The sequence below is a fragment of the Micromonospora sp. LOL_015 genome (assembly GCF_048060275.1).
GTDB lineage: Bacteria > Actinomycetota > Actinomycetes > Mycobacteriales > Micromonosporaceae > Micromonospora_E.
Genome location: NZ_JBHMIO010000002.1, coordinates 56036 through 112257, shown reverse-complemented (window position 1 = coordinate 112257; position 56222 = coordinate 56036). Strand labels below are relative to the sequence as shown.

Annotated in this window: 55 protein-coding genes and 1 pseudogene (1 of these 56 cut by a window edge); 30 read left to right on the top strand and 26 right to left on the bottom strand. The window is 70.8% G+C overall.

Annotated features, from left to right (window positions below):
* Positions 1-258 precede the first annotated feature (258 nt).
* From moaC to ACFHWU_RS02955, 4 genes are read left to right on the top strand one after another with little or no spacing between them, the layout of a single operon-like run.
* Positions 259-750, top strand: coding sequence for a cyclic pyranopterin monophosphate synthase MoaC (gene moaC / locus ACFHWU_RS02970; RefSeq protein WP_416550855.1), 492 nt, complete (start codon positions 259-261; stop codon positions 748-750).
* Complete coding sequence (locus tag ACFHWU_RS02965) at positions 723-1229, top strand: MogA/MoaB family molybdenum cofactor biosynthesis protein (RefSeq protein WP_416551096.1); 507 nt, start codon at positions 723-725, stop codon at positions 1227-1229. Before moaC ends, ACFHWU_RS02965 begins: the two co-directional genes overlap by 28 nt.
* A 48-nt stretch (positions 1230-1277) precedes the next feature.
* Entirely contained in the window at positions 1278-2540 is a 1263-nt protein-coding gene (locus ACFHWU_RS02960; protein ID WP_416550854.1) for a molybdopterin molybdotransferase MoeA, read from the top strand.
* A 26-nt stretch (positions 2541-2566) separates the two neighbouring features.
* Entirely contained in the window at positions 2567-2974 is a 408-nt protein-coding gene (locus tag ACFHWU_RS02955) for a molybdenum cofactor biosynthesis protein MoaE (protein WP_416551095.1), read from the top strand.
* On the opposite strand, the gene ACFHWU_RS02950 is transcribed toward ACFHWU_RS02955, so the two are convergent.
* The 10 genes and pseudogenes from ACFHWU_RS02950 to ACFHWU_RS02905 form a co-directional block, all read right to left on the bottom strand.
* Positions 2961-4484 (bottom strand): glycosyltransferase 87 family protein, encoded by a 1524-nt coding sequence (locus ACFHWU_RS02950; RefSeq protein WP_416550853.1) that lies wholly within the window; start codon positions 4482-4484, stop codon positions 2961-2963. The two genes, ACFHWU_RS02955 and ACFHWU_RS02950, sit on opposite strands and share 14 nt — an antisense overlap.
* A 251-nt stretch (positions 4485-4735) precedes the next feature.
* Positions 4736-5287: pseudogene (locus ACFHWU_RS02945) on the bottom strand (DoxX family membrane protein); the annotation flags it as partial.
* Positions 5288-5379: 92 nt separating this feature from the next.
* Positions 5380-6684: an ATP-binding protein gene (locus tag ACFHWU_RS02940; RefSeq protein ID WP_416550851.1), complete on the bottom strand. Its 1305-nt coding sequence runs from the start codon at positions 6682-6684 to the stop codon at positions 5380-5382.
* Between the two features lie 190 nt (positions 6685-6874).
* Positions 6875-7663, bottom strand: coding sequence for an LppU/SCO3897 family protein (locus tag ACFHWU_RS02935; protein WP_416550850.1), 789 nt, complete (start codon positions 7661-7663; stop codon positions 6875-6877).
* 145 nt (positions 7664-7808) lie between these two features.
* On the bottom strand, positions 7809-8747 hold the full coding sequence (locus ACFHWU_RS02930) for an LppU/SCO3897 family protein (RefSeq protein ID WP_416589754.1): 939 nt from the start codon (positions 8745-8747) through the stop codon (positions 7809-7811).
* A 207-nt stretch (positions 8748-8954) separates the two neighbouring features.
* The gene (locus ACFHWU_RS02925) at positions 8955-12257 is read right to left on the bottom strand and encodes a UvrD-helicase domain-containing protein (RefSeq protein ID WP_416568034.1); all 3303 of its coding nucleotides are present in this window, start codon (positions 12255-12257) and stop codon (positions 8955-8957) included.
* Positions 12258-12356: 99 nt separating this feature from the next.
* Positions 12357-13640 carry a metallophosphoesterase gene (locus ACFHWU_RS02920; RefSeq protein ID WP_416589753.1) on the bottom strand — a complete coding sequence of 428 codons (1284 nt, stop codon included), beginning with the start codon at positions 13638-13640 and terminating at the stop codon, positions 12357-12359.
* Positions 13641-13654: 14 nt separating this feature from the next.
* Entirely contained in the window at positions 13655-13894 is a 240-nt protein-coding gene (locus ACFHWU_RS02915) for a MoaD/ThiS family protein (RefSeq protein WP_416568032.1), read from the bottom strand.
* Positions 13895-13932: 38 nt separating this feature from the next.
* Entirely contained in the window at positions 13933-14967 is a 1035-nt protein-coding gene (moaA, locus tag ACFHWU_RS02910; RefSeq protein WP_416550846.1) for a GTP 3',8-cyclase MoaA, read from the bottom strand.
* A gap of 49 nt (positions 14968-15016) precedes the next feature.
* Complete coding sequence (locus ACFHWU_RS02905; RefSeq protein ID WP_416550845.1) at positions 15017-15910, bottom strand: fructosamine kinase family protein; 894 nt, start codon at positions 15908-15910, stop codon at positions 15017-15019.
* A 175-nt stretch (positions 15911-16085) separates the two neighbouring features.
* On the opposite strand from ACFHWU_RS02905, the gene ACFHWU_RS02900 reads away from it, so the two are divergent.
* Positions 16086-17264 carry a DUF4192 domain-containing protein gene (locus tag ACFHWU_RS02900; RefSeq protein WP_416589752.1) on the top strand — a complete coding sequence of 393 codons (1179 nt, stop codon included), beginning with the start codon at positions 16086-16088 and terminating at the stop codon, positions 17262-17264.
* A 161-nt stretch (positions 17265-17425) separates the two neighbouring features.
* On the opposite strand, the gene ACFHWU_RS02895 is transcribed toward ACFHWU_RS02900, so the two are convergent.
* The 3 genes from ACFHWU_RS02895 to fdhD form a co-directional block, all read right to left on the bottom strand.
* Positions 17426-17944 (bottom strand): hypothetical protein, encoded by a 519-nt coding sequence (locus ACFHWU_RS02895; protein ID WP_416589751.1) that lies wholly within the window; start codon positions 17942-17944, stop codon positions 17426-17428.
* A gap of 457 nt (positions 17945-18401) precedes the next feature.
* Positions 18402-18614, bottom strand: coding sequence for a hypothetical protein (locus ACFHWU_RS02890; protein WP_416589749.1), 213 nt, complete (start codon positions 18612-18614; stop codon positions 18402-18404).
* Between the two features lie 307 nt (positions 18615-18921).
* The gene (fdhD, locus tag ACFHWU_RS02885; protein ID WP_416550841.1) at positions 18922-19770 is read right to left on the bottom strand and encodes a formate dehydrogenase accessory sulfurtransferase FdhD; all 849 of its coding nucleotides are present in this window, start codon (positions 19768-19770) and stop codon (positions 18922-18924) included.
* 114 nt (positions 19771-19884) lie between these two features.
* Between fdhD and ACFHWU_RS02880 the strand changes: the two genes are divergently transcribed.
* From ACFHWU_RS02880 to ACFHWU_RS02865, 4 genes are all read left to right on the top strand, one after another.
* The gene (locus ACFHWU_RS02880) at positions 19885-20130 is read left to right on the top strand and encodes a hypothetical protein (RefSeq protein ID WP_416550840.1); all 246 of its coding nucleotides are present in this window, start codon (positions 19885-19887) and stop codon (positions 20128-20130) included.
* 26 nt (positions 20131-20156) lie between these two features.
* Positions 20157-20519 carry a type II toxin-antitoxin system VapC family toxin gene (locus ACFHWU_RS02875; protein WP_416550839.1) on the top strand — a complete coding sequence of 121 codons (363 nt, stop codon included), beginning with the start codon at positions 20157-20159 and terminating at the stop codon, positions 20517-20519.
* Between the two features lie 129 nt (positions 20520-20648).
* Positions 20649-21956 carry a helix-turn-helix transcriptional regulator gene (locus tag ACFHWU_RS02870; protein ID WP_416589748.1) on the top strand — a complete coding sequence of 436 codons (1308 nt, stop codon included), beginning with the start codon at positions 20649-20651 and terminating at the stop codon, positions 21954-21956.
* Positions 21957-22001: 45 nt separating this feature from the next.
* The gene (locus ACFHWU_RS02865; RefSeq protein ID WP_416550837.1) at positions 22002-22370 is read left to right on the top strand and encodes a hypothetical protein; all 369 of its coding nucleotides are present in this window, start codon (positions 22002-22004) and stop codon (positions 22368-22370) included.
* 18 nt (positions 22371-22388) lie between these two features.
* Here ACFHWU_RS02865 and ACFHWU_RS02860 read toward each other — a convergent pair whose 3' ends face one another.
* Positions 22389-23213 carry a prepilin peptidase gene (locus tag ACFHWU_RS02860; protein ID WP_416550836.1) on the bottom strand — a complete coding sequence of 275 codons (825 nt, stop codon included), beginning with the start codon at positions 23211-23213 and terminating at the stop codon, positions 22389-22391.
* A gap of 619 nt (positions 23214-23832) precedes the next feature.
* Here ACFHWU_RS02860 and ACFHWU_RS02855 point away from each other — a divergent pair.
* From ACFHWU_RS02855 to ACFHWU_RS02800, 12 genes are read left to right on the top strand one after another with little or no spacing between them, the layout of a single operon-like run.
* A complete protein-coding gene (locus ACFHWU_RS02855; protein ID WP_416551093.1) occupies positions 23833-24360 on the top strand; it encodes a hypothetical protein in 528 nt (175 codons plus the stop codon).
* Positions 24354-25289 carry a hypothetical protein gene (locus tag ACFHWU_RS02850; protein ID WP_416550835.1) on the top strand — a complete coding sequence of 312 codons (936 nt, stop codon included), beginning with the start codon at positions 24354-24356 and terminating at the stop codon, positions 25287-25289. Before ACFHWU_RS02855 ends, ACFHWU_RS02850 begins: the two co-directional genes overlap by 7 nt.
* Entirely contained in the window at positions 25286-25939 is a 654-nt protein-coding gene (locus ACFHWU_RS02845) for an SAF domain-containing protein (RefSeq protein WP_416550834.1), read from the top strand. Before ACFHWU_RS02850 ends, ACFHWU_RS02845 begins: the two co-directional genes overlap by 4 nt.
* A gap of 3 nt (positions 25940-25942) precedes the next feature.
* Positions 25943-26743, top strand: a complete 801-nt coding sequence (locus tag ACFHWU_RS02840; protein WP_416550833.1) for a ParA family protein — start codon at positions 25943-25945, stop codon at positions 26741-26743.
* Positions 26733-28586, top strand: coding sequence for a CpaF family protein (locus ACFHWU_RS02835; RefSeq protein WP_416589747.1), 1854 nt, complete (start codon positions 26733-26735; stop codon positions 28584-28586). Before ACFHWU_RS02840 ends, ACFHWU_RS02835 begins: the two co-directional genes overlap by 11 nt.
* Positions 28544-29491 (top strand): type II secretion system F family protein, encoded by a 948-nt coding sequence (locus tag ACFHWU_RS02830; RefSeq protein ID WP_416551091.1) that lies wholly within the window; start codon positions 28544-28546, stop codon positions 29489-29491. The genes ACFHWU_RS02835 and ACFHWU_RS02830 overlap by 43 nt, the downstream gene beginning before the upstream one ends.
* Positions 29491-30357 (top strand): type II secretion system F family protein, encoded by an 867-nt coding sequence (locus tag ACFHWU_RS02825; protein ID WP_416551090.1) that lies wholly within the window; start codon positions 29491-29493, stop codon positions 30355-30357. The genes ACFHWU_RS02830 and ACFHWU_RS02825 overlap by 1 nt, the downstream gene beginning before the upstream one ends.
* Positions 30358-30415: 58 nt before the next feature.
* Positions 30416-30658: a hypothetical protein gene (locus ACFHWU_RS02820; protein ID WP_416550831.1), complete on the top strand. Its 243-nt coding sequence runs from the start codon at positions 30416-30418 to the stop codon at positions 30656-30658.
* Positions 30655-31152 carry a TadE/TadG family type IV pilus assembly protein gene (locus ACFHWU_RS02815; protein ID WP_416589746.1) on the top strand — a complete coding sequence of 166 codons (498 nt, stop codon included), beginning with the start codon at positions 30655-30657 and terminating at the stop codon, positions 31150-31152. The genes ACFHWU_RS02820 and ACFHWU_RS02815 overlap by 4 nt, the downstream gene beginning before the upstream one ends.
* A 2-nt stretch (positions 31153-31154) precedes the next feature.
* On the top strand, positions 31155-31628 hold the full coding sequence (locus ACFHWU_RS02810; RefSeq protein WP_416550829.1) for a TadE/TadG family type IV pilus assembly protein: 474 nt from the start codon (positions 31155-31157) through the stop codon (positions 31626-31628).
* Positions 31625-32095, top strand: a complete 471-nt coding sequence (locus ACFHWU_RS02805; protein ID WP_416550828.1) for a pilus assembly protein TadG-related protein — start codon at positions 31625-31627, stop codon at positions 32093-32095. The genes ACFHWU_RS02810 and ACFHWU_RS02805 overlap by 4 nt, the downstream gene beginning before the upstream one ends.
* A 32-nt stretch (positions 32096-32127) precedes the next feature.
* The gene (locus tag ACFHWU_RS02800; protein ID WP_416589745.1) at positions 32128-33312 is read left to right on the top strand and encodes a LysM peptidoglycan-binding domain-containing protein; all 1185 of its coding nucleotides are present in this window, start codon (positions 32128-32130) and stop codon (positions 33310-33312) included.
* A gap of 41 nt (positions 33313-33353) precedes the next feature.
* Here ACFHWU_RS02800 and ACFHWU_RS02795 read toward each other — a convergent pair whose 3' ends face one another.
* Both ACFHWU_RS02795 and ACFHWU_RS02790 read right to left on the bottom strand, forming a co-directional pair.
* Entirely contained in the window at positions 33354-34952 is a 1599-nt protein-coding gene (locus tag ACFHWU_RS02795; RefSeq protein WP_416589744.1) for a class I adenylate-forming enzyme family protein, read from the bottom strand.
* Positions 34939-36498: an NAD(P)-binding domain-containing protein gene (locus ACFHWU_RS02790; protein WP_416568023.1), complete on the bottom strand. Its 1560-nt coding sequence runs from the start codon at positions 36496-36498 to the stop codon at positions 34939-34941. The genes ACFHWU_RS02795 and ACFHWU_RS02790 overlap by 14 nt, the downstream gene beginning before the upstream one ends.
* A gap of 126 nt (positions 36499-36624) precedes the next feature.
* Between ACFHWU_RS02790 and ACFHWU_RS02785 the strand changes: the two genes are divergently transcribed.
* The 7 genes from ACFHWU_RS02785 to ACFHWU_RS02755 are packed head-to-tail and all read left to right on the top strand — an operon-like array spanning position 36625 to position 45674.
* Positions 36625-38184: an aromatic amino acid ammonia-lyase gene (locus tag ACFHWU_RS02785; protein WP_416550824.1), complete on the top strand. Its 1560-nt coding sequence runs from the start codon at positions 36625-36627 to the stop codon at positions 38182-38184.
* Between the two features lie 22 nt (positions 38185-38206).
* Entirely contained in the window at positions 38207-39787 is a 1581-nt protein-coding gene (locus tag ACFHWU_RS02780) for an FAD-dependent oxidoreductase (RefSeq protein ID WP_416550823.1), read from the top strand.
* Positions 39784-40908: an alpha-hydroxy acid oxidase gene (locus ACFHWU_RS02775; RefSeq protein WP_416550822.1), complete on the top strand. Its 1125-nt coding sequence runs from the start codon at positions 39784-39786 to the stop codon at positions 40906-40908. The genes ACFHWU_RS02780 and ACFHWU_RS02775 overlap by 4 nt, the downstream gene beginning before the upstream one ends.
* Complete coding sequence (locus ACFHWU_RS02770) at positions 40905-42281, top strand: cytochrome P450 (RefSeq protein ID WP_416568021.1); 1377 nt, start codon at positions 40905-40907, stop codon at positions 42279-42281. Before ACFHWU_RS02775 ends, ACFHWU_RS02770 begins: the two co-directional genes overlap by 4 nt.
* Positions 42282-42308: 27 nt before the next feature.
* On the top strand, positions 42309-43607 hold the full coding sequence (locus ACFHWU_RS02765) for a cation:proton antiporter (protein ID WP_416589743.1): 1299 nt from the start codon (positions 42309-42311) through the stop codon (positions 43605-43607).
* A 31-nt stretch (positions 43608-43638) separates the two neighbouring features.
* The gene (locus tag ACFHWU_RS02760) at positions 43639-44322 is read left to right on the top strand and encodes a response regulator transcription factor (RefSeq protein WP_416551089.1); all 684 of its coding nucleotides are present in this window, start codon (positions 43639-43641) and stop codon (positions 44320-44322) included.
* The gene (locus ACFHWU_RS02755; RefSeq protein ID WP_416589742.1) at positions 44322-45674 is read left to right on the top strand and encodes a sensor histidine kinase; all 1353 of its coding nucleotides are present in this window, start codon (positions 44322-44324) and stop codon (positions 45672-45674) included. Before ACFHWU_RS02760 ends, ACFHWU_RS02755 begins: the two co-directional genes overlap by 1 nt.
* On the opposite strand, the gene ACFHWU_RS02750 is transcribed toward ACFHWU_RS02755, so the two are convergent.
* The 10 genes from ACFHWU_RS02750 to ACFHWU_RS02705 all read right to left on the bottom strand — a co-directional run bounded on the left by ACFHWU_RS02750 (position 45617) and on the right by ACFHWU_RS02705 (position 54844).
* On the bottom strand, positions 45617-46468 hold the full coding sequence (locus tag ACFHWU_RS02750; RefSeq protein WP_416550818.1) for a Rieske 2Fe-2S domain-containing protein: 852 nt from the start codon (positions 46466-46468) through the stop codon (positions 45617-45619). The two genes, ACFHWU_RS02755 and ACFHWU_RS02750, sit on opposite strands and share 58 nt — an antisense overlap.
* 93 nt (positions 46469-46561) lie before the next feature.
* The gene (locus ACFHWU_RS02745) at positions 46562-47272 is read right to left on the bottom strand and encodes an ABC transporter permease (RefSeq protein WP_416589741.1); all 711 of its coding nucleotides are present in this window, start codon (positions 47270-47272) and stop codon (positions 46562-46564) included.
* A gap of 99 nt (positions 47273-47371) precedes the next feature.
* Complete coding sequence (locus tag ACFHWU_RS02740) at positions 47372-48244, bottom strand: ABC transporter permease (RefSeq protein ID WP_416569548.1); 873 nt, start codon at positions 48242-48244, stop codon at positions 47372-47374.
* A gap of 48 nt (positions 48245-48292) precedes the next feature.
* Positions 48293-49399 carry an ABC transporter substrate-binding protein gene (locus ACFHWU_RS02735; protein WP_416569549.1) on the bottom strand — a complete coding sequence of 369 codons (1107 nt, stop codon included), beginning with the start codon at positions 49397-49399 and terminating at the stop codon, positions 48293-48295.
* A gap of 66 nt (positions 49400-49465) precedes the next feature.
* Entirely contained in the window at positions 49466-50263 is a 798-nt protein-coding gene (locus ACFHWU_RS02730; RefSeq protein WP_416589740.1) for an ABC transporter ATP-binding protein, read from the bottom strand.
* A 90-nt stretch (positions 50264-50353) separates the two neighbouring features.
* A complete protein-coding gene (locus ACFHWU_RS02725) occupies positions 50354-51373 on the bottom strand; it encodes an isocitrate/isopropylmalate dehydrogenase family protein (protein WP_416589739.1) in 1020 nt (339 codons plus the stop codon).
* Between the two features lie 59 nt (positions 51374-51432).
* Complete coding sequence (locus ACFHWU_RS02720) at positions 51433-52338, bottom strand: EamA family transporter (protein WP_416589738.1); 906 nt, start codon at positions 52336-52338, stop codon at positions 51433-51435.
* Between the two features lie 20 nt (positions 52339-52358).
* Positions 52359-53204: a fumarylacetoacetate hydrolase family protein gene (locus ACFHWU_RS02715; RefSeq protein WP_416589737.1), complete on the bottom strand. Its 846-nt coding sequence runs from the start codon at positions 53202-53204 to the stop codon at positions 52359-52361.
* Complete coding sequence (locus tag ACFHWU_RS02710; protein ID WP_416589736.1) at positions 53201-53899, bottom strand: hypothetical protein; 699 nt, start codon at positions 53897-53899, stop codon at positions 53201-53203. Before ACFHWU_RS02710 ends, ACFHWU_RS02715 begins: the two co-directional genes overlap by 4 nt.
* Before the next feature lie 12 nt (positions 53900-53911).
* Positions 53912-54844: a DUF6282 family protein gene (locus ACFHWU_RS02705; protein WP_416589735.1), complete on the bottom strand. Its 933-nt coding sequence runs from the start codon at positions 54842-54844 to the stop codon at positions 53912-53914.
* A gap of 348 nt (positions 54845-55192) precedes the next feature.
* Between ACFHWU_RS02705 and ACFHWU_RS02700 the strand changes: the two genes are divergently transcribed.
* On the top strand, positions 55193-55876 hold the full coding sequence (locus tag ACFHWU_RS02700) for a GntR family transcriptional regulator (protein ID WP_416589734.1): 684 nt from the start codon (positions 55193-55195) through the stop codon (positions 55874-55876).
* On the top strand, positions 55876-56222 hold the 5' portion of the coding sequence (locus ACFHWU_RS02695) for a tartrate dehydrogenase (protein WP_416589733.1). 736 nt of this gene lie beyond the right edge of the window; 347 of the gene's 1083 nt are visible here — the first part of the coding sequence; its start codon is at positions 55876-55878; the stop codon falls past the right edge of the window. The genes ACFHWU_RS02700 and ACFHWU_RS02695 overlap by 1 nt, the downstream gene beginning before the upstream one ends.

Genomic DNA, 56222 nt, shown 5'->3' with positions numbered 1-56222 from the left:
TTGTCACCCTTGGTTATTGATCGCCGACGGAATGCATTCGAACAGTTCGTTCATAACCTTATAAATTCCTTAGGCGTGCACGATTTGGGGGCTGTAGTGGGTATCCGCGAAGGTGATCCGAGAAGTGCGGGTCGGTGGAGAAGCGGAAGGTGACATCCGGGCCGGCAGGTCGCCGGTACGGCCGGCCTGATGCCAACTCTGCCGCCAACCGTGGCGGTCGAGCCAGGGCCGACTGGTTTGCCCGATAGGCTCGTTCAGGTGACCGAGGTGCCGAACCTGACCCATGTCGATGAAACGGGCGCTGCGCGGATGGTCGACGTCACCGCCAAGCCGCCGACCGTCCGCCGCGCCGTGGCAGCGGGACGACTGCGTACCACCGGCGAGGTCGTCGAGTTGCTGCGCCGCGACGGTCTGCCCAAGGGCGACGCACTGGCCGTCGCCCGGATCGCCGGCATCATGGGTGCCAAGCGCACCCCCGACCTGGTCCCGCTGTGCCATCCGATCGCGCTGCACGGTGTGGTCGTCGACCTGGCGCTGACCGCAGACTCCATCGAGATCACCGCCACGGTGCGGACCGCTGACCGGACCGGGGTCGAGATGGAGGCCCTCACCTCGGTCGCCACCGCCGGGCTGACCCTGATCGACATGATCAAGGCGGTCGACCCGGCTGCGTCGCTGGACGACGTCCGGGTGCTGTCCAAGGAAGGCGGCAAGACCGGCGACTGGCACCGTCCGGCGGACCGGTCGTGAGCCCGTACGCCCGGGTGGTGGTCGCCTCCAACCGCGCCGCCGCCGGCGTCTACTCCGACACCAGCGGTCCGCTGCTGGTGTCCGGCCTGCGTGACCTCGGCTGCCGGGTCGACGACCCGTTGGTCGTCGCCGACGGCGAACCGGTCACGCAGGCGCTGCGCCGGGCGGTCGCCGACGGGGTCCAGCTGGTCGTCACCAGCGGCGGTACCGGGATCACCCCTACCGACCGCACCCCGGAGGCGACCCGCTCGGTGCTCGACTACGAGATCCCGGGGATCGCCGAGGCGATCCGGGCGGTCAGCCGGTCGGCGGTGCCGACCGCTGCGCTGTCCCGGGGCATCGCCGGGGTGGCCGGTCGTACGTTGATCGTCAACCTGCCCGGCTCCACCGGCGGTGCCCGCGACGGACTGGCTGTGCTCGGGCCGATCCTGCGCCACGCGCTCGACCAACTGGCCGGCGGCGACCACCCCCGCGCCTGACACCACCGCACCCCGGCCGCACACCTGGCCGGCAGATAGGCTCGGTCGGTGAGCGCCGAACCGACGACCGGCAGGGCCGCCCCGGCCGCCGGGCACCCACCCGTCGACTGGGGGCAGGCCCGCGCCCTGGTGCACGCCGCCGGCCGGGCCGCGCGCCGCCCGCCGGTCCGGCTGCCGTTGCCGCAGGCCGACGGGACCACCCTCGCCGCGCCGCTGACCGCCCTGACCGACCTGCCGGCCTTCCGTACCGCCAGTGTCGACGGCTGGGCGGTGCGCGGCGGTGCCCCGTGGCGGGTGGTGGGCCGGGTGCTGGCCGGCGGAGTGCCGCCGGAGTTGTCCGACGACGGCACCGCGGTGCAGATCGCCACCGGCGCGATGGTCCCCGCCGGGGCCACCAGTGTGCTGCGGGTCGAGGAGTCGACGCGAGACGACACCGGGCTGGTACGCGGCGAGCCGCGGCCGCAGCCGGAGTGGCGCTCGCCCGGCGAGGAGGCGTCGGCTGGCGAGGAACTGCTGGCGGCCGGTACGCCGGTCGACCCCGGGGTGATCGGTCTCGCCGCCTCCTGCGGCTACGACGACCTGCCGGTGTATCAGCGGATCCGGGCCGGCCTGCTGGTCTTCGGCGACGAACTGCTGAACACCGGGCCACCCGGCGCCGGTCGGGTGCGCGACGCGCTCGGCCCGGCGGTGCCCGGGTGGCTGCGCCGGTACGGCTGCGAACTGCCTGCCGAGGAGGTGACCGGGCCGGTCGCCGACACCCTCGCCGCACACGTCGACGGGCTGCGGTCGGCGCTGGCCGGCGCCGATCTGGTCTGCACCACGGGCGGCACCATGCACGGTCCGGTGGACCACCTGCATCCGGCGCTGGCCGAGCTCGGTGCCGAGTACGTGGTCAACACGGTCGCGGTCCGACCCGGGTTCCCGATGCTGGTCGCCCGGGTGACCGGTGCCGACGGGCGGGACCGGTTCGTCGCCGGGCTGCCCGGCAACCCGCAGTCCGCGATCGTCGCCCTGGTGTCACTGGTCGCGCCGCTGCTCGCCGGGTTGCAGGGCAGGCCGCTGCCGACCCTGCCCCGGCACCGGCTGGGGGCGGAGGTGCCGGGCCGTGGTGATTTCACCCACCTCGCCCTGGTGCGGATCGATTCGGTGAACCGTGCCGCGTACCCGCTGCGGCACGTCGGGTCGGCGATGCTGCGCGGGCTGGCCGCCGCCGCCGGCTTCGCCGTGATCCCGCCGGGCGGCGACGGCCGCCCCGACGACGAGGTGCCCGTCGTACCGTTGCCACTGCTGCCCGGGGAGCGTCTGCCGTGACCGTCCCGACCACCCGACCTGTCGTTCTGGTGTCAGTGACCTCGCAACCGCTCGACCTGGCCGCCCACGAGGCGGCGGTCGCCGACCCACGGGCCGGCGCGGTGCTGTCCTTTCAGGGCGTGGTCCGCGACCACGACCACGGCCGGTCGGTGCTCAGCCTGGAGTACGAGGGCCATCCCAGCGCCGAGGACGTGCTGCGGGAGGTCGCCGACGAGGTGGCCGCCGATCCGGCGGTGCACGCCGTCGCCGTGTCGCACCGGCTGGGGCCGCTTGCCATCGGTGAGGTGGCCCTGGTGGCGGCGGTCAGCACCGCGCACCGGGCGGCGGCCTTCGCCGCCTGCGCCCGCCTCGTCGACGAGGCGAAGGCCCGGCTGCCGATCTGGAAGCGGCAGATTTTCGCCGACGGCACCGAGGAGTGGGTCAACTGCCCCTGACCTGACCGGAGGTTCGGGCGTCGGGCTGCCCGGTGCCGGTCGGAGCAGCCGGCTGGCGGTGCCGGATCTGCGGTCGCGGGTCGGTGTAGAACGCCGGCTCGGCTCCGGGCCGCCAGGGCAGCGCCGCGACGAGCGCGATCAGCGCCAGGGCGAGTGAGTTCTCCATCAGTACGCCGAACAGGCCGTCATGGTAGTGCGAGACCTGCGGCAACTGGTGCTCGTACGGCCAGATCGGCGACACCAGGAAGAGCAGGTAGAGCGCGATGGCAGCGGTGGCGTGCCGCATCCCGGTGAGGGCGGGGAACCAGATCGGGGTCCGTAGCCCGGCCACGCCGCTGATGCCGGCACCAGTGGGCGGGTAGGTGCGCCGCGAGATCAGCCCCTTGCTGGCGCTGCGTCGCCGCAGCGCCGCGTCGGCCAGCACGATGATCGCCGGGATCACGAAGACCAGGTGGTGCGACCAGCTGATTGGGCTGATCACGTTGGCGGTGAGGCCGATCAGGGTGAATGCGGTCAACTCGTCGCCGTCCGCGTGGGCGTGCGCGGCCCGGGACAGCCCAAGCGCCAGCAGCAGCAGGGCGAACGAGATCCAGAGCAGGCCGGGGGTCTCCATCGAGTCGTAGAGCCGGGCCAGCAGGCCGGCCAGCGACTGGTTCGGGGTCATGTCCGACACCCCGACCCGGCCGGTGTCCCACAGCACCGAGGTGAAGTAGGCGGCCGACTCGTCGGCGGCGACGATCATCGCGCCGACGGTGACCGCGGCGGCGGTGCCGATCGCGGTGGTGGCCGCCCGCCACTGCTTGGTGATCAGCAGGTAGACGATGAACAGGGCGGGAGTCAGCTTGATCGAGCTGGCCAAGCCGATGCCGACGCCGGCCCAGATGCCGCTGAAGAAGATTCGGCGCAGTGGGCCGCCGGTGCCCAGCCGGTGCGGCGTGGGCGCGGCACGCCAGCGCAACGCGACCAGGTCGGCGATGATCAGGCCGAACAGTAGCAGATTGACCTGCCCGTAACCGAGGGTTTCCCGGGACGGTTCGATGGCCACGGCGAGGGGCACCGCGAGACCGACGGTGAACCAGCGCGGCCAGCCGCAGCGGTCGGCGATCGGGCCGAGTAGCACCGCCAGCACGACGGTGAGGGCGGCGATACCGAATGCGACGTTGAGCCAGCCGGCGGTGATCATCGGAACCACCGCCATCGGCAGCATGGTGAGGCCGGCGAATGGTGGATAGGTGAAGCCCAGGGTGGTTTCCGGTGCGATGAATGCGTACAGGTCGCCGCCGTTGGCCCACCACGTGATCGCGCCGTGGTAGATGCGCATGTCGAAAAAGTTGTACGGCCGGCCGAACATGCCGATCGCGTACCAGGCGGCGTAGCAGGCCAGCGCGACGAGGCCGAGGCGCACGAGCGTGCCGCGCTCGACGTCGCGAACCAGGCGGCTCAGCGGCGCCGGACGACGTCGACCCAGTGGGGCGAGACGACGGACCCGGGATCGGACGTCCGCCACCATGATCTACCCACCCCCGGTCGTTGAATGCAGAGTCTGCTCAGTGCCCGTCCGAGCCTAGAACGCAGCGGCGTCCGGCGGCGGGCGCGTTACCCTACCGTGTCCGATCCCACACTAGTTCGCGACATTTCCACCACGTTAACGCTGTGTGCTGTCTTCTATCTCTTTCGTGGTCTTCGGTGCCCACTGCACACTGAAGTCCGATATCTACCGCCCATCGTTCGGGTCGCCGTTCGGCCGGATCTACAGATCAGCCGGGCGGTGGCGGCGGACCGGACCGCGATCCGGGCGTCCCGCCGCGCCGAGTGCACCGCACGCCGCACCGACCGTCGGCTCCGCCGCACCGAGCGCTGGCTCTGCCGGACGGCCCGGCTGGTCCGCCAGCGTAGACCCGGCCGACCCTCAGTATCCGCAGCAGCGAGCAGCAGCCCGCCCAAAAGGCCCAGATTCTTGAAAAAGTGCACCTGATGGAGTTGTCGTTCGGTCGGTTCCGTCGCCGACCAGAATGGATGACCGGCCACCGTGGTGGGCACCAGCGAGGCCGCCAGCACCGCTGCGGCTGGCCGGGTCAGCCGACCGGTCGCTAACAGCAGGCCACCGGCGAGCTGGGTGGCACCGTGCAGCCGGACCAGACTCTCGGTGTCGGTCGGCAGTCGGGGCGTGGCCCGTTCGATCATCGGAGCGACCCGGTCGGTGACCGTCTTCGCCCGGTCGGCGTACTGCGCGGGGCTGGCCACCGCACGGGCGCCGCTGACGATGAAGATGCCGCTGAGCAGAGCGCGGGCAGTGGTGCGTACGGGTCTCATGCTCCCTGTCATACCCGGTCGGGCGGTCTGTTACCCGGCAAACCGGTGAGCTGTCGCATCGCGGCAAGGTTGCCGGGCCGCACCGGGCGTGGTCAACCGGGTTGGGTGCGCAGGTACCGGCCGAAGTGCGGCACGGTGAACGCGACCGTGCCGCGCTCGCCTGAGTAGATCAGCCCCTTTTTGATCAGGGCATCCCGGGCCGGGGACAAGCTGGCCGGTTTCCGGCCGAGGGATCGGGCGATCTCGGCGGTCGGCACCGCCGGGTCGATGTCCGCCGTCGCCGCCGGGTCCAGTGGTCCATCGCTCGTTTCGTCGTGGTATCCCTCGACGGCCGGTGCCGGGCCGTCCCCCGGGGTCGCCGAGGCGAGCACGGCCATCGCCCGCATGTACTCGCGCTCCGCCGGGGTGGCCCGTTCGAACCGGGACCCGAAGAACCCGACCGCGAGTTCCGCTTCCGCCTCCGGCGCGGCAACCCGCACGTCGGCGGCGGTGATCGGCGAGCGCGGAGCATGGTCCCAGGTGGCCTTGCCGTAGGCCTGTACGAAGTACGGGTATCCGCCGGACTTGTCGTAGAGCAGGTCGAGCGCCTTCGCCTCGTACTCGACCTGCTCGCGGGCGGCCGGCGCGGTGAGCGCCTGGTCGGCGGCGACCCGGTCCAACCGGTCGATCCGCTGGTAGCGGAACAGCCGTTCGGAGTAGGACTTGGCGGCGGAGAGCACCGCAGGCAGGTGCGGCAGCCCGGCTCCGACGACGATCAGCGGCCCGCCGAGCTGCGACAACTCGTGACAGGCCGCACAGAGCGCGGAGACGTCGGTCGCGTCGACGTCCTGCATCTCGTCGATGAACAGCGCGATCCCGGTGCCGACGTCGGTGGCCACCGCGGCGGCGTCGGTGAACAGCTCCACGAGGTCGATCTCGATGTCGCCGGAGTCGGCCCGCCCGGTCGCCGCCGGCACGTCGATGCCCGGCTGCCAGCGGTCGCGCAGCCGAGGCCGGGCGTTGCCACGTCCGCCGGCGGCCGGCGGGTTCGCACGCATCGCGAAGGCCTTCAGTACGCCGAGAAAGTCGTCGATCCGCTCGGGTGCCCGGTGCCGGGGCGCGAGCTCGCGTACCGCCATGTGTAGTGCGGCGGCAACCGGGCGGCGCAGCGACTGGTCCGGCCGGGCCTCGATCTTGCCGGTGCCCCAGAGCCGCGCGATGGCCTGCGACCGGAGCGCGTTGAGCAGGACGGTCTTGCCCACCCCGCGCAGGCCGGTGAGCATCAGGCTGCGCTCCGGGCGGCCCCGGGCGATGCGTTCCAGGATCACGTCGAAGACGTCCAGCTCGCGGCCGCGGCCGGCCAGCTCGGGCGGACGTTGGCCGGCGCCGGGGGCGTACGGATTCCGGATCGGATCCATGGCTGGCACCGTATCGGGCCGTCTAGCGTTTGGGCTAGAACCGGGTATAGGTCCCGATCGTGTCGGCCGACGTCCGCCGACACCTCGGCCGAGCTGCCCGCCGAGCCCCTGTCGGACCGTCGAGCAATGACTAGGGCTCTCTAGCGTGACAGCTAGAGAGCCCTAGTCATCGGTCGATAGCGGTTCCCGGTCAGAGCTCCTTCATGCAGAGCACGTAGTTGAGCAGCTGCTCACCGGTGTCGTGCGTGTAGGTGGTGTCGGTGTCCGGGTGGCCGAAAATCGGATCGTCACAGCGTTCCGTGTCGGTGGTCAGCGGAATGCGGGCCAGCACCTCGAAGGTGCCCGGATCGCAGGCAACCTTGCGCAGCACCGCGTCCTCGTCGGAACCGTCGTTGACCACACAGTCGCCGACCACGACCAGGTCGAGACCGCTGTCGGGCGGCGGCAGCGAACTGGAGTCCTCGCCCTGCTGATCGTCGGGCGTGCCGGTCGAAACGTCGACCGTCGGCAATTCCTCGCTGGCGGTCGAGGTGCCGCTGTCGGCCAACGCGAACAACCCGATCACACCGCAGCCGCAGAGCAGCAGCAGCAACACCACCGCGCCGATCACCAGCCCGATGATGAGCCCGGTGCGTGACTTCTTCGGCGGTGGGGCACCGGGCACCCCGGGCGGCGGACCCCAACCCGGCGGCGGTGGCGGTGGGAAGCCACCACCCGATCCGGGCGGTGGCGGGTAGCCACCGCCACCCGAGGTCGGCGGTGGTGGGTAGGCGCCGCCACCGGAAGTCGGCGGTGGGTAGCCGCCGGGCTGGTACGGCGAGGAGTAGGGCGTGGTCGGATCAGGGGCACCGGAACCCGGAGGCGGGTAAGCGGAGCCCGGAGGCGGGTAAGCGGAGCCCGGAGGCGGGTAACCGGACTGACCGGCGGGGTCGTCGGGCTGTCCCGGACCGGGGTAGCCCGGCGGACCGTAGCTGGACATGATCTCCCTAGCGTCGTCGCTGGATCAGGCGGAACGCTGCCCGCCTGGCACGAACCTCACCCGCCGGGCAGGGGTCCAGCGGATCAACTGTGCTACCGGAACGGTAACCAACGGCTGCCATCCAGCGGCAGCCTCACCGGTCAGTTCACCGCTGCCTGAGACAGAGCACGAAATCCAGGGCGTCGAGCTGACTGTTGAAGAAATACCAGTTGGTGTAGCCCTCGACGTCCGCGCACTTCGTCTTGGCGTCCTCTTCGCCGTCGGTCACACCATCGAAGCGGGCGAGTACTTCGTACGCGCCGGAGTCACAATCCGTGATCGTCAGGACCGGCGTCTCCTCCTCCGCCTCGGCCTCGTTGCGGACACACTGCCCTACATCGACGAACCGGGCGTCGTTTGACGAGGTCGGCGTCGGAGTGGGGCTCGGCTGGTCGATCTCGGCCGTCGGCTCGGGCTGCTCCGACGGGGCCGTGGACGGCGCCTCGTCCGGCTCGGTAGTCGGTGCCGTCAACTCCACCCCGGTGTCCGGCGTCTGTTCGCGGGTCAGAACGTAGATGCCGGCCGCGCCGCCCCCGCAGAGCAGCACCGTCAGACCGATCAACACGGCGAGTAGCCCGCCGCTCAGCCCACCGCGCCCGGACCGGCGTGGCTCCGCCGCCGGCTCCCACGCTGGTGTGGCGGCCGGGTGCTGCTGGCTGCCGTCGGAGTACGGCTGCTGGCCCCCGCCCGGCTGCTGCCACGCCTGGCCCCCGCCCGGCTGCTGCCACGCCTGATCGTCGGCCCCGGTCCAGCCCTGGGCCGGTTGGTTCGGCGACTGCCAGTTCTGGTCGCCGGCCGACGTGTGCTGCCCGTACCCCTGCCAGTCGGGATCGGCGGGCGGAGGCTGCCCGGTCGACCAGTCCGGCTGCGCACCGCCGGGCCACTGCTGGCCCGGTGCCTCGGTAGGCGCGTCACCCCAGGGACCGGGCGGCCCGCCCCAGGGATCGGACGGCTCCCGGTACGGCTCCGACGGCTGCCGATGCTCGGGCCACCGGTCTGGCTGCTCACCCGGGTACGGCCCGCCGGGCGGTCCGTATTGCGACATTTCCTGTCCTCCTGCGCGGCGGTTCCGGCCCCGGCTGTCCGCTCGGGTCGGCGATGACAAACGTCACCGTAGCGTGAGCACCCCAGCAGCTCACCTCCCCGAAGCGCGCCAACCGCCGGCCAACCACCGGCCAACCACCGGATGGCCGGACGACGCACCAGGTCCGGCAGTTGCGAGTGACCGGGCCGGCGGCGGTCCGACCAGCCCCTACAGCAGGCGCAGCTGGCGGTCCTTGGGACGGCGCGGCCCTTCGTCGCCGAGCCGGTCGAACAGCCCCGCGTCGATCGCGTCCAGGAACGGCGTCGGCCGGGTCTCCCGCTCGCTGCCGTGCCGGACCCGGCGGCGGGCGTGCGAGAGGTAGAGCCGGTCCTGGGCCCGGGTCAGGCCGACGAAGAACAGCCGCCGCTCCTCGGCGACGTCGTCGTCGGTCGGCGTAGTACCGGGGAAGCGCAGCGGTAGCAGGCCGTCCTCACAGCCGACCAGGAAGACCACCGGAAACTCCAGGCCCTTCGCCGCGTGCAGGGTGAGCAGGGTCACCGCTTCGGCCCGTGGGTCCAGCGCGTCCACCTCGGCGCCGGTCTCCAACTGGGACAGCAGCATCGGCAGGTCGTCGCCGCAGCGGCGGGCCAGCGGGGTGAGCAGCTCCGCCGCGGACCAGATGTCCGCCGGCGACAGCTGCGGACCGGCCGGCACGTCCAGCGTCGGCGTGGTGAGCCGGTCGGCCAGCACCTGCCCAGCGAGCCGGACCCGGGCGGCCAGCGAACCGTCCAGCCCACCACCGGCGTGCCGTAGCTCGCGGGCGATCGCCGTCACCCCCGGCCGGTCCCGCAGCCGGTTGTGCGACCGCTTCTGCACCGGGACACCGGCCCGGGTCAGTGCGTCCACGATCGGGCCGGACTGCGCGTCGGTGCGGTACAGCACGGCGATGTCGGAGAACGACACCGACGACGTGTGCCCGTCGATCCGCCCGGAATCCAACGAGCGGTGCGAGATCCCGCCGACCAGTTCGTCGACCGTACGCACCACGAACGTCGCCTCGTCGGCGGCCGTGCCAGCCGGGTAGAGCCCGATCAACGGCGCCTGCGGATCCAGCCGGGCCGGCTCCAGCCGCCGGCCGCGGACCAGCGAACTGGGCGCGATGGCCTGCACCGCGGCGGCCAGGATCGGGGCCGCTGACCGGTAGTTGCGGGCCAGCCGGACCAGCCGGGCGTCGACGAAGTCCTCGGAGAAGCGCAGGAAGTAGCGGACGTCTGCCCCCCGGAACGAGTAGATTGCCTGGTCGGGGTCGCCGATCGCGCACAGGTTGCCGTCCGCCGGGCTGAGTAGCCGCAGCAGCTCGTACTGGTCGGCGTCGACGTCCTGGTACTCGTCGACGAAGATCCACCGCCAGCGGTCCCGGTAGCGGGCCACCAGCTTCTGGTCCTCGCGCAGCAGCCGCAGCGGCAGGGTGACCAGCTCGTCCAGATCGACCAGGCCGGCCGCGCGCAGCAGCTTTACGTACGTGGCATCGTCCTCGCCGGCCTCGGCGCGGGCCCGCTCCCGCTCGGTGTCGTCGGCGATGCGCAACGTCGCCGGCAACCCGGCCGCCTTCGGGTTCTCCCGCAGGATCGTCAACCCCAGCGAGTGGAAGGTGGCCACGGTGACGTCCTCGGCAACCGGGCCGAGTAGTCCGTCGAGCCGGTGGCGAAGCTCCTCGGCGGCCCGGCGGGTGAAGGTGATCGCCAGGCAGCGCTCCGGGAAGACGTTCAGCTCGGCGCACAGGTACGCGATCCGGTGGGTCAGCGTCCGGGTCTTGCCGGTACCCGGCCCGGCGACGATCAGCAGCGGCCCGCCCGGCGCGGACGCGGCGACCCGCTGCATCGCGTCGAGTCGGTCCAGCAGCCCGGTGCCGACCTCCTCCATGCCGGCCAGCATCGGCTCGAACGGCTCGTGCGGGGACGGCGTCGGTGGCGGCGGGATCGGCGGTGCCGCCGGCTCCTGCCCGGACCGCCCGGCCCGGCCCGGCCGCGTCGGCCGCCCACCGGAACCGGACCGGCCGGCCCCGGCCTTGGACCGGCCGGCCCCGGCCCTGGACTGTCCGCCGCGTCGGGCACCGGTTGGTGCCGGTTCGTCGGCGGCCATCGGCCCGTCGGCCGGGCGCTGCGCCGGCACGGGTAGGTCGAACAGCGCCTCCGGCTGACCGGCACCACCACCGGTGGCCAGCTCACCGGGCGCGAACAGGGTAATCACCCCGTACTCGCCGTCGTAGCCCGGCACCCGGCGGACTTCGCCGCGACGCAGCCGGGCGATCGCCTCACCGAGCAGTTCGCCGCCGGCCCGCCGGATGTCGTCCACCGGCACCTTGGTCAGGATGTCCAGTTCGGGGCCGAGCACGGCGACCAGGTTGACCACCTGGCCCTCGACGGTCTTCGACCGGGCACCAACCTGGTTGATCTCGCCGACGATCTCCGGCAGCGCCACCAGGTGGGTGACCTGCTTGGCGTTGGCCGGCCGGTGCCCGTCGGGCCGGTCGGCGAGATCCTCGACCCGGCTGAGCACCCCGACGGTGAGCGGTTTTCCGCACTGCGGGCAGCGACCGGCGGCCTGCCGGGTCTGCTCCGGAGCCCAGTTGACGCCGCAGTTGCGGTGCCCGTCGGCGTGGTACTTGCCCTCCTCGGGGAAGAACTCGATGGTGCCGACCAGCCCGTCGCCGGTGCGCAGCGCCTCACGTACCGCGTAGTAGTCCAGCGCGCTGTCCAGCACAGTGGCCTCCCGGGCCAGCGCCGGCGGCGAATGCGCGTCGGAGTTCGACACCAGTTGGTAGCCGTCGAGGCTGGACACCCGCCAGTTCATCGCCGGATCCGACGACAGCCCGGTCTCGACGGCGAAGATGTGCCCGGCCAGGTCGGCGTAGCAGTCGGCGATCGCGTCGAAGCCGGACTTGGAGCCGAGCGCGGAGAACCACGGCGTCCAGATGTGCGCCGGCACCAGATAGCCGTCCGCGCTCGCCTCCAGGGTGATCTCCAGCAGGTCGCGGGAGTCCAGCCCGAGGATCGGCCGGCCGTCGGAGCCGAGGTTGCCGATCCGGCCCAGCGCCGTGTTGAACCGGGCCACCGCGTCCAGATCCGGCAGGTAGATCAGATGGTGCACCTTGCGGGTCCGGTCCCCACGCTTGTAGATCGTCGAGATCTCGACGCTCAGCATGTACCGCACCGGGTTGGTCTCGGCCGCGCTGGCCAGCCGGGGCGGCAGCCGGCGGGCGACGTCCCGTTCGGCCTCCGGGCTGAGCCGGTACAGGCCAGGCTCGGCCGGGCGCAGCGACTCACGCAGATGCTCGAACCACGCCGGATGGGTGAAGTCTCCGGTACCGAGCAGGCTGACGCCCTTGCGCCGGGCCCACCAGGCCAGGTTCGACATGTTCAGGTCCCGGCTGCAGGCACGCGAGTACCGGGAGTGGATGTGCAGGTCGGCGATGAAGGGCCCGGGTCCCGTGGCGGAGCCGGGAGAGGGCACGGCGCGGTACGGGGGCACGCCGCATCCTGTCACGTGACCGGGCCGCCCGGCGTGTCGCCACGCGCGGAAACCCGCGAGACGTGACTCTCACTCGCCGCCGGCTGACCCGTTGCGCTCCTATTCGCTGCGCAGCTCGACCAGGGAGACCTGTGGCGGCGCGCAGACCCGCACCGGCGGACCCCAGAACCCGGCGCCGTTGGTGACGTAGACCTGGGTGCCGTCGACCGTGGCGAGGCCGGACACGACCGGTTGCACCAGCCGTACCGCCAGGTTGAACGGGGCGATCTGACCGCCGTGGGTGTGCCCGGACAGTTGCAGGTCGACGCCGTAGCGGGCGGCTTCGTGGGCCTGCACCGGCTGGTGGGCGAGCAGCACCACCGGACGGTCCGGGTCCCGGTCGCCGAGCGCCCGGTCGTAGTCCGGGCCGGCCAGCGGCCCGGACCCCTCGGCAATCTGCCCGGCCGGCCGCGCGGTCTCCGCGGTCGGATCGTTCACCCCGGCCAGGTCGAGCACCCCGCCCGGGGTGACGATCTCCCGGCGTTCGTTGACCAGCACCCGCAGGCCGAGCCGGTCCACCTCGGCGACCCATTCCTCGGCGCCGGAGTAGTACTCGTGGTTGCCGGTGACGAAGAAACTGCCGTAGCGGGCGCGCAGGTCGGCCAGCGGGGCGGCGGTGCCGCCGAGCTCGGTGACGGTGCCGTCGACCAGATCGCCGACGACCGCGACCAGGTCGGCGTCCAGGCTGTTGATCAGCTCGACGATCCGGGCGGTGTGCCCCGGCCCGGTCAGCGGACCGATGTGGATGTCCGAGACAGTGGCGATGCGCAGGCCGTCCATGGCCCGGGGCAGCCGGGCGATCGGCACCTGCACCCGGTCCAGCCGGGGCGGGCCGAGCGCCGTCCGGATGCCGTAGCCGGTGACGCCGGTCGCGGTCAGCCCGGCGAAGATGGCGGCACCGCGGGCGAGCAGCAGTCGCCGGCCGGGGTCCGGCACCGAATCGTCGGCCGGCCGGCCGCCGGGCAGCTCGGCCGGCGGTGGGGCGGACGTCTCGGCCGGTACGGTCACCGGCACCGTGGCCACTCTGCTCGGCTGGCGGCTGCGGGCCCGGCCGGCCAGCCGGGCCACCAGCATCGGCGGCTCCAGCACCAGCAGGACGACCAGCAGGTAGAACATCACCGCCAGCCAGACGTAGCCGGGCCAGGCCAGCCAGGACATCCCGGCGGACCGGGTGCTCACCATGGTCACCGGCACCAGGACCGCCAACCCGACGGCCAGCAGCGTGCCGGCCCGTCGCCACCGCCCCGGCCGGGTGGTGTCCCGGACCAGCCGCCACCAGAGGTAGCAGTGGATCAGGCCGGTGATCAGGGTCAGCGTTGCGACGAACCCGAGTACGGCGAGCACGGACGCGGCCCTCCTCAGCCGCCGGCGAACGGTGGCAGCACGTCGACCGTGGCACCGGCCGGCAACAGTGTGTGACGATCATGCCAGACGACGCCGTCGACCAGGAAACTCGCCACCGCCAGCACCCGACCCAGCCGGTCGCCGTGCCGACCGGTCAGCTCGGCCACCAGCCCGGCCCGGTCCAGCCCGGCCGGAACGGACTCGGCGGTCCGCCCGGCCGCCGCCCGCGCCCCGGCGAAGTAACGCACCGTCACCGATTGCTCGGCTTCATCCCGTGTCGGGTCGCCCACGGTCAGCCGCCGATCGCTGACATCGGGCGGGCCGGCTGCAGGAACGTCGGATCGTCGATGCCGTGCCCGGCCAACTTCCCGGCCATCGCCCGTCGCCACCGCTGCGCCAACTCGTCGTCGTCGGCCCCGGACCGCAACGCGCCACGCAGGTCCGACTCCTTTCGGGCGAACAGACAGTCGCGTACCTGCCCGTCGGCGGTGAGCCGGGTCCGGTCGCAGTCACCGCAGAACGGCCGGGTCACCGTGCCGATCACCCCGACCTTGGCCGGGCTGCCGTCCGACCGCTCGGCGCCGGCCACCAGCCAGGTCTCGGCCGGTGCGGCACCCCGTTCGGCGGGATCCGGCAGCAGGGTGAACTCGACCCGCAGCCGGTCGAGGATCTCGGCGGCGGTGACCATCCGGTCGCGGTCCCAGGACTGCTGCGCGTCCAGCGGCATCTGCTCGATGAAGCGCAGTTCGTAGCCGTGGCTCAGGGCGTACCGCAGCAGCGCCGGGGCCTCGTCGTCGTTGACCCCGCGCAGCAGCACCGCGTTGATCTTGACCGGGGTCAGCCCGGCCGCCGCCGCGCCGGCCAGCCCGGCGAGCACGTCCGGTAGCCGCCGGCGGTGCGCCAACTGGGCGAACCGCTGCGGGTCGAGGGTGTCCAACGACACGTTCACCCGGTCCAGGCCGGCGGCCTGCAGGCCGGGCGCCAACCGGTCCAGCCCGATCCCGTTGGTGGTCAGCGACAGCACCGGCCGGGGCCGCAGCGCCGCCGCGGCGGCGACGATCCCGGTCAGCCCGGGGCGCAGCAGCGGCTCGCCGCCGGTGAACCGCACCTCGGTCACCCCGAGCTGACGCACCGCGACTCCGATCAGCCGGGTCACCTCGTCGTCGGTCAGGATGTCCGGGCCGGGCAGCCAGGGCAGACCCTCCGGCGGCATGCAGTAGGAGCAGCGCAGGTTGCACCGGTCGGTCAGGGACACCCGAAGGTCGGTGGCGACCCGCCCGTACCGATCGGTGAGCCGGCCGTCGACGGGCCGTGCGCTCGATGCCATGCGCCGACCGTAGCGCGCCGGTGCGTCAGGATCGCAGGGCGCCGGTGCGTCAGGATCGCAGCGCGTCGCGTGCCGCGTCCGCGACGGCCGAGCGGTACGCCGCCCCGAACAGAGCGGTGTGCACCAGCAGCAGATGCAGCTGGTGCACCGGCACCCGGGCCGCCCACCCGTCGGCCAGCGGCCACTGTTCCTGGTAGGCGTCGAGGATCCGGTCCAGGTGCGGGGCGCCGCCGAACAGCGCCAGCTGCGCCAGGTCGGTCTCCCGGTGCCCGCCGTGCGCCGCCGGGTCGACCAGCCGGCAGCGCCCGTCCGCGCCCCAGAGCAGGTTGCCGGGCCACAGGTCGCCGTGGATCCGAGCGGGCGGCTCGTCGCCGCCGTACCCGTCGATGTTGTCGACCACCTGTTCGACCAGGCCGGTCTCGGCGGCGGTGAGCGCGCCGTTGTCGACCGACATCCGCAGGTACGGCAGCAGCCTGCACTGTCCGAACCAGGCCGACCAGGGCCGGTCGGTCACCAGTTCGTTGTCCTGCGGCAGCGCGCCGACGAACCCCGGCCAGTCCGCCCCGAACCCGGCCGCGCCGGCCCGATGGGTGATTGTCAGCTCCCGGCCGAACCGCTCGGCAGCGGCCACGTCCGGCTCGCCCGGCTCGACCCACTCCAGGGCCAGCAGCTGCGGCAGCGCCACCAGCACCTCCGGCACCGGTGCCCCGCCGGCGGCGGCCAGCCAACGCAACCCGGCCGCCTCGGCGGCGAACAGGCCGTCCGGCAGCGGCCTGGCGGACCGCTCCGGCCAGGACTTGGCGAACACCGAGTTGCCGTCGTCGAGGGTGAGCCGGCTCGCCGCGCAGATCGACCCGCCGGAGACCGGCGTCTCCCGGATCCGCTGATGGGTGAGGAAGGTCGGCAGGTGCTCCGGGTGGGCCCGCAGGTACGCCAGATCCATGGCGGCACGGTAACCCGCGCCACCCGCCGTCCAGCTCGGTGGCGCAACCGGTAGTGAGCAGAAACGCCGCCACCAGGGAAACTACTCTGCGTGCCTGTGGATAACCCGGCGTGTCGTCCACAGGTCGGGTCGGGACGGCCACTTCCGGTCACCGTCCGGCGCGACAGTCTCCGGCATGACACCTACCGAACCGGTACCCACCCCCGATTCCGTTCCCGACCCGGCCGCCGACCCTGCTGCTGATCCGGCTGCCGGGACGGTCCAGGGCGCCGCGCTCACCGTCCGCGAGCCGGCCGACCTGATCGCCGCCGTGCCCTACCTGATCGGCTTCCACCCCGCCGACAGCGTGGTGGTGGTCGGGATGCGCGACCACACGGTCGTCATCGCCGCCCGCGCCGACCTGCCCGACGCCACGGTCCCGGCCGACGTCCGCGCGGCGGCAACCGCCCAGCTGACCTCTATCGTCGATCGTCAGCAGGTCAGCGCCGCCGTCGTGCTTGGCTACGGTCCGGCCGACACCGTCGACCCGGTCCTGCGGGACACCACCGACGCGCTGCGCAGACAGGGCACCGTGCTGCTCGACGCGCTGCGGGTGGCCGACGGTCGCTACTGGTCCTCCTTCTGCGACGATCCGACCTGCTGCCCGCCGGAGGGCCACCGTTTTGACGCCGAGATCAACCCGGTCGCGGTCGCGGCCACCGTCGCCGGGCAGGTCGCCCTGCCTGACCGGGCCGCGCTGCGCCGCCAGGTGGAACCGGTCACCGGCCCGGCCCGGGCGGCGATGCGGGCCGCCACCGAACGCGCCCGGACCCGCCGCTCCGCGCTGGTCGACCACGCCCCGCCGGCCGACCTGCTCGGTGCCCGCACCCTGCGCCGGGCCGGGGAGAAGACGGTACGGCTGCTGCTGGAACGGCAGGGCCGGGGCATCGCCCCGACCGACGAGGACATCGCCTGGCTCAGTCTGCTGCTGACCGACCTGGAGGTGCGCGACTACGCCTGGGAGCGGGTCACCGACGAGCTGTGGCAGGTCACCTTCTGGCAGGACGTCGCCCGCCGGGCCGAGCCGGAGCTCGCCGCCGGGCCGGCCAGCCTGCTGGCCTTCGCCGCCTGGCGGGCCGGCAACGGAGCCCTGGCCCGGGTCGCCCTCGACCGGGCACTCGACGTCGAACCCGGCTACTCGATGGCCAAACTGATGGACGACGTGCTGGTCCGCGGCATCCCACCGGCGGCGCTGGGTCCGTGGCCCAAGCCGGACCGCAACGGGCGTAAGGGCCGGTCGGACACCCGCGCGCGCCGTCGACCCGACGGCGAGCGGCTCGACCGGGCCCGCCCCGCTGGCCGACGCCGCCCGTGAACCCGCTCCGCGCGGGCATGGCATGACGCGGAAGACCCCGGGCTCGCCCCGGGGTCTTCCGCGGTCGCGCCGGTGTCAGGACGTAGGCGCCCCGATCCGGCACATCTGGTCCGGCTTGCCGGGCTCTGGTGCAAGCGGTGCGGGCTGGCCGGGGGCGGTGGTCACCTGCTGACCGCAGACCGAGCACCTACCTCCTGACGCCATGAACGGACTCCTTCCGGAATCTGGTAGTCCGGGTGCGGGTCCTCGTTCGGCTCACCCGCGATGCCGCCCGGCCCGGTGGTGGCGGTCGCCCGGAGGAAGACGGCGCCGCCGTCCCGGCAGGTGATCTTCACACCGGCCGGGGACATGTGCACCCCGGTGAAGACGCACGGCTCCCACGAGGTGAACTCTTCGGGGCGGGCGAAGTCCAGCAGTTGTACGGCGAACGCGAGCGTGCGACGCGCCCGCTCGCGAGGTGCGGGCAACTCGGCCGGCAACGACGCCGGTGTCGGTGTGGGCTTGCCGACGGCCGCCCACAGCATGCCGGTCGATCCCGTCGAGTAGTAGACCCGTACCCCGGCTGGCGAATTGCCGCCGGGCTCGGTGTCCTGCCCGTACCGACGGACGTCGGTGATGTCCGGGTGCTTGCTGGCCTGGAACAGTGCTTCGAGCACATCCAAGACTTCGGCGACCTGCATGTCCCCGTCTCCGATCCGAGGCTGTCTGCGCTGTTCAGGGCCGAGCATAGACACCGCTGGAATCTTGCGGGGATACGCGGCGCACTTCACGAGGTCGCGCCCTTGTCCGCGCGGTCGCCCTACGCCCAGCCGGCCTTGCTCAGGCTGTGCACTTCGCCAACGCGTGGCAGTGGGTCATCAGATGCCTTACGTGGATACTTCGGCCTCCCGGCCGGGTGCCCGGCGGCTTGCCCGAGTCGGATCGCCCGACGGCCCCACTCGGTCCGTCGCCGCGCCCGCATCCCGCCGGGCCTCCTGCGGATCACAGGGCGGGGGAAGGCACCCCGGCGTTGTTTGCCGATGCGAGGCTGAGATACCTAATCCCTTGGTCGATAGGTATCTCAGCCTCACATCGGCGCGTGAGCCGGTCAGGTAGAGCCGTGCGCGAGGACCTGGTAGCCGAGTTGCTGGTTGTAGGTCATCCGCAGGCGCAGGGTGGGACCAGTTCGGTCGCCTCGGTGGACCAGTGGTGTCCCCGGTTGCCGTCGAGTCGGCGGTGGCGGGCCGACGTCGTCTGCCGCTGTCGCCGCACCTCGCGGCGCAGGTGGTGCAGCCGCTGGGAGGCCGTCGACCGGCCGAAGCGCCAGTCGAGCCGCCGCAGCCACCAGTCACGGATCATCTCGGTGATCATTCTTCTCCCTTGATCGATTGGGTCGATGGTCAGGTTTCTGCGCGCCGGGGTAGTCGGTAGAGTCCGTGGCGTTGGACGAAGATCTCCCGCCGGTCGGCGGCGTTGCCGTGGCGGTCGATGACGTATCAGGTCAGCCAGATCCATCCCTCGACGCAAGGGTTTTCCCGACCCGGTCGCGGTCCTCGCAATGGGTTCGGTGTGGCTGAAGTCGGACGTCGAGCGCTGGATCCAGGAGAACCGGCGACAGACGTGAACTTATTGGGCACGCGGAGTCCGGCGGGCCGTACGGCGACCGCCAGCGTCGGGTTCAGTCGGTGAGGCGGTCGGCGCCCGCGTAGACGTTCATCGTCGATCCGCGCAGGAACCCGACCAGGGTCATCCCCGCTTCTTCGGCGAGGGCGACCGCCAGACTGCTCGGGGCGGAGATCGCCGCGAGCACCGGGATGCCGGCCATCCACGCCTTCTGGGTGAGCTCGAAGCTGGCCCGCCCGGAGACCAGCAGCAGATGACCGCGCAGCGGCAGCAGGTCCTCCCGGGCTGCCCAGCCGATCAGCTTGTCGACGGCGTTGTGCCGGCCGACGTCCTCGCGTACCACCCGGAGCTGCCCGTCGGCGGTGAACAGGCCGGCGGCGTGCAGCCCACCGGTGCGGTCGAAGCCCTGCTGGGCGGCGCGCAGCTGGTCCGGCAAACCGGCCAGGGTCCGCGGGCTGAACGTCGCCTGGTCGGCGGCCACGTCGAACCGGGACCGGGTGCGTACGGCGTCGATGCTCGCCTTGCCGCACACCCCGCAGGAGCTGGTGGTGTAGAAGTTGCGGGCCGGGTCGGTCTGCGGCGGCGGAACGTGCCCGGCGAGCGTCACGTCGACCACGTTGTACGTGTTCGGTGTGTCGGTGCCGGCGCACAGTTGGGCGGTCACCACGTCCTCGGCGGCCCCGATCACACCCTCGGTCAGCAGGAAGCCGATCGCGAGGTCGATGTCGTTTCCCGGCGTACGCATGGTGACGGCCAGCGGGGGACGCCGCGCCGCGCCGGCGGGGCCGACCCGGATCTCCAGCGGCTCCTCCCCGGAAATCGTGTCCATCCGACGGACCTGCCGGGTCGACCCACCGCCGACGTCGATCCGCAGTACGGTGCGCCGCTCGTTCGCCCTGCCCATGCACTCCATCCTGCCCCGGTCCGCAGGTGGCGAACGGGCCGGGAGGGCGGCAGCACTCGCCTCAGGTGCTGCCATATCGCTATTGGTGTACGTATGGCGGCCAAGAAGATCACTGTGACCCTCCCCGAGGAACTGGTCGAGGCGCTCGGCGAGGCTGCCCGCGACGTTGGCGTCCCCTTGTCGAGGCTGGTGGCGAGCGCTGCGGAAAGTGAGCTCCGGCGGCGGGTCGGGCGGCGGTTGGTCGCCGACTGGCAGGCCGAGCGCGGTGCGTTCGCCGTAGAAGAGATCGCTGCGGCACGTGCGGAGATGGCTGCCGCCGACGCCCAGGCGCTCAGCGCGCCCGGTCGGGCGGCCGCGTGACCATCCCTCACGTCTACGACACGGGGGTGCTGCTGGCGATCGACAGCAATGACCGACGGATCTGGGCGATACACCATCTGGCCGTGGAGGAAGGGCGGCGTCTGCTCGTCCCTTCCGTCGTGGTCGGCCATGCCTGGCGAGACACCCGCCGTCAGGTCCAGCTCGGACGGTTCCTGAGCAGCTGCGAGATCGTGCCAGTCGGTCTGGAACTGGCCGAATCGGCCGGGGTGCTGTGCGGGAAGGCCGGTACGCGTGACGTGGTCGATGCCAGCGTGGTCACCATCGCGCTTGCCTGCGGCGGGATCGTCTTCACCAGTGACCCGGAGGACATCGCGCACCTGTCGGTTGCCTCGGACGTCAAGCCAGGGCTGGTCATCCGCCGCCTCTGAAATCCGTCAGCACGATACTGGGCCCGAGTGCTTCCGAGGCATCTGTGACGCATCTGGGGCGACCGGACGGCTCAGTCAAGCGCAGCCTCCCGTACGCTGGAACGGGAGTTTCAAAGGGCGGAGGTGCCTGTGGCAGTCAAGCGCCGCCGGTTCGTCGAGCGTCGGAAGGCGCTCGGTTTCAGCCAGGAGACTCTCGCCGAGAAGATCGGCGTGGACCGTACGACGATCGCCCGACTCGAACACGGCGTCACCACCCCCTATCCGTATACGCGGTTGAAGCTGTGCAAGATCCTGGAGGTAACGGCAGAGCAGCTCGACCACTGGCTAATGGGTGGGGACGAGGACCTGTCTCCTCCTGTTCCTACACCTCGACCAACCGCCGCCGGCCCGGTTCCGGTCCGGTCAGAGCCGACGGGTGTACTCGACGACATGCATCGCCGCGAACTTCTCCGCCTGATAAGCGTCGCGGGTGCCCTCACGGCACTACCAACTGGAAGCCACGGGGCGGCTCTGCTCCCGGCGACCCTGGCTCATGAGGCCGGTGACCTGGATCAATACGTAGAACTCAACGCCCGCCTGTGGCAGGTCTTCGGGCTGACCAGGCCCAAGCGCCTCGTCTACCCATTGGTCCAGGAGCAGGCCGCCGTGCTGGTCGACCGGCTCGACCGGGCACGTACGGGGGCCGAGTACCGCAGGCTGTGCGTGCTGGCATGCGACCTGTTCCAACTGGCGGGCGAGATCTTTTTCGACGCCGACCAGTACGCCGAGGCTGCACATTGTTACTCGTTGGCGGCGTCGGCGGGTCGTGAGTCGCGTTCCTACGACCGCTGGGCCTGCGCCTTGACCCGGCAGGCGTTTGTCAACCTGTACGACCAGCAGTACAGCCGGGCCGTGACCGTGCTCGACGCCGCAGCACGGATCGCCCAACGTGGCGATAGTCAACTGTCCACCCGCCATTGGGTCGCAGCTGTGCAGGCCCAGGCGTTCGCAGGACTGGGCGACCGGGAAGCTTGCGAACACGCCTTGGATACCGCTGAGCAGGTGCACGGTCTCGACGGCCTGGCCAGTCCTGGTGGCTGGCTGCGTTTCGATGGAAGCCGGATATGCGAGGAGCGAGGCGCCTGTCACCTTGCATTGGGGCAGGTCGATCTGGCCGAGCGTGCGCTCTTTGCGGCCAGCGCCGGTACGATGTCGCCGCGTCGTCGGGGTGGCATCCTGGCCGATCTTGCATTGCTGAGCGCTCAACGTACCGACATCGATCGGATGCTCCGGTACGGCAGCGAAGCTGTCGGCATCGCCGAGCAAACCCACTCCGTCGGTTACCTGGGCCGGAAGGTGCAGGGCTTCCAGCGCCAACTCACGCCGGCCCTGTTGGCTGATGCTCAGGTCGCACAGCTGAACGACCGGATAACCGGCCTGCTGACGGCTGCAGCCTGACGGCGAAATGATCTGATGACGAGACGAGAGGAATCAGGGCCGATCATGACCGACGAGCGGGGTCGCCACTTCCGTGAGGCGTGGACAGCCGGGGTGCTCCGGCATTATCCGGGCGAGCCGAAGCCCGGTTACGTCGCCCCGTGGGAGGCCACCCCCGAATGGGAGCGACAGGCCGCTTCGGCCGTGTTCGGCCAGATTCACGACTTCGTGCAGGTCAGTTCCGGTTGCACAGCGAAGCTGAGCCGGGAGCAGAAGGGGCGTTTTGTGGCGTTGTGCTGGATCGCCCAGATCCACAAGCACTTCGACGATCCGAAGCCGTCGTACGTGGCCGACTGGGACGCGTTGCCAGCCTGGCAGCAGGAGACCGACGCGGACATCTTCGAGCATGTCGAGCGGATCTGCATTTCGGCGTGAGTCGGGGTGAGGTTGTGCTCAGCCCGCCGGCAGTCGACTGGCCAGCAGCACCCCGACGACGGCCCCGAGCACCAGGAATGGCCCGAACGGTAGCTGCTGGGTCCACCGGATCCGCCGGGCGACCAGCAGGACCACTGCCACGCCGCCCGAGCCCACGAAGGCGACCAGCAGCCCGAGCAGCACGATCGGCCAACCGAACCAGCCGAGCACCGCGCCGACGCTGAGCGCCAGTTTGGCGTCGCCCAGCCCGAACCCCCTGGCGCCGAAAGCCAGGGTGGTGGCGGCGAACAGCGCCGCGACGCCCGTACCGGCGATGACCGCCCGCAGCCAGGCCGCTGACGGCTCACCCAGCAGCACCGCCGCGCCGAACAGCGCCCAGGTCCCGGCGGCGGCCGGGTAGGTGAGCCGGTCCGGCAGCCGGTGCACCGCGAGGTCGACGAAGACCAGCGGGACCATCCAGGCCGCCCACCAGATCAGCGCCAGAACCACCGGCCAGGGATGGCCGGTGGACACCAACGCTGCCAGCGCCGCGATGGCGACCACCTCGACGGCGAACGGTGGCGGGCCGACCCGGGCACCGCAGCCGCCGCATCTGGCCAGTGGGGACAGCGACGCCATGGGGGACAGTGACCCCGCCCGGCCGGCCGCGCCGAGCGGCGTGCCGCACCGTGGACAACCGGTGCGCCACGGTTCGCCGGGTGCCACCGAGTGGACGGCGGCGGCCCGGCGCAGCACGGGCAGCACCAGCAGTACGCCGAGCAGCCTGCCGGCCTGGCCGGGCCGTCGCCCGGCGGGGGCCGGTGCCGACTCGGTCCCGATCGGGCGCTCGTTACCGGTGATCATCCCTGCGCCCTCTCCCGGCCTCCGCGACGTCGGTCACGGTCCGTGTTTTCATGATCGCTTACTTTCGGTGTCGACCGGCCTGGCGGAGTCCGGTCGACCGGTTTCGGCTCGCACCGTGGTCGGCTCACCGGTTGGCAGCGGTCGCGCTGGCCGTCGACTTCCAAATGGGACAGAATCCGGCGCAGGCTGGCAATTCGCGATGGCGACTGTCGGTTTTCGATCACCGCCGCCCACTTGACAGACGTACTCGGATGCGTCTTAGGGCGGTGATCGGAATGACCGGGCATCGCACCGACCTCCATCGGGACCGGACTCGAAGATCGTAACCCTGAGTATTGTTCTGAATTGCCCCTGTTGCTGTCGCGGGCGTCAGCCTATGCTCCCCCCTTGAGCGATGCACTACCGCCGGGAAACATCCGACCGACCGGCGGAAATGCGTCGGTCGACACCTGGCCGGACCAGCCGGAGGCAGCACTGGATCATTCCAGCGGACAGTACGGCAACGCCCCAACACATCGATGTTGGCAATAGTGCTTGTCGCCCTGCGCCACCCTGGCCGGCCCGGCGGGCACCGAGGAGGACGGACGTGAGGCCAAGTCAGCGCCCCTGGCCAGCGGTGATGCTGGCCGCGTCGGTGCTCGCGGCTGCCGCACTCGCCGGCTGCGCCAGCGAGCAGTCCGCCACCCTGCCACCACTGCGCGTACCGGCGGCGACCGACGACCCGGCCGCCGCCGAGGCCGCCGAAGCCGCGCTCGCCGCGTACAACGGCTACCTCGCCGCCGCCGAGAAGGCCGAACACGCGGCCGACCCCCACCACCCCGAGTTGAAGAAGTATCTGGCGGATCCGCTCCTGGCGCAGGTCCGGCTGAGCATTCGAGACGCGAAGGAGCACGGCGCGATGCGGATCGGCTCGCTAATCTCCGAACCGACGGTGACCGAGGTGAATCTGGATTCGGTCCCGGTAACCGTGGTTATCCAGGACTGCCTGGACGCCACGAATTACCGGATGGTCTACGCCGACGACACCGACACGGTCGTTCCCGGCACCGAAGTGAGTCGCTACCTGGCCACCGCCACCGCGACCCGCTACGACGACGGTCGCTGGCTGATCAGCGGCGGCTTCTCGCACCGGGACCAGCCATGCTGACCGGGGTCGCCGCCACCAACCGTCGCCGGTTCGCCGGGCTGGTCCTCGTCGCCCTGCTGACCGCTGTCGGGCTGACCGCCGCTGCACCGGCTGCCGCCCAGTCGTCCGGCGGCGGCTGCGCGGTCACCCAACCCGAATGCGACGGCTGGGTCGAGGGGCCGGGCAACCCCGGCGGCCCCGGTCACGACGGCGGTGGCGGACCCGGCGACGGCGGCGGTGGGGACGGCGGAGCCGAGCCCTGCTACCGCGACGGCGTCGAGCTGCCCTGCTACGACAAAGTCCTCGGCTGGTTCAACCGGGAGAACGGGTGCTACTACATGCGGGCCGAGCCGCAGCCGCCGGGCGCTGAGCCCGGCCAAACCGCGTATCAGATCAGCTGCGTCGCCGGTCTGGTCTCCCAGGACCCGGAGTGGCTCACCGACCCGCCGCCAGGCTATGGGGCGCCGCCGGACCCGTACGAGCTGCGCCGCCGCGCGTACGCCCGAATCCAGTTCGAGAAGCCGGTCATCCACACCGCGCCCGACCCGGACAAGCCCGGCCTGGTCGGTCTGCCGGTCTGGGTGTGGTCCGAGGAGTCCAACGCCGTCTGGGGGCCGCTTGATGAGGACGAGGCGGACCGCGACGTCAGCGTCCGGGTCGTGGCCGAAGTCGACGAGATCACCTTCAACATGGGCAACGGCGACAGCTTCAGCTGCGAACGGGACGAGGTCTTCGACGCGTACGACCCGGTGGCCGACAACCCCTGGAACCCTGGCTGCGGCTACGACGACGGCTACCCGACGCCGGGCAGCTACCGGATCGTCGCCACGGTCGACTGGAAGGTCTCCTGGACTTTCAACGGGGTCGAGCAGGGCGTCTTCGCGAACCAGCAGATGACGAGCGACCCCATCGAGATTGAGATCGACGAACTGCAGGTGGTACGGCGATGACCGTGGCGACGACACGTACCGGCCAGGGCGGCGTCGACGCCCCGGTCACCCCGCCGAAGATCGTCCGGCAGCGACGGGTCCGGCCCGGCCTGCTCGGGCTGGCGGTGCTGCTGATCGCCCTCGGCGGGCTCGGGTCCGCCTTCGCGCTCACTTCGGTCCGGTCCACCGGCTCCTACCTGGCCGTCGCCCGGGACGTGTCGGTCGGTACGGTGCTGTCCGCCGACGACCTGGTGACCGTCCAGGTGGCCGGTGGGCAGGCGATCAAGCCGGTGCCGGCCAGCCAGCTCGACCAGGTCGTCGGGCTGCGGGCAGCGGTCGCCCTGGTCCCCGGCAGTCTGCTCACTCCGGCGCAGCTGACCAACGAGCCGATGATCGGGCCGGACCAGCAGCAGATCGCCATCGGACTGCGGGCCGACCAGGTGCCGGCCCGGCAGCTGAACCCCGGCGACAAGCTGATCCTCGTCGGCACCCCGACGCGTAACGCCAGTGAGAACGCGGTCACCCGGTTCGACGCGACCGTGATCGACGTGGCCGCCGACGACCGCAGCGGGGTCATCGCCTACCTGGCGCTCGCCTCGCGGGACGTGCCGGCGGTGGTGGTGCTCGCCGCCGAGGACAGGATCGCGGTCGTGCTGGCCCCGGCAGCCTGACAGATGGCCATCGTCGCGCTCGTCTCCGCCAAGGGTTCCCCCGGCGTCACCACCAGTGCGCTCGCCTGCACGCTCTCCTGGCACCACCGGGTGGTGCTGGCCGAGTGCGATCCGGCCGGCGGGACGTTGATGGCTGGCTACCTCGGCGGTGCCCTGGAGGGCCGGCGGGGGATCGGGGAACTGGCGGTCAGCGAGTTGCGCGACGGCAACCTCGAGGAGGCCTTCTGGAGCCAGCTGGTCGACCTGGACGCCCCCCGCCGGGAGCGGCTGCTGCTGCCCGGCGTGGTCGACCCGACGCAGATCGGCAGCGTCACCCCGCTGTGGCAACGGTTCGCCGACTTCTTCGTCGGCCTGGAACACGGCCGTCCACCGTACGATGTGATCGTCGACTGTGGCCGACTTTACGTCGCTAATCCACCGTGGCCGGTCCTACGGGCGGCGACTGTCGTCCTGGTGGTGGCCGCCGCGCACCTGCCCGACCTGTCCAGCGCCCGGGCGGCGGTGACCACGATCGAGCGGGACTTCGCTGAGCACCGGGTGCCGCCCGGTTCGCTGCGGCTGCTGCTGGTCGGTGACGGCCACAGCCGCGCCGAGATCAGCAAGGCCCTGCAGCTGCCGGTGATCTCCCGGTTGCCGGCCGACCCCCGTACCGCCGAGGTGCTCAGCCACGGCGGCACCGTCAAGCTCAACCGGCCGCTGCTGCGGGCGGCCGGCGCGTTGGAGGTCCCGGTCCGTTCGCTGATCGAGCGACGGCAGGCCCGGCTGCGGTGGGCTACGCCGGAAGGGGTGCCTAATGCGATTTGAGCCAGTGCTGAGCGACCCCCGCGACGATTCCGACAACACCGCCGGCCGGCCGCAGCGGCCGGCCCGGGACCGGCCGGATCCGCTCACCTCGATCACGCCGCCGCTCGGTCCGAACGGCATCCCGGGCGAAGCCGCCCCTGGCGACGCAGTACCGCCTGCCGCGACGCGGCACAGTGGCGTACCGCTGCGTCCAGCGCAGCATGGCCACAGCGCGCGGCACAGTTGGCCGCTGGTTGTCCCGGTCAGCGCGGCACCGGCGGGCAACACACCGGCCGCTCCGCCTACCCCGGGTGCACCCCGGCCCGGTATCCAGCCCGGTACCACACCGGCCACCGCGCCTCCCGTGACCCCGCCGCGCCCCGCCCCGCCGCCCGTCGTGCCGCCGCCGACCGCGTTGGCTCCAGCCACCGCGCCGCCGGCCACCCCCGACGCCACCGGCACCGGTGCGCTGGCCCGGCCGCGTACCGACTTCGCACTGGTCCGCGAGCTGCGCCGGGAGCTCAGCACCCGGCTCACCCGCTGGCAGCGGGGTCGCGAGTTCACCATTGACGAGGAGGACGTCGAGCGGGCCCGGATCGCTGTCGCGGTCGTCGCCGAGTACGCCGACCAGGTCCGCCGGGCCGGCACCCCGCTGACCGCGTACGAGGAACGGGTGCTGCTCGACCAGGTCACCGCCGAACTCGTCGGGCTCGGCCGGCTGCAGACCCTGCTGGTCGACGACACCATCGAAGAGGTTCACATCCTCGGCTGTGACCAGGTGCGGATCACCCGGCGCAACGGGCAGGTGGACTGGCACGCCCCGATCGCCGACAGCGACGACGAACTGGTGGAGATCCTGCAGGCGGCCGCCCGCCGGGCCGGGGCCACCGAACGGTCGCTGTCCACCTCGAAGCCGACGCTGGACCTGCAACTGCCCGACGGCAGCCGGCTGGCCGCCGTCTACCTGGTCAGCCACCGCCCGTACGCGGTGATCCGCAAGCACAACACCCTGGACATCAGCCTCGACGACGTGGCCGGCGGCCGACCCGACCTGGACGAGATGATCGACGTGCTGGTCCGCGACTTCCTGCGGGCGTCGATGCGGGCCGGGCTGAACATCATGGTCGCCGGGCTGGCCGGGGCCGGTAAGACCACCATTATCCGGGCGTTGATGGACGAGATTCCGCCCGACGAGCCGTACGTGCTGCTGGAGGAGAGCCGCGAACTGCTGCCGGCCCGGCGTACCGACCGGCACCGGGCGGTGATGAGCTTCGAGGCACGGGAGGGGCACGGCGAACGCGGTTTCGACGGCCGACCGGCCGGTGAGGTGAGCATCGCCGACCTGATCCCGGTCTCGCTGCGGATGGGCGTACTGCGGATCATTGTCGGTGAGGTCCGGTCCCGGGAGATCGTGCCGATGCTGCAGGCGATGACCACCAGCCGCGGCTCGATGTGCACCATCCACGCCCGGACCCCGTCCGGGGTCGGCGAGCGGATCGTCGAGCTGGCCCTGTCGCACGGCCGGGAGATGACCGTCGACCAGGCCCGCCGGATGGCCGGCAACGCCCTCGACCTGATCGTCTACGTCACCGTCGAGGACGAGACCGGCATCGGCGGCCGCAAGCACCGGTTCGTCTCGCACGTCGAGGAGGTGATCGGGGTCGGTGAGGGCGGTCGGATCGCCACCACCACCGTCTTCGGCCCCGGCCCGGACGGCCGGGCGGTCCCCCGGCACCTGCCGGAACGAATCCGGGAGCAGCTGCTGCGGGTCGGCTACGACGCCCGGATGTTGTCCCGCTACATCGAGGCCGGCGTCGGTGCCTGGCGTCGGCCCCGGCACACCGTCCTGCGGGGGCACCGGTGAACCTGCCTGCCAACATCGAGGTGATCGCGGTCGTCGCCGGCGCCGCCTGCATCGGCGGCCTGGTCCTCGCCGTCGTCGCGCTGATCGGCACCAGCCGACCACCCGGGCCGCCGTCGCGCGCCGGGCTGCCGGTGCGTCGGCTCTGGCTGGGCTCCGGCCCCAGCCGCCGCGAACAGCGCCAGCATCAGGCGCTGCTGGTCGCCGCCGGGCTGGTCGGCGCGTTCGCCTTCCTGATCACCGGCCTGCCGGTGGCCGGCGTGCTGGTCGCGGTCGCCGTGCCGGGGGCGCCGTGGCTGTTCAACGTCGGCAAGGCCGAGCGGCGGGCGATCGCCCGGATCGAAGCCGTCGGCGAGTGGACCCGCCGACTCAAGGACGTCTCCGGCACCGGCCAGGGCCTGCAGCAGGCAATCATCGGCACGGTCAACACCGCCCCTGAGCAGATCAACCCGGAGGTACGGGATTTGGCATCCCGGCTACAGGCCGGCTGGCTGGGCCGGACCGCGCTGCTGGCGTTCGCCGACGAGATCGGCGACCCGGTCTGCGACCAGGTGGCGGCGGCGTTGATCCTGCACCTCACCGACCGGGGCGAGCGGCTCGGTGACGTCCTGGGGTCGATCGCGAACGCGGCCGCCGCCGAGGTCGCCACGCGTCGCGAGGTGGAGGCGAAACGCACCCAGCCCCGGTTCGCGGTGCGGTTCCTGACCGTGATGACCCTGCTGGTCCTCGGGTACGGGCTGGTCAACCCGGACTACATGGCGCCGTACGGCACGCCGACCGGCCAACTGGTGATGGTCTCGCTGGGCGGCCTGTTCGTCGCGCTGCTCGTCTGGGTGCGGCAGATGAGCATCCCGCCCCGACCGGCCCGGTTCCTCGCCGCCCCGGACCCCGACGAGGTGCTGACATGATCCTCAACTGGCAGTTGACCGTCGCGGTGGTCAGTGGGGCGCTGATCGGCCTCGGGGTCTTCCTGCTGCTGCGGGAGACCAGCCCGGCCACGCCGGCGCTCGGGCCGGCGCTGCGCCGGCTGCACCACGCTCAGAGCCGGCCGGGTGTGGTCACCGCGGACAGTGACCTGGTCTGGCTGACCGGCGTGGTCCGGTGGCTGCGGCCACCGCACAAGGAGCTCGCCCTGCTCGGCCGGACCCCGGAGCAGTACGCCCTGTCGCTGCTGCTGTCGGCGTTGATCGGGCTGGTCGCGCCGCCGGTGCTGGGCATGGCGCTCGGCGTGGTCGGCATCGGCCTGCCGATCGCCGTACCGGTGGCGGCGGGCCTGGTGCTGGCGGCGGCGGCCGCGCTGATCGCCCACCAGGACGTGCTGAGCAAGGCCAGGCAGGCCCGGCGGGAGTTCAGCCGGGCGGTCTGCACCTATCTGGACCTCGTCGCGTTGCAGCTGTCCGCGGCGCACGGGCCGGTGCAGGCGTTGGAACGGGCGGCGAAGGTGTGTGACGGGTGGGTCTTCGAACGGATCCGGGAGGCGCTGCGGCTGGCCCAGCTGCAGATGCATTCGCCCTGGGACGAATTGCGGGACCTCTCCGACCAGATCGGCGTGCCGGAACTCGGTGACGTCGGGTCGATCATGCAGTCGTCGGGCACCGAAGGTGCCCAGGTGCACGAGACGTTGCGCAGCCGCGCCGACTCGTTGCGCGACCAGATCAGGACCGACAACCTGGCTCGGGCGGAGGCGGTCACCGGCCGGCTCGACATCCCGGGAGCGTTCCTGGTCTTCGTCCTGATCGGATTCGTCCTCTATCCCTTCCTGGCCCGGATCTGACCGCCCGGATCTGACCGCCCGGCGGCCATCGGCCAGACCCTCGAAAGGACAAGTCACCATGCAGATATTCACCCGCCTCTACCTCGCGGTGGCCGGCCGGATCGGCGAGCTGCGCGGGGCTGACGAACGGGACCGGGGCGACAGCCCGGTCCCCACCGCGGTGATCATCGTCGGCCTGGCGCTCGTCGCGATCGCCGTCCTCGCCTGGGCGTCGAACCTGGCGTTCGACTTCATGAACGCCAACCCGGATCCGACCAGCGACCTGCCGGACTCGGGCAACTTCCCGGGCGGCGGCGATTGATCGGCGACATGTGCTGTCACTTCGTCGGCCGGCCGGGCCGGACCATCCCCACCCCGGTGGTCCGGCCCGCCTGCACCCCGGTGGCCCGGCCCGCCCGGGACCGGGGCGCGGCGCCGGTCGAGTTGGCGATCCTGCTGCCGGCGATCCTGCTGCTGCTGTTCGCCTCGATCCAGGTCGCCGCGCTGTTCCTGGCCCGTACCGTGGCGTTGAGCGCCGCCCAGCAGGCGGTCACCGCCGAACGCGGCTACGACGCGTTGGGCAGCGGCAACGCCGACACCGGGGTGGGTGCGCAACGCGCCGCCGCGTTCCTCGCCGACGCGGGCGACTGGCTCGACCCGGACCCGATGCCGGAGCCGTCGGTCGGCCCGGACGGGCGGTACGTGTCGTACACCGTCAGCGGCAAGGCGCTGTCCCTGGTGCCGGGGGTGACGTTCACCGTCAGCGAGACCGCCAACGGCGAGATCGAGCGGTTCGAGCAGGTCGCGGGAGGCTGAACGTGCGGCGACGCCATGCGGGCTGCGACCGGGGCCGTGACCGGGGCTCCGTCTCGGTGGAGGTGGCCATCCTCACCCCGGCGTTCCTGCTGCTGGTCGTCGTCGCCTGGGTGACCGGGCGGACCGTGCTGGCCCGCAACGCTTTGGACGCGGCAGCGCACGACGCCGCCCGCGCCGCGTCCATCTCCCGGTCGGTGACCGAGGCGCAGACCAACGCCGAGTACGCCGCGCAGCAGCGCCTCGACTGGGAGGGCATCGCCTGCGCCGGGGAGCCGGCCGCCGACTTTGCCCCGAACGGGGTGGACACCCTGACCAAGGCGTTCGCCACCGCGCCCGGCAGCACCACCGCGCTGATCCACGTCCGGGTCAGCTGCACGGTCCAGTTCGGCGACCTGGGGCTGCCCTGGGTGGCGCAGGACCGGCTGCTCAGCGCCGACTTCCGTTCCCCGCTCGACCGCTACCGGGGGCGGGGATGAGCCGCCAGCGGCCGGGCGGAAGTCGCCAGCGGCCGGGCGTCAACGGCGACGCGTCCGGTCACCGCGACGCGGGGCGGGTCAGTGTCTTCCTCGCCGTGGCCTTCCTCGCCGTAGCGACCGTCCTGGGGATCACCGTGGACGCCGCCGGCAAGTACCGCACCAAGCAACGGGCGGACAACCTGGCCGCTGAGGCGGCCCGCACCGGCGGGCAGCAGATCGACATCGGTCTGGCAGTCAGCGGGGCGGGCCAGTTCATCGACGTCCCGGCGGCCACCGCTGCGGTAGACCACTACTTCGACGGCATGCCCGGGGTGACCGGGTACACGGTCGAGGTCGCCCCCGATCAGCAGCAGATGACGGTGACCGTCGACATGACCTACGAGACCACCATGCTCAGCCTCTTCGGTTTCCCGCCGGGGATTGCGGTGACCGGGCAGGCCACCGCCGTGCTCCGGACCGACCCGTGACGGGAAGCCGACCCCTCGAGAGGAGCGGCACCATGCGCGCGACCCGCGTTTCCCCCGTCCGGCGGCTCGGGCAGGTCCTCACCGGCCTGGGTGCGCTGACCGTCCTGTTGATCCTGCTCGCTGGCGCACCGGTCGCGCTGATCGCGTTCGCCGGCAACCCGCTGCCCGACCACCTGCCCGGCATCGACGAGATCGGCACCGCGCTGACCAGCCGCGACGACGGGCAGCTGTTCGTTCGGGTGTTGGCGGTGGCCGGCTGGTTGGGCTGGGCGACGTTCCTGCTGTCGGTGCTGGTGGAGGTGCCAGCCCGACTGCTGCGGCGGCCGGCCCCGAAACTGCCCGGCATGGGCCGTCAGCAGCGGGTCGCCGCCGCGCTGGTCGGAGCGATCTCGTTGATCCTGGTGGCCGGTCCGGCGGCGGCGTACGCCGCACCGGGGCCGGTCGAGGCGACCTCGGCGGCGGTGGTGGGCATCGGGTTCGGCAGCGCCCCTGAGCTTGCCGCGCCCGCCGGCCAGCAGGCGACGCCGAACCAGCTCGTCGGTGCCTCCGGGCGGTCCGCCGCGTCGACACCGGCCGCCGCAGGCTCGCCTGCCCCGCTGGTCTCGCCGGCGGCGTTGCACACGCTCGCGTCGGCACCCACCGGCCCGAAAGGCGGCGACACAGCACCGACGGACCAGCCGGACGAGGCGGCGGAGCCGGCTGTGTACCGGGTCGCCAAGGGTGACTACCTCGGCCACATCGCCGACCGCTACCTCGGCGGGTTCAGTGACTACCAGGAGCTGGCCGACATCAACGAGATCGGCGACCCGGACCGGATCCGGGCCGGACAGCTGCTGCGGTTGCCTGCCGAGGCGACGGACACCGGCGTCCGGCCGCACGCCACCGGCACGGTCGTCACCCCGGCGGTGACGCCCGCCCCGGAGCAGCCGACGCCGGAGCCGCCGGCGGCCCCGCAGACCCCGCCGCCCGTCGACGTACCGTCGGACGCCGACCGCCCCGCCTCGCAGGTGGACAACGAGGCGACCGGCAACCTCGGCGGCGGCGTCTCCGCCGGCCGCTCCGGTCCGGTTCAGAACCTGAACCGTCCACTCGCGGTGACCGCGGTGATCACCGCGGCGAGCATCGTCGGCGCGCAGATCGGCACCATGCTCGGGCTGAAGCGGCGTACCGCCGGAACGTCCGGCGAGACCGGCCGGCACCGCCGCGACCGCGCCTGACCTGAGCCCGTACCGACGCGACCGCGCCGGTATTCGGCTGCTCAGCCGCCGCCCGGCCGGAGCTGCCGCTTGTCCGGCTTGCCGCTCGGCCCGACCGGCACCACGTCGATGAAGGTGACGGTACGGGGCCGGCTGGCCTGGCCGAGCCGGTCGACCACCAACTCGCCCAACTCCGCTGGGTCCGGCCGCTCGGCGGTAGCTGGCACGACGAACGCGTGCACGGCCTCCCCGCTGTGCTCGTCGGGCATTCCGACGACGTATGCCTCGGCCACGCCGGGATGACTGGCCAGGACCCGTTCGATCGGGCCGGCGTACTGGATGTTGGCGTCGACGATGATCACGTCACGGATCCGGCCGAGCAGGTACAGGTAGCCGTCGGCGTCGAAGCGGGCGAGATCGCGGGTCCGTACCCAGCCGTCGACGAACACGGCCGCCGTCTCGGCCGTCTCGGCCCAGTAGCCGGCGGCCTGGCCCGGGGTACGGACGAACAGTTCGCCGGTGCCGCCTGCCGGGACCTGGTTGCCTGCGTCGTCGCGGATCTGTGTGTCGACCGGGTCGGGCGGCCGGCCGACGCTGGCCAGCCGGGCCGGCACCGCGGCCATCTCGGCGGGGGTCAGCATGGCGATCAGGCCGGCCTCGGTCTGGCCGTACCCGTGGTAGACGACCGGCCCCAGCACCGACACAGCCTGAGCCAACCGGCCGGGTTCCAACGGGGAACCGGAGACCAGCAGGGCGCGCAAGGAAGCCAGATCGACCGGACCGGTCCGCTGGCCGGCAACCAACTGATGCAGCCGGGGCACGGTGATCACGCTGGCGGTCGCCCGCAGCCGGGCGATCGCGTGCGGCAGGAACGGTTCCGGGCCGCCGGTGGGTTCGGCGATCACGGCAGTGCCGCCGGCGGCCAGGGTCAGCACCGTGTACTCCATCATTACCTGGCTGCTCAGCGACCCGAAGACCAGGAAGCGGTCCAGCCTGGCGGCCAGGTCGCGGACGGCTGCCGGCCACCGGTCGGGGCGCGCCGCCCAGCCCGCACCGAGCGCGGCGTACGTCTGGAGGCAGCCCTTCGGGTTGCCGGTGCTGCCGCTGGTGTAGATGATCCGCCCGCCGTCCCCCGGACGGCCGGCGCAGTCCAGTGCGGCCGCTGACGGCGGTCCGGCGAGCAAATCGCGAACCCCGGTCGAGCCGGCGGAACCGCCCAACGGGCCGACGGCGTGCAGGTCGAGTCCGTCGGCTGCGACCCGTAGCCCGTCGGTCGCCGTGGACCGGTCGACCACCACCGCCCGGTTGGCCGGCACCGTGCCGCCACCAGTGAGGACGTGACGCAACTGTCCCGGTGTCAGCCCGGGTCGCACCCCGGCGACCCGGGCGCCGACCACCTGGGCGGCGATCATGGCGGCGAACGCCTCCGGCGAGACGCCGAGCGCCATCGCCACCCCGTCACCCGGCCCGATCCCCGCCGCCCGCAGACCGGTGCTGATCCGCCCGACAGCGTCCAGGAGCTCGGCTCCGGTGACGTGGCGCGCACCATGCTCGAACACCGTCCGGTCGGCGGCAGCCGCCAGTAGGTCCAGGATCGGCTGCGGGTACCCCGGCGCCGGCTCGGCCGGACCAGGCAGCTCAGCCGGCTCAACTGCCGACATCGGTGAGGCACCCCTTCACGAACACGGCCAGCGGCTGTTGATGCACGCTCGCCAGGTCCCACTCGTTCTCCAGATTCTCGGCGAGGTGGTGCACCGCGCGTACCCGGCCGCCGCTGTGGAACCGCACCACCGGATGCAGGTAGGTGGCCTCGTGAGCGGCGTCGGCGTCGTTCTCCGCGACCCGGGGTACCGACACGTCGAACGGGTCGACCGAGTCGTGGTTCTCCCCGTACTCCAGGGTGACGGCGAAGGTGGGCAGGCTGGCACCGAGTCCACCGTCGGTCAGGTACGCCAGCGGCACCTCCTCGTGGTGGTACGCCGAGCCGTCCGGCCCGACGGTTACCACGTCGGCGAGCACGCCGAACTGCTGCCACAGCGCCGACGACCGGTTGACCCGGGCGACGAGTGCGTCGGTGATTGCCTCCGGGGTGGCGTCGAGTCTGGTGGTCGGCCAGCCGGTGCCGTGGTACCGGGCGCCGAGGATGCGGTACAGCGCCCGTACCCCGTACCGGAAGCCGTGGATGAATCCGCTGGTCGACGTCTTGAAGTCGCGTTGCTGGGTGAGCGTGCCGGTGAAGTACAGGTCGGGCACGGTGGTCGACTCGAAGGCGGACGTCTGCTCGGGGAACCGGTCGTTGATGACCAGCCGGGGTCGGCAGGTGTCGTCGAAGATGCCGGCGTCGAACCGGAACCCGGTGCAGGCGATCACCCGGTCGTACCGGATCTCCCGGATGGCTTCGACCGTCCGGGCGTAGCGGAACCGGACCAGGTAGCGGCCGTCGGCGTCGCGGGTGATGCGCTCGATCGTGCCGTCGAGCACCGCGTTCTGCGACTTCAGCTGGTAACTGTCGAGGAAGTTGTTGTTGACCGCCCGCAGGTGGCCGACGTAATGCGTCTGCCAGGCGAACCGGACGGAGCGGGGACCGGCGACGTGGATGACGGCCGCCGTTTCCATCAGCGCGTCGGCGGTCTCGAATCCGGAGTTGCCCTTACCGATGATCATGACGCGCTGGCCGGTGAAGTTGGTCGGGTCGACGCTGACGGTGTCGTAACGTTCTGCCGTCTCGATGCCGGGGATCGGTGGGACGTACAGTTGCGACACTCCGGTCGCGACGATCACCCGGCGGGCGTGCCAGGTCCGGCCGTGTTCGTCGAGTACGGCGAACCCGTCGCCGTCGCGACCGATCCGCATCACCCGGGTCTGGTACTCGACCCGTACCCCGGTGGCGCTGGCGAAGTCGGCCAGGTAGCGGACCAGGTCGTCGGCTGCCGGAAAGTACCGCATGCTGTACCGGGTGAACAGCAGCTCCGGATCGTCGCTGAGCAGCGAGTTCCAGTCCATCCGCAGCCGAAGTTCGGCGTCGTCGTAGCCGGTGTGCACTTTGTTGATGGAGATCAGTTGCCGGTGTCGGGGATAGCGGGTGAAGAACGTGCCGGGGGCGGCCCCGGCCTCGAGGACCGCGTAGTCGTGGCCGTCGCGGTGCATCAGGGCGGCGAGCTGAATTCCCGCAGGCCCGGCACCGATGATCAGATAGTCGTGTGCCATGGCGCGACGCTAGCGGTGGGTATTCAGAGATTCATCAGACCCGATTGGCTGAATCCGGGTCCGGGTCCGGGTCTCGGGGCTGTCGGGCTGAGAGTGTTCTGAGATTCCGTGGTTACGGTCGGCGAGGTGACCAGCAATACGGTGACCGAGATCGATGCCATCGATCTGATCGGCCCCCTGCACCCGGCCGACCTACGGCGCGTGGCTGCCGCAGTGCACATCGAGGTCACTGCGGCGGTACGCGGCCGGGTGCAGGGTTGCCGTTCGTATCTGCGTGGCGTGCTCGACGGCGACCGGACCGTCTACGGTGCGACCACCGGCTTCGGCGCCCTGGTCGGCTTCGCCGGCCGGGACAACGACGCCGATCAGGCCGACAACACCCTGGCACACCTCGGTGCCGGTCAGGGCCCGGACATCGACCCGGCGGTGGCCCGGGCCGCGATGCTCGTCCGGGTGTGGTCGTTGGCCCAGGGTGCCTCGGGCGTGTCACCACATGTGGTCGACGCACTGGTCGCCATGCTCGCGACCACGTTCGCTCCGGCGATGCCCCGGTTCGGCTCGGTCGGGGCCAGCGGTGACCTGATCCCGCTGGCGTACGCCACCCAGTCGCTGCGCGGTCAGGGCCACGCCTACCTCGACGGTGAGCGGCTGCCGGCGGCCGAGGCGCTCCGGCGGGCCGGGCTGCGGCCGTTGACGCTCGACGGACGGGACGCGCTGGCGTTGGTGAACGGCACGTCGGTGACGACGGCCGCGCTCGGGACCGCGCTGCACGACGTCCGGGTGGCGCACCGGTCGGCGCAGCGGCTGGCCGCGCTGCTCGCCGACGTGCTCGGCTGCGACACCCACCAGTTCCTGCATCCGAGGCTGATCGCGGCGTACGGCCATCCGGGCGCGGTCGAGGTGGCGGCGCGGATGCGTGGGCTGCTGGCCGGGGCGCGGCCGTCGGGCAGCCGGCCGCTGCAGGAGGCGTACAGCATCCGGTGCGGTCCGCAACTGCTCGGCGCGGCCGAGGGCGCGTTGCGCTACGCGGACACGGTGTTGGCGGCGGACCTGACCGGGGTCAGCGACAACCCGCTGTTCTTTCCGGACGACGATCTGGTGCTGCACGGCGGGAACTTCTTCGGCCAGCCGGCCGCGTTCGCCGCCGACGTGCTGGCGATGGTCACCGCCCAGGTCGGCAACCTGGTCGAGCGGCAACTGGATCTGCTGGTCGATCCGGCCCGCAACGGTGGTCTGCCGCCGATGCTCGCCGCCGGCCCCGGCCAGCAGCACGGGCTGCAGGGTGCGCAGCTGGCGGCGACCGCGCTGGTCGCGCAGCTGCGCCGGGAAGTCGCGCCGGTCAGTTCGCAGAGTCTGCCCACCAACCTGCACAACCAGGACGTCGTGCCGTTCGGCACCCAGGCCGCGCTGCGCGCGGTGGACCAGGCACGGCTGCTGCGGCTGATCTGCGGCTCGCTGGCGGTCGGGCTGCGCCAGGCGGTGCACGTGGGGGCGCGTCGGCCGACCGCACCGGGCTGCGCTCAGCTGCTCGACCAGCTGGTCGAGGTGGTGCCGGCGATCGACCCGGACCGCCCCCTCGACCAGGACGTACGCCGGGCAGCCGACCTGCTCGACCACGTCGACGAGGCGGCCGGCGGTGGATCGACAGACGCCGGACCTGACCGGCAGGCAGCGGAACCTCGGTAATTGTCCTTCGTAGCGTCAGGCGGTGAATCAAGCGATGCTCGACTATCTGATCATCGGGGCGGGCCCGGCCGGGCTCCAGCTCGCGTCGCACTTCGAACAGTCCGGACAAGCGTCCTACCTGGTGCTGGAGGCCGCCGGTGCACCGGGCGCATTCTTCGAGCGTTACCCGCGGCACCGCCAGTTGATCTCAATCAACAAGCCACACACCGGCTCCACCGACCCCGAACTCAACCTGCGGCTGGACTGGAACTCGCTGCTCAGCGACGACCCGGACCTGCTGTTCACCCGGTACACCGAACGGTACTTCCCGCATGCCGACCTGATGGTGCGCTACCTGGCCGACTTCGCCGCCGCGACCGGCGTTCGGGTGCAGTACGAATGCCGGGTGACCCGGGTGGCCCGCGACCCGGCCGGTGGCTTCGAGGTCACCGACGGGTCGGGCACGGTGCACCGGGCGCGCCGCGTCGTGGTGGCGACCGGGGTGTCCCAGCCGTACGTTCCGCCGGTGCCCGGCATCGAGCTCGCGGAAGGGTACGGCGACATGCCGGTCGACCCGAAGGACTTCCTCGACCAACGGGTGCTGATCATCGGCAAGGGCAACTCGGCGTTCGAGACGGCCGACAACCTGCTGGAGACCACCGCGTTGATCCACGTGGCCGGGCCGAGTTCGATCCGGATGGCGTGGCGCACCCACTACGTGGGGCACCTGCGCGCGGTGAACAACAACTTCCTCGACACGTACCAGTTGAAGTCGGCTAACGCCATCCTGGACGGTGAGGTGCGAAGCATCGTCCGCGACGCGGCCGGTTACCGGGTGCGGTTCAGTTTCAGCCGGGCCGAGGAGGTCGTCAAGGAGCTGCCCTATGACCGGGTGCTGGTCTGCACCGGCTTCCAGTTCGACCCGTCGATCTTCGCTGCGGACACCCGTCCGGCGTTGACGATCAAAGACCGGTTCCCGGCCCAGACCGCCGAGTGGGAATCGGTGAACGTGCCGGACCTGTTCTTCGCCGGCACGCTAACCCAGCAACGCGACTTCAAGAAGTCGACCAGCGGATTCATCCACGGCTTCCGGTACGGCGTCCGCGCGCTGCACCGGATCCTGCGGCGGCGTTACCACGGTGAGGCCTGGCCGGCGGGGAAGCTCGACGCCGACCCGGTCGCGATGGCCGACGCCATCATCGCCCGGGTCAACCGCACCTCCGCGCTGTGGCAGGTGTTCGGGGTGCTCGCCGACGTGCTGACCGTGGCCGGGCCGGATGTCCGCTTCCACGAGGAGGTGCCGGTCGACTACCTGGTGGGCAACGGGCTGTCCGCGCCCGGCCACGAGCCGACCCACGCCTTCGCGGTCACCTTGGAGTACGGGCCCGAGCACGACCAGGTGGACCCGTTCGACGTGTCGGTCAACCGGATCGCCCAGGACTCGGCCGGCCAGGCGCACGACGCCGCGTACCTGCATCCGGTGGTCCGGCGCTACCGCCACGGCGTCGTGACCGACGTCCACCACCTGGCGGAGAACCTGGAGAACCGGTGGGACCGGCCGGACGTGCACCGGGCGCCGCTGGTCGCCTTCCTGGGCCGTTGCCTGGCCACCGTACGCGGATGAACGGGACCAAACTGCCCAGCGTCGCCGCCCCGGTGAACCTGGCCGACCTGCGGGCGGCGGCCCGTCGCCGGCTCGACCCGGCGCACGACGACTTCTTCGCCGGCGGTGCCGGCGACGAACGGACCGTACGCGACAACGAAGCCGCCTTCGACGCCTACCGGGTACTGCCCCGGGTGCTGCGCGGCGTCGGCGCCCGTGATCTGCGGGTGGAGCTGTTCGGCGAGACGGTCTCGATGCCCGTGCTGGCCTCGCCGACCGCCTTTCACCGGCTCGCCCACCCGGACGGGGAGGCGGGTTGTGCCCGCGCGATCGCGGCGGCCGGCACGATCATGGTGGTCAGCATGGCCGCCACCACCCCGGTGGAGGCCATCGCGGCCGCCGCCGCCAACGTGACGCCCCGTCCGCCGAAGTTGTGGTTCCAGCTCTATCCGCAGCCGGACGTGGCGTTCACCGAGTCGGTGATCCGGCGCGCGGAGGCGGCCGGCTGCGGTGCGCTGGTGGTCACCGTCGACTCGCCGGTGTTCGGGCGGCGCGAACGGGACCTGCGGCACGGCTTCCTGGACCTGCCCGACGGGCTGTGCTGCGAGAACATGCGCGATCCGGTGACCGGCGAGATCCGGACGATCACGATGGACGCCGCCCTGGACTGGCGGCGGATCGACTGGCTGCGGGAATCCACTCGGCTGCCGCTCGTACTCAAAGGCGTCCTGCACCCCGCCGACGCCGCGCTGGCCGTCGAACACGGGGTCGACGCGGTGCTGGTGTCCAACCACGGCGGGCGGCAGCTCGACGGCGTACCGGCCAGCGTCGACGCGCTGCCCGCCGTCGTCGACGCGGTCGCGGGCCGCCTCCCGCTGCTGCTCGACGGCGGGATACGGCGCGGCACCGACGTGCTCACCGCGTTGGCGTTGGGCGCGGTCGCCGTCGGCGTCGGCCGGCCGGTGCTGTGGGGCCTGGCCGCCGGCGGTGAGATGGGCGTACGCCAGGTCCTGGAGCTGCTGCGGGCCGACCTGGACCGGGCGATGGCGCTTGCCGGAGCGGACTCTCCGGCCGCGATCACCCCGGACCTGGTCACCCCGGCGGTGGGCGGCCGAGCGTGGCCGGCGGGGGTACGCCGATGACCGGGTCCGGCGTACCCGTGCTGCTTGCCCTCGTGGCGGCGGCGGTCCTGGTGTGGACGCTGCCCCGCTGGCTGCCGCCGGCGGTGATCGGCCTGCGGCAGTGGGTGTTCGCCCGGGTGAACGGTGGTGAAGGGATCGCGGTGCCCGGCCCGCTGGTCGGCGCGGAGCACTTCGAGCGGGTGTACGCCCACCCGGCGGCGGACGGACGCAGCCGGGGCGCGGGCCTGTCCGATCTGTTCTGGTACTGGTTGTCTCCGGGGCCGCACATGCACCAGGAGCACCTCGAATCGGGTGAGCGCTACCGCACCGTGGCCCGGACCACCCGGCGGGTGCTGGCCGTGTCGCAGCGACGGTCGACGGAGTTGGCCGCCTCGGCCGCCCGCCGGCAGCTGGACCGGCTGCCGCCCGGGCGGACCAGCCTGGTGCGGCTACGCGACATGATGCTGCCGATCTGGGCCGAGGTCTACTACGAGCTGGTCTTCGATGAGGCGTGCCCGCCGGACGCCCGGGCGCTGATCGTCGCGAACGCCGGCGACGTGTCGTCCGCGCTGAAGTGCAGTGGGCTGCGGCACCTGAGCCGGCGGAACCGGTTGACCCGCTATCTGCGGGCCCGCGTCGACGCGGGGACCGCCCCGGTCGTGCTGCCGGAGCCGTTCACCGCCCAGGAGACCGCCTGGTACCTGCACGGTGCGTTCTTCACCACGGCGGTCGTGCAGATGTCCGAGGCGATGGCGCATCTGCTGCTGGCCGTCGCTCAGCATCCGCCGACGCAGCTCGCGGTGCGCCGGGCGTTGGACGGGCCGGCGGAGGCCGCCGATGAGCTGCTCGACCGGGTGATCGACGAGACGTTGCGGGTGCATCCACTGTTCGGGGTGGCGCACCGGATCACCTCGGCCCCGATCGAGGTGGATGCCGGCACCACTCTGCCGGCCGGCTCGGTGCTGCTGTTCAACTATCTGGCCTTTCAGCGCACCGGACCGGCCGCCGACGACGATTTCGACCCGGACCGTTGGTTGCGGCTGTCCCGGCGGGAGGCACACTTCGTCCCGTTCGGCGTCACTGCGAACCGGGCCTGCCCGGCGCGCGGCGTCGCGCCGGTGATGATGCGCGCGGCGACCCGCGAGGTGCTGCGCCGGTACGCGCTGGTCTCCTCGGTACGCCACGACCGGTCGTTGCCCAGCCGGGGTCCGTGTTACCTGCTCCCGGCCGGTTCGGGCGAGGTCGGGCGGCTGCGGCTGTGGCTGATGCGCACCGAGGACCGGTGGGCCGACGTCTGGCGAAGCCTGGTCCAGCTGGTGCTGGGCAGTGTGATGGTGCTCCACGCACGACGGCTGCGGCTGTGCGCGAACCACTTCGACCAGGCCGGGCGCTGACGCTGCCGAAACTTCGCTGGAGGGCCGATGAGTACGGTCGACCTGGCGCCACGGTTCTTCATTGCCGTGGCGGTCATCCTGCTCTGCTGCCGGACGGTCGCCTGGCTGCTCGGCAGGGTCGGCCAGCCGGCCGTGGTGAGCGAGATGCTCGCCGGGGTCCTGCTCGGGCCGTCGTTGCTCGGGCTGCTCGCCCCGACCGCCCAGCGGGCGCTGTTTCCGGAACAGCTGCATCCGGTGCTGTACGTCGTCGGGCAGATCGGCCTGGTGATGTTCATGTTTCAGGTCGGTTACGCGTTCACCACCCACCGGGTGGCCGACCTGGCCGGCACCGCCGGCGCGGTCTCGGCCGCCGGGGTGCTGGCACCGTTGGCGCTGGGCGCGCTGCTGGTGTTCGCCACCGCCGGACGTGTGCCGGTGCTCGCCGACGGGGTCCCGACCGGGGTGACGGCGGTGTTCGTCGGTGTCACCCTGGCGGTGACCGCGTTTCCGATGCTCGCCCGGATCGTCACGGAACGCGGGCAGGCCGGCACCCGGCACGGTTCGCTGGCCCTGGCCAGTGGCGCGATCGACGATGTGGTGGCCTGGATACTGCTTGCCGTGGTCCTCGCCGTGGCCACCGGTCGGCCCGGTCCGGCGCTGGTCACCGTCGGCGGGGCGGTGCTGTTCGGGCTGCTGCTCTGGCGGTTCGGGGCCCGGACGGCGGCGGCGCTGATTCGCGACGGCCGGCTCGGTGACCAGTCCCGGCTGCTGGCAGTCGTGACGCTGTTGTTCGCGGTGGCGTGGTACACCGACGAGATCGGGCTGTACGCCGTTTTCGGCGCGTTCGCGCTCGGTGCGGTGATGCCGCACGATTTGCGTACCGACCGGGTGGTGGAGACGCTCGTCCCGGTGTGTCAGACCGTCTTCCTGCCGTTGTTCTTCACCTATTCGGGCCTGCACACCGAGTTCGGCCTGCTCGGCGATCCGTCGGTGCTGCTGTTCGCGCTGGCCTGCGTGGCGGTCGCGATCCTGGGCAAGTTCGGATCATGCTGGTTGGCGGCCCGGCTCAGGGGCGAGCCGAACGGCGTGGCGTTGCGGGTCGGCGCGTTGATGAACGCCCGTGGCCTGATGCAGCTCATCGCGCTCAACATCGGGTTGTCCACCGGTGTCGTCAACTCTACGATGTTCACCGCGTTGGTACTGGTCGCCCTGGTGACGACGTTGATGACCACGCCGCTGCTGAGCTGGTTCGAACGTGTCGATCGCCGCCGAGGGGCCGGACCTGCGGCAGTCCTGATCGTCGACCCGCCGACCGAAGTCCCTGAACATCGACAAAGGTCTATGTAATCTGGGTCTGGTGTGCGATTCTCGACAGGTGATGACGGCAAGCGTGACGTCGCCACCGGCACTGCGCCTGCTCCTGATCGAGGACGACGCGGACCTCGCGGGTCTGCTGACCGAAGTGCTGGCCGACGAAGGATACCGGGTCGACGCCGCCCGCGACGGACAACGCGGACTGCATCTAGGGCTTACCCGAGCGTACGACGTCATGGTCATCGACCGGGTGCTGCCCGCGATCGACGGGTTGAACCTGCTCGCCCGGCTGCGTTCCCGTTCGGTACAGGCCCGGGCATTGATGCTGACCGCGCTCGGCGCCGTCGACGACCGGGTCGCCGGCCTTGACGCGGGCGCCGACGACTACCTGGTGAAACCGTTCGAGCTGGACGAGCTGGCGGCTCGGTTGCGGGCGCTGTGCCGGCGCGCCTTCGACACCGCCGAGACGGTACGGGTCGGCGATGGCTGGCTCGACCTCGGGCTGCGGGACGTGGTGCTGCCCGACGGATCCCGGGTCGCCCTGTCGTTGCGGGAGTTCGACCTGCTCCGGGTGATCGCCATGACGCCGACGAGGGTGCACTCCCGGTCCGGGCTGCGTCGGCAGGTGTTCGACGACGCCCATGCCACCTCTATCGTCGACACCTACGTCTACTACCTGCGCCGCAAACTCGGTCGGTCGGTGATCCGGACTGTGCACGGGGTCGGCTACCGGCTCGGTGAACTCTGATGCCCCACCCGTCGGCCGAGCAGTTCGGCATCTCCTGGGCGGCCGCCGAACGCAAGGTCATCGCGCGGGCCCGGCTGCGCGTCGGCGCGCTGGTCGGCCTCGCGGTCACCGCACTGGTCACCCTGGTCGGCGGGATCGCCTACGGCATGCTCGTGCACGGGCAGGAGAAACAGATCGACCGGGAACTGCGGTACACCGCCAGCCGTGGCGACCCGTCCGGGCCGCCGGGCTGCACCTGGCTGTTCCTGCGCGGCGGCGGCGAGCCGCAAGACGCGGCCCTTCCCGCACTGCAGACAGCAGGAGTCCCCGCACCGGCCGGATTCCCGCTGCGCCAGGTGATGGAGACGGTTGCCGCGACCGGCATCGAGCAGGTGACCAGGGTCGAGCGCAACGACACCGTCTACTTCGTCCTCACTCAGCCCCGGGACGGCGACACCATTCAGGCCGTCTTCGACACCCGTTACCACCTCGCCGACCGTCGCCAGCTGCTCCTGGCCCTGTCCATCACCGAGGGGATCGGACTGCTGGCCGCGCTGGCCAGCGGGATGGTCGTCGGCTGGCTCACGGTCGCGCCTCTCGCCGAGGCGCTCGCGCGTCAACGGCGCTTCATCGCCGACGCCAGCCACGAACTGCGTACGCCCATCGTCCAGGTGCACACCCGGGCGCAGGTGCTCGCCCGCCGGGCCCGTAACGGCAACGGCAACGGCATCGTTCCGTCCGAATACGCCGCCGACCTGGACCGGCTGGTCGGCACCACCCGGCAACTCGGCGAGGTGGTCGACGACCTGCTGCTGTCCGCCCGGCTCGGCGCCGCCCCGGCCGACCGTGCCTCCGACGCGCCGGTCGACCTGGCCGCCATCGTCGAGGACGCGGTCCTTGCCGAGAGCGACCGGGCACAGGAGTACGGCGTGGTGATCGCCCTGGACCGGTCCGCCGGTCCGCTGCCGGTGGCCGGGGTCTCCTCAGCGCTGCGCAGGGTGGTGTCCGAGTTGCTGACCAACGCGTTGCGGCACTCCCGACCGGGCGGCCGGATCGATGTCGCCGTCTGCCGCACCGCCGTCGGCGACACGATCGAACTGACCGTCGCGGACACCGGCGACGGCTTCGACCCCGACGAGCGCATCTTCGACCGGTTCCATCGCGGTACCGGGGCGGACCGGCTGCACATCGGCCTGGGCCTGGCGCTGCTGCGCGAGGTGGTGACGGCGCACCGTGGCACCATCGAGGCCGCCGGCCATCCCGGTGCCGGCGCGAAGTTCACCGTACGGTTGCCGGCTGCCGCAGGTCCGCCGGATCAGGGCAGTTGGGCCTGCACGACGCCGGCCACCACCCGGCTGCGCAGCACCTGCTGATCGGTGGCGGCCGGGCCGTGGGCGACGGTGCCGTCGGTGAGCCGGAACGCGCTGCCGTGCCACGGGCACACCACGCAGGCGTGGCCGTCCGCGCTGATCACCTCACCCTGGTCGAGGGGTCCGTTCTGGTGGGCGCAGTGGGCCAGCAGGACCGTGACGTCCTCGCCGTGCCGGTAGACCAGCACCGGTACGTCGTCCACCTGCCGGCTGATCATGCCCGATTCGGGCAGGTTGGCGAACTCGGCGATCGGGTGCCAGCCGGCGGAGATCCGGTGCAGCTCGGGCACTGCGTGGTTGACTCCAGCGGCCTGCTTGTAGGCGAGATGGCCGCCGAGGAAGCCGCCGGCACCGACCGCGGCGAGGCCGAGGAATCCGAGCGTACGGCCGGTCTGGTGGCGGCCGCGCAGCCGGGCGACCAGCGACCCGGCGTAGCAGGCGATGCCGACGGTGTTGGCGATCGCGTGCACCAGGCCGATCCGGCGCTGCTCGCGGGACAAACTCGCCCAGTCGTTCGCTCCGGTGACGGCCGCCGGGATCGCGGCGGCCGTGCCGACGCCGACCAGGGTGGTCGCGGCCCGTCGCTGTCCGGGCAGCATGTCGAGTACGGCAGCGCTCAACCAGGCACCCATCGGCACCTGGATCAGCACCGGGTGCAGCGGATGCCCCAGCCACACCCCGTGCAGCAGGTCGCGGACCCGTTCGTCGCTGATCCGCCGCTGGACGCTCTGCTGCAGCCGGTCGCCGATCCGGTCCAGCCCGGTCGCCTGCTCAATCCTCATCAACAGTGCCCGCATCGGCGACACATTCCCGAGCTCGGCCGTCTCAAACCCGTGGCGGGCGTCTCGCATCGGTTTCGGCCGAGATCAAGGTGGCCCGGGATTCCAGGATCAGCGATCGCCGCCTCGGACGAGAGTTCGCTCCAAAAGGGTTACCAAGCCCATGACGATCAGGGCCGCTGCGATGATGGTCCCGGTGACCGCCCAGACGCCGGCAATGTTGAACTCGCGCGACGACCGCATCAGCAGCCAGCCGATCCCGGCCGTCGAGATGATCACCTCCGCGTTGACCATGCCCCGGATGCCACGGCTCACGCCAAGCCGGATCCCGGTGATCGCCAGCGGTAGCGCCGACGGCAACGTGATCTTCAGGATCGTCTGTGTTCGTGACGCGGCGTAGGCGTGCGCGAGCTGTTCGTGGGCTGGGTTGACATTCTTCAGACCGGCCTGCATGGAGACCACGATGATGAAGAAGGAATAGAGGAACACGACGGCGACTCGGGTCGCCGCCCCGAGCCCGAACACCATCATCAGGATCGGAATGGTCGCGGTGATCGGCACCGACATGCCGGCGTCGATGTACGGCGCGATCAGCTGCTCGACGGTACGGGAGAGGCTCATCAGCACGGCCACTACGACGGCGGCACCGATCGCCACTCCGATGCCCATGCCGAAGGTCTTGGCGCTTTCCGACAGAACGGAGAACAAAATCCCGTCCTGAAAGAACGAGAGCCATGTGTGGTAGATCTCGGAGACCGGTGGCAAGGCTCGGTAGTCCGCCAGCCGGCCGAAGACCTCCCAGAGCGCCAGGAATACCGCCAAGGATGCCGCTGTCGCCCACGGAAACCTCATCGCTAGCGCGGTCACCCGAGGGCTCACCAACGACGTCGTTGTGGTGCGGGTCGGTGTCGAGACCATGGGCTAGCCTCCTGTGCCGTAGAGCCCCTGCGGGGCGATCTTGCGTTCAACCCAGCGGCCGAGCGCCATCAACAGCAGTCCTTCGGCGACCACCACGGCCACCCCGGCGTAGACCACATCGGCTTGGAAGAAGCTTCGTGCCTCCATGACCAGTCCGCCGATCCCAACGGTGGTGAGCGTCAATTCGACGATCACCATCCCTACCACGCCCCGGGACACGGCTACCCGGAACGCGCCGCCGAGAGCGGGCAGTAGGCCCGGTAGAATCACCTTTGCCCACAGTTGCCACCGGGTGGGGGCGAACGCCGCCGCCATGTCGATCAGGTTGGCGTCGACGATCCGGGCTCCCGTGCGTACCAGGGAAACGACTAGTGCGAAGGCGAAGAGAAAGACGACGACGGACCGCGCCGTCAGACCAAGCCCGAACACGATGATGACGATCGGGATCAACGCGATAGTCGGAGTGGCCAGATCGATGTCGATGTACACGCCGAAGATCCGGTTGAGCAGTGGCGAGCGGCCTAGCGCGATTCCGATCGGCACGCCCACGGCGAGGGCGACCGACGTGCCTATCAGCAGCGCCTGGTTACTGCGCCAGAGCGCTGGGCCGAGTTCGCCCGACAGGGCTAGGTCCCAGGCGGCGGCGACGATCGCAGTCGGCGTCGGAAACAGGATCGAGTTGCTTATCTGCGCCGCGATCTGCCAGGCGAGCAGTAGCGTAAGCGGGCTGACGATCCGGAGCACCTTGACGGTGCGGGTCGTGCCGTGTGGGCCGTTGTCGGGTGTCGGTCCCCGCCGGGGCCGCCGCTGGCGCGGCAGCCCCGGCGTCTGCGACGCCGTCGACGATGTGGCGCTGATGGAGCTCGGCGCGGTCATCTGCGGCTCGCTCTCCTTTCCGGCTACGCAGTGCGGGCAGCTGGCGGACTACTCGATCATCGATTCGGCGACCTGCCAGATCGACGGGTCGATCAGCTCCGAGCCGGACGGGAAGCCGTCGTCGGGTTCGATCTGTTCGGTTTCAATCATGAGGTCGACCTGCTGGTCGACCGTTTCGGCGGCGACACCCATGTCTTCGAAGAAGAGCGACAGCAGCACCTCGGCACTCGGCGAAGTGGTCACCTCGTGGTAGGCGAGCCACTCGTCGAGCACGGCTGGGTTGTCAGCAAGTTCTCGTACCGATTCGGCGTGGTGCCGTTGGAACTCCTCCAGGAACACTCTGGTCTCGTCGTCAAAGCTGGCTTCGTTGTATGTCAGGACGGTGTCGAGTAGGAACGGGTACTCGTCCAAGGGGCGGTAGAGGACGTCGAATTCGCCCTGCTCGCCCTGCTCGGTGACTTCCTCGTCGAAGCCGATGGAGACTGCGGTGGCGTCGAGTTCGCCGGCTACCAGCGCTTCGACCCGTACGGCGGAACCGGTCATGGTGATGAACTGCGGTTCGACGTCGGCGTCGAGCACCCATAGCCGGGCGGCGAGGGTGCCGGCCGAGATCGGGGCCTGGTAGGCGACCCTCTTGCCGTCGAGGTCTTGCGGGCCGGTGATGTCCGTGCGGCCTACGATGGTGAAACCGAAGCGGGAGCCGCCGCCGAACACCCGCAGCGGGACCCCGCCGGCGACGGCGGCGAGCACTGTAGGTAGCGCTACGTTTATCGCGTCCGACTCGCCTTGGACGAGCGACTGAACGACGCTCTCGTTCGCCTCGATGAAGCGGGCCTCGACGTTCCAACCGTCGGCCTTCATCGCCTCGGCCGCCCGTACTGTGGGCATCTTGGCGACCGTGAAGTCGAGGCTCTTGCCGTCGACCACGACGCCGGGACCGCTGGTGGTGACGACCCAGGTCTTGTCACGAGCCTTGGCTGATTCGAGTACCGCATCGCGGCCTTCCTCGGCGATCGAGCCGCCGTCGCCTCCACCGCCGCAGGCGGTCAGGAGCAACGCCGTGCTGAGCAGGGCAGCGGTGGCACGCCAGCCGAGTTGTCGCCGTCGGCTGGTGGGGCTACCCGGGCATACTTGAGTAGATGTGTTCTTATCCATCCCACTGTTCCTTCTCAATCGGTCGAACTTTTTGGGACGGTGCGTGACGCCGGAGAAGTCGGGCGGCTAGGCGGATGCGCCGGAGGGACTTTCGTCGCCGGAGACCACTTCGTTCTCGATGAGCTTCCAGACCCGGTCGACGTAGTCGGCGAATTCGTGTGAACGCTTGACCGCCAACGTGCGGGGGCGAGGAAGATCGATCCTCACGATTTCGCGTACCCGGCCGGGCCGGGCACCGAGGACGATTACCCGGTCGGACAGGTATACGGCTTCATCGAGCTGGTGCGTCACGAACACCACGGTCTTGCGGTCGATATCCCAGATCCTCAGCAGTTCTGCCTGCATTACCTCACGGGTCTGGGCGTCGACGGCCGCGAACGGCTCGTCCATGAATAGGATGTCGGGTTCGATGGCCAACGCGCGGGCGATGTTAACCCGCTGCTGCATACCACCGGAGATTTCCGAGGGGTAGTGCGATTCGAAGCCGGTGAGTCCCACCAGCTTGATGAGGTCCAGTGCGCGGGCTTTGGCCTGGGCACCAGGTATCCGGTCGAGTTCCATTCCGAAGGTGACGTTGTCCAGGACCGTCCGCCACGGCAGCAAGCTCGCTTGCTGCAGAACGAAGCCCCGCTTTCGGGTCGGCCCGTCGATCCGCTCACCGTCGATGAGTACTTCGCCGGTTGTCGGTGCGACGAGGCCGTGCAGCATGCGTAGCAGCGTCGTCTTGCCGCACCCGCTGGCACCGATGATGCTGACGAACTCGCCGGGCCGGATCGTGATGGAGACATCCTCCAGGACGGTCAACGAGCTGTCCCGCCTGGTGAAGGTCTTGCCGAGGGATCGACCTTCCAGCTTGTTGCTCATGTTCGTATCGTATATGACTAGAACCGTCATCTCAATGACACCAGCTCGTAAAATTGAGTCAAGACGCAGGCCAGCCGGCCTCTGCACCCACTACGGCACCAGCGCTGCCACGATGGCGTTGGTCATCTCCACGCTGCCGGCCGACCCCCCGAGGTCGCTGGTGCGCGGTCCGTCAGCGAGCACTGCAGCCACCGCCAGCTCGATCCGCTCTGCTACCCCGGCTGCCCCGAGCTGGCGAACCAGCATGGCCGCGCTCAGCACCGTGGCTATTGGATTTGCGCGAGCCTGACCGGCCCGTCGTGGCGCGGTGCCGTGCGCCGGTTCGAAGTACGACCTAGTGTTCCCCACACAGCCTGACGCGGCGAGCCCGATGCCGCCGGTCGTTCCGGCGGCCACGTCGGAGAGGATGTCGCCGAACGCGTTCGTCGTCACGATCACGTCGAACTGCTCGGGATGGCACACCAGATCCAGCGCGCAGGCATCGACGTTGCGGGTCTGGTACGTCACGTCCGGGTAGCGGTCGGCAACCTCGGCCACCGCGTCGAGGAACACCGAATCGGTCAACCGCAACGCGCTGATCTTGTGCGCCGCGGTCACCGAACAACGCCGCGACCGAGCCTGCTCGAAAGCGACCTCGGCCGTACGCAGCGACGCTCGGCGGGTGACCACCCGTTCTGCGACGGCACCGAGTCCCCCGTCCAGTGGCCGTTCCCGACCGGAGTACAACCCTTCGGTTATCTCCCGCACGATTAGCAAGTCGACATCCGGTTTCGCCCCCGGTACCCCAGGGAAGCTGCGCGACGGTCGCAGACTGGCCACCAACTCTAGCCCTCGGCGCAGGTTTCGCAGCGGATTCGGCACCCCGGCCGGCACCCCGGCGACGTCGAGCGCGCCGAGCAGCACACCGTCGGCGGACCGTGCCGCTGCCAGGGTCTCGGCCGGCAGCGGGTCCCCGGTGCGCTGGTAGCAGTCCAGCCCGGCCGGCGCGTGACGGAACCGCAGACTCGGTCCACCGGCCACGCTGGCGGCGGCCCGCAGCACCTGTTCGGCGCAGTCGGTCACCTCTGGGCCGATGCCATCGCCCCCGATAACGCATATCTCGTAGGTCATGGTCGTCTCCTTCCTTACCGCCCTCACCGCCAGTCGCCTCCCAGCACAGGTGCGGTCGCTCAGCTAGTGCCGTCGATCAGGGACGAGGTGGCGATCCCGGCGAACACGATCAACGCTCCGACGACGGTGCCGGTCCGTACTGCCTCCAGGTTCCGCAGCACGACCGCGCCGATCATCACCACGAACACCGGTTGTGAGGCGATGATCGGCGCGATCAACGACAGATCCCCGGCCCGCAGCGCGAGAAAAAGCAGGAACGCGGCGAGCGCGGTCAGCACGCCGTGCAGCGCGAACCAGCCGCACGCCGGTCTCCTGCGCCGTAGCGCGCCCGGCTCGCGTACCGCTGTCACCAGCAACCAACCGACCGTTGCCGTGGCGACGCCGAGGAAGGCGCCGAGCGCCGCGTCCGGATGGATGTCCAGCGCCGCCTTGCGCAGCAGATCGGAGGTAGCCAGGGCCGCGCCGGCCGCCACCGGCCAGATCAGTAGCCGGACCAGATCCACCGGCCCGGCGTTGAGGACCACGCCCCCCCGGTTGGCCGAGCCGCCCCGGGCGCTGAGCCACAACCCGGCCACCACCATGACCAACATCAACAGCCGGCCGGCGGTCGGCCGTTCACCGAGGAACGCGACAGCGAACCCGGTCGCCGCCACTGGCTGGGTGCTGGACAACACCGGTGAGGCCACCGACGCTCCGGCATCACGAACCGCTCGCATCATCAGCAGTCGACCCAGCCCCGCGCCGGCGACACCCGCCAGGACGAACAGCACCACCGCCGATGCCGGAATTCGCCATGTGTTGACAGTGGTCAGGCAGAGCACGCCCAGCGCCACGGCGCCCGCGACGAGGCTGACCAGGAGGCCGCTCATCATGTTGCCGTGCCGGGTGGCCAGCTTGCTGACCACCTGGCTGCTCGCGTACGCGAACGCGGCCAGCAACGCCATCAGTTCGATCGGCAGGGTCATGTCAGCTGTTCGCGATCAGTTCAGACGATCGCGTTCCGCAAGGCCCCGATACCTGAGATCTCACTTTCCAGCACATCGCCCTGGGAGAGGTACTCCGGTGGTCGGCGCTGGTGGCCCACACCTTCCGGGGTGCCGGTCAGCACGATGTCTCCGGGCAACAGGGTCAGCCCGGTCGAGAGTTCGGCGATGATCCTGGCGATTGGGAAGATCATCTGCCGGGTGTTGCCCGACTGGACCGTACGGCCGTTGACTCGGCAGGAGATGTCGAGCGACTGCGGGTCGCCCACCTCGTCGGCAGTGACCAACACCGGACCCATCGGGCAGGTCTGGTCGAGGCTCTTGCCCTTGAGCCACTGCCCGCCGTACTCAGCCTGCATGTTGCGGGCGGTGACGTCGTTGGCGACCGTGTAGCCGAAGACGTGCCGTAGGGCGGTGTCCTCCGCGATGTCGGTGCCTCCGGTACCGATGACGACCGCGACCTCGACTTCCCAGTCGAGCTGCCCGGTCAGCCGGGGGTGCGCTGAGATGTCGTCGTAGGGTCCGACGACGGTGCCCGGGGCCTTGGAAAAGATCGTAGGCCGGTTGGGCAGCTGCACCTCCGGACGGGAGTGCCGGCCCTCCTCGAAATGGGCGAGGTAGTTCCAGCCGATGCAGTAGATGCTGCGAGACGGAGTCGGGACCGGTGCGACGAGTTCGACGTCGGCCATCGCGACCGGGTCCGGCGAAGCGGCGGCGGTCAGCCGACCCACCGGCCAGTCGAGGACATCGAGCATAGAGGTGACGCCGGGAAGCGGCAGTAGGGTATCGCCGTCGACGATTGCTACCCCCGGCCGTCCGTCGAGCTGGTAGGACGCGAGCTGGGTCATGATGGTCGCCGTTCGTATTCGGCGCGCAGCGCCGGTGACAGGGGGTACGCCTCCGCGAGCGGGACGCCTTCGCGGATTCTGGACAACGAGAAGGCGTCGACTGACTCCTGCTCGACGGCGGCGTCGACGATGTCGTCCACCTGCTCGGCTGGAACCACCGCGATGCCCTCGTCGTCGCCGATCAACAGGTCACCCGGGTTGATCAACACGCCGGAGCAGCCCACTGGGACGTTTAACTCGATCGCGACATGACGGGTTGGGAACGTCGCCGCGTGCGCGCCGGCGGCGAAGACCGGCAGCCCCACTTCGCGGATGCCGGGAAGGTCACGAACACAACCGTCGGTGACGACGCCGGCACCGCCTCGGTTTGCGATTCGGGCAGCGAGCAGGTCACCGAGGACGGCCGCGCCGAGTTCGCCACGGGCGGCCACCACCAGGACCTCGCCGGCCGATATCTCGTCGATAGCGATCCGGTGCGGGTCACTGGACTTGGGCGCGGCCCGCCGCGCGGCGAGCATGTCCTCCCGCATGGGCTCGGTGCGTAACGTCCGGGCCACGCCGATGAACCTGGGAGAACCCGGGGTGACCGGTGGGATCGGCAGGAAGCAGTGGTAGAGGCCGGCGTGCTGCAGCACGTATACGACCGTGCCGACGCCGATACCGGCCAACTTCGTACGGATGGTGTCGAGATCCATGGCGTCGACCCGTCACAGTCCGAGCATGCGGGCCGGGTTGGTCTTGGCCATCGCGATGATTTCGTCGAGGGCGACGCCCTGGAAGTACAGCATCTCGCAGAGCACGTTCATGGTGATGGCCGGCATGGGGTTGTACGGCTGTCCGCCGTCGGTGATTAGGTTGCAGTTCTCCGCCCCGACCTGGCCGATCAGCTCGACGAGTTCGTCGAAGTTTCGCCGACCCATGATTGGCTGGTACGGGTTGTAGGACATGTTGAACGTCGTGCCGCAGTCGACGAGCTGCTGGTAGTGGTCGAGGCTCCACCAGTCGCTGGAGTTGGGGTGCTCGATGACCTTGTTGGCGATGCCCAGCTCGGCCGCCCGACGCATGATCGGGATTGCTTCCTCGGGGCCGAGGTGGCCGGCGGAGAGGATGACCTGCGGATGGTCGCTCACCGCCTGGAGCACGTCCTCGGTGTGTGGCAAGAGCTTGCCGTCCTCGACGGCGAGGATCGGGGTGATCTGCTGCCCGAATGAGTGTTGCAGCTGGATCGCGCCCGGCTTCTTCTTCTGGACGTACCGGATCCCGTCGAAGGTCGGGAACATCACGACCCGGGCACCGCCGGCGAGTGCGGCCAGCACTGGGCGCACGGCAATGCCGCCGGCGGTGCCGTTCATCGTGATGCCGCCGAAGACGCGCAGGCCGTCAACTGCCTGATCGGTCAGCACGGCCTTGGTGTACGACGGGAAGAGGTGGTCTTTGAGCACGATCGCCTTCATGCCGGCGGCGGCGGCCGCGCGGGCGATATCGATGCTGGTGCCGATCCGGTCGATCGCGTCCGGGCCGCTGTGGATGTGCAGGTCGACAGCGTCGGTCAGGAAGTCCGGCCGTGGCCCCGGGTAGCCGATGGAGATCATCGACGCGGGGGGCACGGTCTCGTACGGGGAGAGGTCGTCGTTGCACATGCGTGGGCTCCTCAGGTTGACGTCATATACGATATTACGCAGCACGGCAACGCGCTCGCAACCAGCTGGTCACCGAGATCGTGGTCACTGTGAACCTTCTGAGCTGGGCATCCGCCCTGTGTGGCAGCCTGTGCGGTGACCGTCGAACCGGCGGCGACCCCCTCGCTGGCGCGGGCACATTCGCTCACCGAGGCACACTGGTGCGGCGGGGCATCGACGAGTGACGTCGGACACGGTTCGACCGGGGCGACCACGCGGCTTCGGGGAGCAGCCGAAAATGATATAGTATCTGTCATGCCGACCCTCGTCGGCCGCCCGGTATAACCACTAGCTACCGAGAGGGCCGCAGTGTCCAGTCTCAAGTCATCCGAGCTCTACCAGTCTCTGCGTACCCGGATCATCAACGGCGACTACCAGCCTGGTGACCGGCTGGTGCTGCGGCGCATCGCGTACGAGTACGACGTCAGCGAGATCCCGGTACGCGAGGCGATCCGAATGTTGGAACGCGACGGCCTCGTGGAGATGATTCCGTACACCGGTGCCCGGGTCATCACGCTTTCCCCGCAGAAGATCCGCGAGTCACTGTTCGTCCGTGGTCACTTGGAGAGCATCGCCACTGGCCTGGCGGCCGACCTACTCACCGAGAGCCAACTCGACGAGCTGGATGCGATGATCACCGCGATGGAGACTGCGGCGGTGGGTCAGTCCACGGTCGACTACGCGGAGATGAACCGCACCTTCCACGGTTTGATCAACACGGCCAGCGGGAACCAGGTGCTGTACGACACCCTCGCCGATCTGGAAGGCGCGCAGGTCGGATTTCAGGCCCTGTTCCGGCTCCGGCCACACCGGTTCGAAGTGTCGCTTCAGGAGCACAAGGAGATCCTCGGCCACTTGCGGGCCCGTGACGCCAAGGCCGCCAGCGAAGTCGCGCTTCGGCACAAACTCGGTGCATCGGCCGAACTGGAGGCGTTCTTCCTCGAGCACACCGTCCGACCGATCGAACCGACGAAGGAAAAGGCGACCGCGTGATGTCGCGTCGATACGACGTCGCCGTAATCGCCGGCGACGGGATCGGGCAGGAGGTGGTGCCGGCGGCGATCACCTGCCTCGACGTGGTCGCCGAACGGCACGGCTACACCGTCGACTGGCATGCGTACCCGTGGGGCTCCACCCACTTTCGTCAGCATGGCCGGATGATGCCGGCCGACGGCATCGATCAGCTACGCAGCCACCGTGCGATCTTCCTCGGTGCCGTCGGCGACCCGGAGATCCCGGACGCTGAGACGTTGTGGGGGTTGCTCATCCCAATCCGGCGTCACTTCGACCAGTACGTCAACCTACGACCGGTCCGCTCGTTGGTCAGTGTTCCCACCCG

Excerpts from the sequence above, each read along its gene's own strand:
- ACFHWU_RS02950 (WP_416550853.1), bottom strand. The coding sequence starts at position 4,484 with ATGGTGGCGGACGTCCGATCCCGGGTCCGTCGTCTCGCCCCACTGGGT.
- ACFHWU_RS02940 (WP_416550851.1), bottom strand. The coding sequence starts at position 6,684 with ATGGATCCGATCCGGAATCCGTACGCCCCCGGCGCCGGCCAACGTCCG.
- ACFHWU_RS02935 (WP_416550850.1), bottom strand. The coding sequence starts at position 7,663 with ATGTCCAGCTACGGTCCGCCGGGCTACCCCGGTCCGGGACAGCCCGAC.
- ACFHWU_RS02930 (WP_416589754.1), bottom strand. The coding sequence starts at position 8,747 with ATGTCGCAATACGGACCGCCCGGCGGGCCGTACCCGGGTGAGCAGCCA.
- moaA (WP_416550846.1), bottom strand. The coding sequence starts at position 14,967 with ATGGCATCGAGCGCACGGCCCGTCGACGGCCGGCTCACCGATCGGTAC.
- ACFHWU_RS02905 (WP_416550845.1), bottom strand. The coding sequence starts at position 15,910 with ATGGATCTGGCGTACCTGCGGGCCCACCCGGAGCACCTGCCGACCTTC.
- ACFHWU_RS02900 (WP_416589752.1), top strand. The coding sequence starts at position 16,086 with ATGACACCTACCGAACCGGTACCCACCCCCGATTCCGTTCCCGACCCG.
- ACFHWU_RS02895 (WP_416589751.1), bottom strand. The coding sequence starts at position 17,944 with ATGCAGGTCGCCGAAGTCTTGGATGTGCTCGAAGCACTGTTCCAGGCC.
- ACFHWU_RS02890 (WP_416589749.1), bottom strand. The coding sequence starts at position 18,614 with ATGATCACCGAGATGATCCGTGACTGGTGGCTGCGGCGGCTCGACTGG.
- fdhD (WP_416550841.1), bottom strand. The coding sequence starts at position 19,770 with ATGGGCAGGGCGAACGAGCGGCGCACCGTACTGCGGATCGACGTCGGC.
- ACFHWU_RS02865 (WP_416550837.1), top strand. The coding sequence starts at position 22,002 with ATGACCGACGAGCGGGGTCGCCACTTCCGTGAGGCGTGGACAGCCGGG.
- ACFHWU_RS02860 (WP_416550836.1), bottom strand. The coding sequence starts at position 23,213 with ATGATCACCGGTAACGAGCGCCCGATCGGGACCGAGTCGGCACCGGCC.
- ACFHWU_RS02855 (WP_416551093.1), top strand. The coding sequence starts at position 23,833 with ATGCTGGCCGCGTCGGTGCTCGCGGCTGCCGCACTCGCCGGCTGCGCC.
- ACFHWU_RS02850 (WP_416550835.1), top strand. The coding sequence starts at position 24,354 with ATGCTGACCGGGGTCGCCGCCACCAACCGTCGCCGGTTCGCCGGGCTG.
- ACFHWU_RS02845 (WP_416550834.1), top strand. The coding sequence starts at position 25,286 with ATGACCGTGGCGACGACACGTACCGGCCAGGGCGGCGTCGACGCCCCG.
- ACFHWU_RS02840 (WP_416550833.1), top strand. The coding sequence starts at position 25,943 with ATGGCCATCGTCGCGCTCGTCTCCGCCAAGGGTTCCCCCGGCGTCACC.
- ACFHWU_RS02835 (WP_416589747.1), top strand. The coding sequence starts at position 26,733 with ATGCGATTTGAGCCAGTGCTGAGCGACCCCCGCGACGATTCCGACAAC.
- ACFHWU_RS02820 (WP_416550831.1), top strand. The coding sequence starts at position 30,416 with ATGCAGATATTCACCCGCCTCTACCTCGCGGTGGCCGGCCGGATCGGC.
- ACFHWU_RS02805 (WP_416550828.1), top strand. The coding sequence starts at position 31,625 with ATGAGCCGCCAGCGGCCGGGCGGAAGTCGCCAGCGGCCGGGCGTCAAC.
- ACFHWU_RS02800 (WP_416589745.1), top strand. The coding sequence starts at position 32,128 with ATGCGCGCGACCCGCGTTTCCCCCGTCCGGCGGCTCGGGCAGGTCCTC.
- ACFHWU_RS02795 (WP_416589744.1), bottom strand. The coding sequence starts at position 34,952 with ATGTCGGCAGTTGAGCCGGCTGAGCTGCCTGGTCCGGCCGAGCCGGCG.
- ACFHWU_RS02790 (WP_416568023.1), bottom strand. The coding sequence starts at position 36,498 with ATGGCACACGACTATCTGATCATCGGTGCCGGGCCTGCGGGAATTCAG.
- ACFHWU_RS02775 (WP_416550822.1), top strand. The coding sequence starts at position 39,784 with ATGAACGGGACCAAACTGCCCAGCGTCGCCGCCCCGGTGAACCTGGCC.
- ACFHWU_RS02770 (WP_416568021.1), top strand. The coding sequence starts at position 40,905 with ATGACCGGGTCCGGCGTACCCGTGCTGCTTGCCCTCGTGGCGGCGGCG.
- ACFHWU_RS02765 (WP_416589743.1), top strand. The coding sequence starts at position 42,309 with ATGAGTACGGTCGACCTGGCGCCACGGTTCTTCATTGCCGTGGCGGTC.
- ACFHWU_RS02760 (WP_416551089.1), top strand. The coding sequence starts at position 43,639 with ATGACGGCAAGCGTGACGTCGCCACCGGCACTGCGCCTGCTCCTGATC.
- ACFHWU_RS02755 (WP_416589742.1), top strand. The coding sequence starts at position 44,322 with ATGCCCCACCCGTCGGCCGAGCAGTTCGGCATCTCCTGGGCGGCCGCC.
- ACFHWU_RS02750 (WP_416550818.1), bottom strand. The coding sequence starts at position 46,468 with ATGCGGGCACTGTTGATGAGGATTGAGCAGGCGACCGGGCTGGACCGG.
- ACFHWU_RS02740 (WP_416569548.1), bottom strand. The coding sequence starts at position 48,244 with ATGACCGCGCCGAGCTCCATCAGCGCCACATCGTCGACGGCGTCGCAG.
- ACFHWU_RS02735 (WP_416569549.1), bottom strand. The coding sequence starts at position 49,399 with ATGGATAAGAACACATCTACTCAAGTATGCCCGGGTAGCCCCACCAGC.
- ACFHWU_RS02730 (WP_416589740.1), bottom strand. The coding sequence starts at position 50,263 with ATGAGCAACAAGCTGGAAGGTCGATCCCTCGGCAAGACCTTCACCAGG.
- ACFHWU_RS02725 (WP_416589739.1), bottom strand. The coding sequence starts at position 51,373 with ATGACCTACGAGATATGCGTTATCGGGGGCGATGGCATCGGCCCAGAG.
- ACFHWU_RS02720 (WP_416589738.1), bottom strand. The coding sequence starts at position 52,338 with ATGACCCTGCCGATCGAACTGATGGCGTTGCTGGCCGCGTTCGCGTAC.
- ACFHWU_RS02715 (WP_416589737.1), bottom strand. The coding sequence starts at position 53,204 with ATGACCCAGCTCGCGTCCTACCAGCTCGACGGACGGCCGGGGGTAGCA.
- ACFHWU_RS02710 (WP_416589736.1), bottom strand. The coding sequence starts at position 53,899 with ATGGATCTCGACACCATCCGTACGAAGTTGGCCGGTATCGGCGTCGGC.
- ACFHWU_RS02705 (WP_416589735.1), bottom strand. The coding sequence starts at position 54,844 with ATGTGCAACGACGACCTCTCCCCGTACGAGACCGTGCCCCCCGCGTCG.